General features: G+C 58.5%; 41 protein-coding genes and 10 pseudogenes. 21 read left to right on the top strand and 30 right to left on the bottom strand.

Annotation, left to right across the window (positions count from 1 at the left end; genetic code table 11):
• Positions 1-1067: 1067 nt before the first annotated feature.
• Positions 1068-1985: a LysR family transcriptional regulator gene (locus RPG13_RS30955; RefSeq protein WP_128176747.1), complete on the top strand. Its 918-nt coding sequence runs from the start codon at positions 1068-1070 to the stop codon at positions 1983-1985.
• A gap of 48 nt (positions 1986-2033) precedes the next feature.
• On the opposite strand, the gene RPG13_RS30960 is transcribed toward RPG13_RS30955, so the two are convergent.
• The 11 genes from RPG13_RS30960 to RPG13_RS31010 form a co-directional block, all read right to left on the bottom strand.
• Positions 2034-2837: a TIM barrel protein gene (locus RPG13_RS30960; protein WP_337126773.1), complete on the bottom strand. Its 804-nt coding sequence runs from the start codon at positions 2835-2837 to the stop codon at positions 2034-2036.
• A gap of 163 nt (positions 2838-3000) precedes the next feature.
• The gene (locus RPG13_RS30965; RefSeq protein ID WP_337126774.1) at positions 3001-4062 is read right to left on the bottom strand and encodes a LacI family DNA-binding transcriptional regulator; all 1062 of its coding nucleotides are present in this window, start codon (positions 4060-4062) and stop codon (positions 3001-3003) included.
• Between the two features lie 294 nt (positions 4063-4356).
• Positions 4357-5640, bottom strand: coding sequence for a dicarboxylate/amino acid:cation symporter (locus tag RPG13_RS30970; protein ID WP_337127080.1), 1284 nt, complete (start codon positions 5638-5640; stop codon positions 4357-4359).
• Positions 5641-6030: 390 nt separating this feature from the next.
• Complete coding sequence (locus RPG13_RS30975; protein ID WP_127210727.1) at positions 6031-6786, bottom strand: sulfotransferase domain-containing protein; 756 nt, start codon at positions 6784-6786, stop codon at positions 6031-6033.
• 275 nt (positions 6787-7061) lie between these two features.
• Positions 7062-7850: an ABC transporter permease gene (locus tag RPG13_RS30980; protein ID WP_127210726.1), complete on the bottom strand. Its 789-nt coding sequence runs from the start codon at positions 7848-7850 to the stop codon at positions 7062-7064.
• A gap of 3 nt (positions 7851-7853) precedes the next feature.
• Positions 7854-8762: a nodulation factor ABC transporter ATP-binding protein NodI gene (gene nodI, locus RPG13_RS30985; protein WP_127210725.1), complete on the bottom strand. Its 909-nt coding sequence runs from the start codon at positions 8760-8762 to the stop codon at positions 7854-7856.
• Between the two features lie 264 nt (positions 8763-9026).
• A complete protein-coding gene (gene nodC, locus RPG13_RS30990) occupies positions 9027-10352 on the bottom strand; it encodes a chitooligosaccharide synthase NodC (RefSeq protein WP_127210724.1) in 1326 nt (441 codons plus the stop codon).
• A gap of 15 nt (positions 10353-10367) precedes the next feature.
• Complete coding sequence (gene nodB, locus RPG13_RS30995) at positions 10368-11024, bottom strand: chitooligosaccharide deacetylase NodB (RefSeq protein ID WP_135937775.1); 657 nt, start codon at positions 11022-11024, stop codon at positions 10368-10370.
• Positions 11021-11611: a NodA family N-acyltransferase gene (locus RPG13_RS31000; RefSeq protein ID WP_127211607.1), complete on the bottom strand. Its 591-nt coding sequence runs from the start codon at positions 11609-11611 to the stop codon at positions 11021-11023. The genes nodB and RPG13_RS31000 overlap by 4 nt, the downstream gene beginning before the upstream one ends.
• Before the next feature lie 872 nt (positions 11612-12483).
• A complete protein-coding gene (locus RPG13_RS31005; protein ID WP_337126775.1) occupies positions 12484-13692 on the bottom strand; it encodes a beta-ketoacyl-[acyl-carrier-protein] synthase family protein in 1209 nt (402 codons plus the stop codon).
• Positions 13693-13974, bottom strand: a complete 282-nt coding sequence (locus tag RPG13_RS31010; protein WP_127211608.1) for an acyl carrier protein — start codon at positions 13972-13974, stop codon at positions 13693-13695.
• A gap of 1487 nt (positions 13975-15461) precedes the next feature.
• Here RPG13_RS31010 and RPG13_RS31015 point away from each other — a divergent pair.
• From RPG13_RS31015 to RPG13_RS31025, 3 genes and pseudogenes are all read left to right on the top strand, one after another.
• On the top strand, positions 15462-15935 hold the full coding sequence (locus tag RPG13_RS31015) for a transposase (RefSeq protein ID WP_287306804.1): 474 nt from the start codon (positions 15462-15464) through the stop codon (positions 15933-15935).
• Positions 15936-16410: 475 nt separating this feature from the next.
• Positions 16411-16620, top strand: coding sequence for a cold-shock protein (locus RPG13_RS31020; RefSeq protein ID WP_128178077.1), 210 nt, complete (start codon positions 16411-16413; stop codon positions 16618-16620).
• Between the two features lie 4 nt (positions 16621-16624).
• Positions 16625-16905: pseudogene (locus RPG13_RS31025) on the top strand (transposase); the annotation flags it as partial.
• A 108-nt stretch (positions 16906-17013) separates the two neighbouring features.
• On the opposite strand, the pseudogene RPG13_RS31030 reads toward RPG13_RS31025, so the two are convergent.
• Positions 17014-18338, bottom strand: a pseudogene (locus tag RPG13_RS31030) (transposase); the annotation flags it as partial.
• A 69-nt stretch (positions 18339-18407) separates the two neighbouring features.
• Between RPG13_RS31030 and RPG13_RS31035 the strand changes: the two are divergent.
• A pseudogene (locus tag RPG13_RS31035) lies at positions 18408-18666 on the top strand (transposase); the annotation flags it as partial.
• Between the two features lie 486 nt (positions 18667-19152).
• Positions 19153-19482 (top strand): annotated as a pseudogene (locus tag RPG13_RS31040) (3-oxoacyl-[acyl-carrier-protein] synthase III C-terminal domain-containing protein); the annotation flags it as partial.
• A gap of 66 nt (positions 19483-19548) precedes the next feature.
• On the opposite strand, the gene RPG13_RS31045 reads toward RPG13_RS31040, so the two are convergent.
• On the bottom strand, positions 19549-19704 hold the full coding sequence (locus RPG13_RS31045; RefSeq protein WP_287306803.1) for a hypothetical protein: 156 nt from the start codon (positions 19702-19704) through the stop codon (positions 19549-19551).
• Positions 19705-19838: 134 nt separating this feature from the next.
• Between RPG13_RS31045 and RPG13_RS31050 the strand changes: the two genes are divergently transcribed.
• Positions 19839-21485 carry an MFS transporter gene (locus tag RPG13_RS31050; protein ID WP_337126776.1) on the top strand — a complete coding sequence of 549 codons (1647 nt, stop codon included), beginning with the start codon at positions 19839-19841 and terminating at the stop codon, positions 21483-21485.
• A 198-nt stretch (positions 21486-21683) separates the two neighbouring features.
• Here the strand turns inward: RPG13_RS31050 and hemN are convergent.
• Positions 21684-23012: pseudogene (gene hemN / locus RPG13_RS31055) on the bottom strand (oxygen-independent coproporphyrinogen III oxidase).
• An 832-nt stretch (positions 23013-23844) separates the two neighbouring features.
• On the opposite strand from hemN, the gene RPG13_RS31060 reads away from it, so the two are divergent.
• The 4 genes and pseudogenes from RPG13_RS31060 (at position 23845) to RPG13_RS31070 (ending at position 28362) form a co-directional block, all read left to right on the top strand.
• On the top strand, positions 23845-25008 hold the full coding sequence (locus RPG13_RS31060; RefSeq protein ID WP_337126777.1) for a porin: 1164 nt from the start codon (positions 23845-23847) through the stop codon (positions 25006-25008).
• A 264-nt stretch (positions 25009-25272) separates the two neighbouring features.
• Positions 25273-25409 (top strand): annotated as a pseudogene (locus RPG13_RS35010) (LysR family transcriptional regulator); the annotation flags it as partial.
• A 387-nt stretch (positions 25410-25796) separates the two neighbouring features.
• Positions 25797-27073, top strand: a pseudogene (locus tag RPG13_RS31065) (TolC family protein).
• A 536-nt stretch (positions 27074-27609) separates the two neighbouring features.
• Complete coding sequence (locus tag RPG13_RS31070) at positions 27610-28362, top strand: carbonic anhydrase (RefSeq protein WP_127208179.1); 753 nt, start codon at positions 27610-27612, stop codon at positions 28360-28362.
• A 163-nt stretch (positions 28363-28525) separates the two neighbouring features.
• Here RPG13_RS31070 and RPG13_RS31075 read toward each other — a convergent pair whose 3' ends face one another.
• Complete coding sequence (locus tag RPG13_RS31075) at positions 28526-28699, bottom strand: hypothetical protein (protein WP_189522629.1); 174 nt, start codon at positions 28697-28699, stop codon at positions 28526-28528.
• A gap of 292 nt (positions 28700-28991) precedes the next feature.
• Here RPG13_RS31075 and RPG13_RS31080 point away from each other — a divergent pair, with 292 nt between their 5' ends.
• A complete protein-coding gene (locus tag RPG13_RS31080) occupies positions 28992-29561 on the top strand; it encodes a hypothetical protein (RefSeq protein WP_337126778.1) in 570 nt (189 codons plus the stop codon).
• Positions 29562-30139: 578 nt separating this feature from the next.
• Here RPG13_RS31080 and RPG13_RS31085 read toward each other — a convergent pair.
• Both RPG13_RS31085 and RPG13_RS31090 read right to left on the bottom strand, forming a co-directional pair.
• The gene (locus RPG13_RS31085; protein WP_287236525.1) at positions 30140-30337 is read right to left on the bottom strand and encodes a hypothetical protein; all 198 of its coding nucleotides are present in this window, start codon (positions 30335-30337) and stop codon (positions 30140-30142) included.
• 79 nt (positions 30338-30416) lie between these two features.
• Positions 30417-30683: a hypothetical protein gene (locus tag RPG13_RS31090; protein WP_337126779.1), complete on the bottom strand. Its 267-nt coding sequence runs from the start codon at positions 30681-30683 to the stop codon at positions 30417-30419.
• Between the two features lie 102 nt (positions 30684-30785).
• Here RPG13_RS31090 and glyA point away from each other — a divergent pair, with 102 nt between their 5' ends.
• The 3 genes and pseudogenes from glyA to RPG13_RS31105 form a co-directional block, all read left to right on the top strand.
• Positions 30786-32123: a serine hydroxymethyltransferase gene (gene glyA, locus RPG13_RS31095; RefSeq protein ID WP_337126780.1), complete on the top strand. Its 1338-nt coding sequence runs from the start codon at positions 30786-30788 to the stop codon at positions 32121-32123.
• Between the two features lie 53 nt (positions 32124-32176).
• A pseudogene (metK, locus tag RPG13_RS31100) lies at positions 32177-33350 on the top strand (methionine adenosyltransferase).
• Between the two features lie 99 nt (positions 33351-33449).
• Positions 33450-33812, top strand: a pseudogene (locus RPG13_RS31105) (PfkB family carbohydrate kinase); the annotation flags it as partial.
• A gap of 466 nt (positions 33813-34278) precedes the next feature.
• On the opposite strand, the pseudogene RPG13_RS31110 reads toward RPG13_RS31105, so the two are convergent.
• A pseudogene (locus RPG13_RS31110) lies at positions 34279-34520 on the bottom strand (type II toxin-antitoxin system VapC family toxin); the annotation flags it as partial.
• A 1615-nt stretch (positions 34521-36135) separates the two neighbouring features.
• The gene (locus tag RPG13_RS31115) at positions 36136-37182 is read right to left on the bottom strand and encodes a cytochrome-c peroxidase (RefSeq protein ID WP_337126781.1); all 1047 of its coding nucleotides are present in this window, start codon (positions 37180-37182) and stop codon (positions 36136-36138) included.
• A 561-nt stretch (positions 37183-37743) separates the two neighbouring features.
• On the opposite strand from RPG13_RS31115, the gene RPG13_RS31120 reads away from it, so the two are divergent.
• A complete protein-coding gene (locus RPG13_RS31120; protein WP_287261363.1) occupies positions 37744-38214 on the top strand; it encodes a MucR family transcriptional regulator in 471 nt (156 codons plus the stop codon).
• A gap of 126 nt (positions 38215-38340) precedes the next feature.
• On the opposite strand, the gene RPG13_RS31125 is transcribed toward RPG13_RS31120, so the two are convergent.
• From RPG13_RS31125 to RPG13_RS31150, 6 genes are all read right to left on the bottom strand, one after another.
• The gene (locus tag RPG13_RS31125; RefSeq protein ID WP_337126782.1) at positions 38341-38553 is read right to left on the bottom strand and encodes a cold-shock protein; all 213 of its coding nucleotides are present in this window, start codon (positions 38551-38553) and stop codon (positions 38341-38343) included.
• 420 nt (positions 38554-38973) lie between these two features.
• On the bottom strand, positions 38974-40161 hold the full coding sequence (locus RPG13_RS31130; RefSeq protein ID WP_442921331.1) for an IS481 family transposase: 1188 nt from the start codon (positions 40159-40161) through the stop codon (positions 38974-38976).
• A 619-nt stretch (positions 40162-40780) separates the two neighbouring features.
• Entirely contained in the window at positions 40781-42193 is a 1413-nt protein-coding gene (locus tag RPG13_RS31135; protein ID WP_337127081.1) for an efflux transporter outer membrane subunit, read from the bottom strand.
• A 321-nt stretch (positions 42194-42514) separates the two neighbouring features.
• Positions 42515-44461: a MacB family efflux pump subunit gene (locus tag RPG13_RS31140; RefSeq protein WP_135937804.1), complete on the bottom strand. Its 1947-nt coding sequence runs from the start codon at positions 44459-44461 to the stop codon at positions 42515-42517.
• 4 nt (positions 44462-44465) lie between these two features.
• On the bottom strand, positions 44466-45632 hold the full coding sequence (locus RPG13_RS31145) for an efflux RND transporter periplasmic adaptor subunit (protein ID WP_337126783.1): 1167 nt from the start codon (positions 45630-45632) through the stop codon (positions 44466-44468).
• A 736-nt stretch (positions 45633-46368) separates the two neighbouring features.
• Positions 46369-46527 (bottom strand): hypothetical protein, encoded by a 159-nt coding sequence (locus RPG13_RS31150; protein ID WP_189522631.1) that lies wholly within the window; start codon positions 46525-46527, stop codon positions 46369-46371.
• Positions 46528-46691: 164 nt separating this feature from the next.
• Here RPG13_RS31150 and RPG13_RS31155 point away from each other — a divergent pair, with 164 nt between their 5' ends.
• The 5 genes from RPG13_RS31155 (at position 46692) to RPG13_RS31175 (ending at position 52882) form a co-directional block, all read left to right on the top strand.
• The gene (locus tag RPG13_RS31155; protein WP_127208165.1) at positions 46692-47351 is read left to right on the top strand and encodes a response regulator transcription factor; all 660 of its coding nucleotides are present in this window, start codon (positions 46692-46694) and stop codon (positions 47349-47351) included.
• A gap of 50 nt (positions 47352-47401) precedes the next feature.
• A complete protein-coding gene (locus RPG13_RS31160; protein WP_337126784.1) occupies positions 47402-48283 on the top strand; it encodes a hypothetical protein in 882 nt (293 codons plus the stop codon).
• A gap of 74 nt (positions 48284-48357) precedes the next feature.
• Positions 48358-48690: a sensor histidine kinase gene (locus RPG13_RS31165; protein ID WP_337127082.1), complete on the top strand. Its 333-nt coding sequence runs from the start codon at positions 48358-48360 to the stop codon at positions 48688-48690.
• Positions 48691-49911: 1221 nt separating this feature from the next.
• Positions 49912-51489: a M16 family metallopeptidase gene (locus RPG13_RS31170; RefSeq protein ID WP_337126785.1), complete on the top strand. Its 1578-nt coding sequence runs from the start codon at positions 49912-49914 to the stop codon at positions 51487-51489.
• A 4-nt stretch (positions 51490-51493) separates the two neighbouring features.
• Positions 51494-52882 (top strand): M16 family metallopeptidase, encoded by a 1389-nt coding sequence (locus RPG13_RS31175; protein WP_337126786.1) that lies wholly within the window; start codon positions 51494-51496, stop codon positions 52880-52882.
• Positions 52883-53611: 729 nt separating this feature from the next.
• Here the strand turns inward: RPG13_RS31175 and RPG13_RS31180 are convergent.
• The 5 genes from RPG13_RS31180 to RPG13_RS31200 all read right to left on the bottom strand — a co-directional run bounded on the left by RPG13_RS31180 (position 53612) and on the right by RPG13_RS31200 (position 57173).
• Positions 53612-54499, bottom strand: coding sequence for a BRCT domain-containing protein (locus RPG13_RS31180; protein ID WP_337126787.1), 888 nt, complete (start codon positions 54497-54499; stop codon positions 53612-53614).
• Between the two features lie 995 nt (positions 54500-55494).
• Complete coding sequence (locus RPG13_RS31185; protein WP_337126788.1) at positions 55495-55851, bottom strand: S8/S53 family peptidase; 357 nt, start codon at positions 55849-55851, stop codon at positions 55495-55497.
• A 53-nt stretch (positions 55852-55904) separates the two neighbouring features.
• Positions 55905-56072: a hypothetical protein gene (locus RPG13_RS31190; protein WP_337126789.1), complete on the bottom strand. Its 168-nt coding sequence runs from the start codon at positions 56070-56072 to the stop codon at positions 55905-55907.
• Positions 56073-56104: 32 nt separating this feature from the next.
• Entirely contained in the window at positions 56105-56506 is a 402-nt protein-coding gene (locus RPG13_RS31195; protein WP_337126790.1) for a hypothetical protein, read from the bottom strand.
• 31 nt (positions 56507-56537) lie between these two features.
• The gene (locus tag RPG13_RS31200) at positions 56538-57173 is read right to left on the bottom strand and encodes a hypothetical protein (RefSeq protein ID WP_442921371.1); all 636 of its coding nucleotides are present in this window, start codon (positions 57171-57173) and stop codon (positions 56538-56540) included.
• Positions 57174-57671: the final 498 nt, after the last annotated feature.

The following is a 57671-nucleotide window of genomic DNA, read 5'->3' on the forward strand; positions in this document are numbered from 1 at the left end:
GCGCTGCTCGCTTCAACAGCATGATGCCGCTGCCAGTAGAGGCGGCGGCTCGTCGAGCGAGGCTGCTTCTGCCCATGCAAGATTCCAGAGCATTGATAAAATCGTTTGTTTCAATGAAAGGCATCCACACTTTGGATAGTTGACCACGCGTTTCAAAGGTCGTGAACTAACATCTCCTCGTTAAACTCGACGCGCTCCCGACAGAGCGCAACCTCATGGGCGCGGCATGCAGGATCAACCGAGCCCAGCCGGTCATGAGTGCGGCCAGCGCTCGGCTGCTCGATTATTTGCGCGACGAGCTCGAGACCATGGCCGCGGACGTATTCAAAATTAACGCTGCATCCGAAAGCTCTTGCCCTCCAGTTCGCGACGCTCTCCTGCCCATCCAGTGCTCGTTTATTTCGTCGGATAGTTGACCCGGCTCTGCCCAATCGCCGCTTCAGGATCATTCTTTCCGATTTCGTCACGCTCGTATTTCTGCCGCGTCCTACACCGGTTGGGCCTGAACAAACTGAGCGCCTTGGAACCCGAACCCGTGCGTCGTGACCGGGAGCATCCGGGCGAACTCATCCGCTCGGGGGCATCGCAGGACGTCATGCCGGATGAGCGCAAGACGAGTGCCGGTGCCTTCGTGGAGGCCGCCGTAGCCCCCTTATGCCAAGCTGGGCACCCGGGTCGAGCGCGTAATGACCGACAATTGCTTCTGCTACAGTCAAACGCTTTCCGGGCCACCTGCAAAGTCTTCACCCGGCCGTAAACGCCCAAGCCAACGACAAGGCTAGGCGCTTCGTTCAGACAGGCTTGCGCCAGTGGGCTTAGGCCGAGCCTACAACAGCTCTCAAGAACGCTGCCGAACTGCTGCATTGGCTTCGCCGATAGAATTGGCACAGGCCTCACGGCAGCCTGCACACTACCGTACGATTGCTCGCTTCGGCAGATCACGCCGTTGACATGTCGGACCTACGTCATCCATCGTAAACTTTTTGCGACAAAAGATTGCAAGAAGGTTATATTGTTAAAGTCGTTTGTTTCAGTTAAAGGCATCCATCCGATGGATGGCTGATGACATGCGTTTCAAAGGGCTTGATCTAAATCTCCTCGTTGTGCTCGACGCACTGCTGACGGAGCGTAATCTCTCGGCGGCGGCACGCAGGATCAACCTGAGTCAGCCCGCCATGAGTGCGGCCGTCGCCAGACTGCGCGATTATTTCCGCGATGAACTATTTACGATAAGAGGCCGCGAACGTTTTCTAACCCCGCGTGCGGCAGCATTTGCCCCTGCAGTTCGCGACGCTCTCCAGCACATCCAGTGCTCGATTATTTCTTCGGATCCGTTTAACCCAGCTCGATCCGATCGCCTCTTCAGGATCATTCTTTCCGATTTCGTCACGCTCGTGTTTTTCGAAAAGCTTGTGGAGCGTATTTCACGGGAAGCCCCCGCCGTCAGCTTCGAACTGCTGCCTGTCGACGATAGCCCCGATGAGCTTCTCCGGCGCGGTGACGTCGATTTTCTAATTCTACCGGATATGTTCACGTCGAGTGTGCATTCAAGCGTTGCGCTGTTTGACGAGAAGCTCGTGTGCGTAGGCTGTCCGACAAACAAGCAGCTGCCACAGCAGCTTACATTCGAAAGATACATGTCGATGAGGCACGTCGCGGTCAGGTTCGGGCGTACGATGAAGCCGTCTATCGAGGAATGGTTTTTGCTTGAGCATGGCCTTAAGAGACGTGTCGAGGTCGCCGTGCAGGGCTTCAGCATGATCCCACCTATGGTGTCCGGCACAGCTCGTATAGCGACCATGCCCTTGCGGCTGGTCAGGCATTTCGAAAAAACGTTCCCCCTGCGGGTCATCGAACTTCCGCTGCCATTTCCCACATTCACCGAGACCCTCCAATGGCCGGCCCTCCACAATAGCGATCCGGCAAGCATCTGGATGCGGGAGATAATGATGCAGGAGGCATCTCGGATGGCTGCCCCGCTGTGAACCCACGGAAAATTCAGGCGCACCTATATTCACTACTCCTGTCACCATCTACTCTGACGACAATAGCCCTCGCTGGATAAAGTCGATGCTGGCGGCAAGTGCGCCTGCGAGATCGTCCAGAGAATGGACTTCCTCGACCAGCTCGAACGAGAAAGGTCCCGCGTAGCCGCCATCCAGCAGCGCCTGAATCTGGCTGCCATTGTCGGAACCTCCAAGAAAGCGATCGGGGTAAATCCAGAAGGTCGGGTCATTTACGCTTGAAATGTGCACCAGGCCAGTAAGCTCGCAGAACAGGCATGTCTCCCCGGCCAGGGTGTGGTGGAACGTGTCGTGCACGAGGCGAAAGACGGACTGGCCATCAACCGCGGCAACGGCCTCGGCCGCTTCCTTCTTTGATCGAAGCGAGCAGGTTCGGAAACCCAGCGGCTCGATGAGACCGATCAGACCCCGCGACTGGAGGATTGGCTTGATCTCGTTTAGAGCGAAACGAAGATTGTCCTGGCGCTCGCCATTGGCGGGCCACGAGCTGCGGTTGGCCGGCACCAGCACGAGCGTCTCCGCCCCGCACGCCGTCGCATAATCGGCGAGGTTGCTTGCCTCGGCCTGACGCGTTGGAGTCCAGTCGTCGAAGCGCTGCAAGGCGTTGACAGAGATGATCGTGACGCCCGCTTCGGTAGCGGCAAACCGGACGTCCGCAGCCGGAATGCCGCGTGCGACAGGATTGCTGAAATGAGGGTAACGGATTTGGACGTCGGTCAGGCCTTGGTCACGGGCAAGCGCGAAAAGCGCACTGACGTCAAGGCGGGGCGCCGCCATGTGATCGAATTCAAAGCGGGGCGATACCTGGCGCATTGCTTGACTTTCCTTCCATGAAGCGCGGCCGCCATATCGGCATCCGGCTTCTTTCAAGACGGAACCACGCCGGTTCACAGATCGGACAGAGACCGCCTAGTCAATCGAGCTTTCCTTTCATCGGTGAAAGAAACTGGGCGCTCATGATAGAAATCCATCAAGCTCAAACATTTTCTGGAAGATAGATGTCGAACGGCAGAAATGTCTGCCCCGAGCTCTCCGCGACGCCGGCTTTGATGGCCCGCTCCATTGCCATTATCAGCTCCTGGCAAAGTCGGCGCATTGGCGTGCCGACCGCCATCGTCAAGATGTCATCCGCAAGCGCCCCACGTGACTGCGGCGTGATTTCACTCACGATCGCGACGAGATCCTGACCGCTCCCCTCTTCTCGGAGCGCGGAAATTGCCCCCTCTATCCCCCCGCCGGCCATATAGAAGCCGACGAGCTCTGGTTCCCGGTGCATAAGATCCAGCAATTTTTCGTAAGTGAGCTGCCGTTTATCAAGGTTCACGAGCGTATCAAGCACCTCGAATGTTGGCGCGTTCTCACGAATATACGAACGAAAGGCGATTTCCCGGAGCGCATGGGCCTGGAAACGGTGGCTTCCGACAAACACCGCCACCTTGCCGGGCCGTTTTGCGGCCTTGGAAAACACCCAAGCGGCAGTCCGTCCGACCTTGCGGTTGTTGAGGCCGATATAGCCCTCGCGCACGCCGTCGGCGAAGTCAGACAGCAGCGAAAAAACCGGGATACCTTTCGCTTTGAGCTCCTCGACTGATGCTGTGATCTTCGGGTGATCGGCCGCCACCATGGCGATCGCCTGGCAGCGGCTTCCAAGGTCCTTAAGAAGCGGGAGCAGGTCACGCGGCAAATGTGACTGCGCGAACTCGATGACCGGAAGGCCGTGAAAGGATTGGGCCAAACTGACCGACGCTTCGATCTCGCGAGCGAAATCTTGGTAAAAATGGTGGGCAGGTTTTCTCAAGATGAAGCCCAGCTTGTAGTGCGGCAGGTGCTGCTGCAAGCGCTGTTTGATGAGGCCGGCAGCATGATAGCCGATCGCGTGCGCGGCCGCATGGACCCGCCGGGCAGTCTCCTCCCGCACCGGAAGGCGTACGTTCAGAACCCGATCGACTGTTGCCACGCTGACTCCGGCTTCGCGGGCTAGATCGGCAATTGTGACGCGCTTGCCCCTGGCGATTCTGATCGGCCGGTTCTCCGTCATCCGGTGCGCCCCGGCGACGGCTTGGGGCGGCAAGGTGAAGTAATTCCCACACCCCGCGCTCGACAGCGGATTCGACGAACAGCGCTCCAAGTGCAACCAGATGCGTATCCGTGAACCGTTCGTTTGCTTAGGTCGTCCATATTGTTTGTATTACTCACCGCGTTAGTGCTTCTATTTCCCGCTGAGCACTCTTTGGAGCCTGGCGATTCGATTGTTGTGGCCAAACCCCTCGATACAGGTGGCGCTGCTGCAACCTTGGTCGGCGGGGTGGCCAGTTTGAAATCGCGGAAAGCCCTAACCGCGGAAGGCGGCTTCCATCCGCGACTGGTCCAATTCGCCTTCCCAGCGGGCGACAACGAGCGATGCCACCGCGTTGCCGACTAAATTCGTCAGCGCGCGGCATTCCGACATGAAGCGGTCCACGCCGAGTATTAGAGCCATTCCAGCAACGGGAACACTCGGTACGACAGAGAGCGTAGCGGCCAAAGTGATGAAGCCAGCGCCGGTGACGCCTGCCGCACCCTTCGAGGAAAGCATCGCAATCAGTAGCAGGAGGATCTGGTCGCCAATTGACAAATCAGTGTTCGTCGCCTGGGCGATGAAGAGGGCCGCGAGCGTCATGTAGATATTGGTACCGTCCAGATTGAATGAATATCCAGTCGGGATGACGAGACCCACGACCGAACGCGTGGCGCCGGCCTTCTCCATCTTCTCCATGAGCGAGGGCAGCGCGGCCTCCGAGGAGGACGTTGCCAGGACAAGCAGCAGCTCGTCCTTGATATAGCGGACCAGGGAAAAGATCGAGAAGCCGTTGTAGCGGCAGACCGCGCCGAGAACCCCGAACACGAAGAGGAAGGCGGTCAGATAGAAGGTTCCGACCAGCATCGCGAGATTAGCCACCGAACCGATTCCATATTTGCCGATCGTGAAGGCCATTGCGCCGAAGGCGCCGATCGGTGCGGCCCTCATCAGGATGCCGACGAGCTTGAAAATGGGGGCGGTAAGCGCCTGGAGAAAGGAAACGACCGGTTTCCCCGTCTCTCCGGCCATCGCCAGAGCGATGCCGAACAGGACCGAGAAGAACAGGACTTGCAGGATGTCGCCGTCCGCGAAGGCACCGGGAATGGTTGACGGGATGATGTTCATCAGGAAACCGGTCACGGACTGCTCGTGGGCCTTGGCCACAAAGCCCTTCACGGCCTGGAGATCGAGCGAAGCCGGATCGATGTTGAGGCCAGCGCCAGGGTGAACGACATTTGCGACGATAAGTCCGACGACAAGTGCGAGCGTTGAGAAGGTGACGAAATAGATCATCGCCTTGCCGGCAACGCGGCCGACCTTGTGAAGATCGTTCGCGGCGATGCCGGTCGCAATGGTCAGGAAGACGACAGGTGCGATGATCATCTTCACGACCTTGATGAAAGCATCGCCGAGCGGCTTCAGGCTCTCGCCGGTCTCCGGATAGAAATAGCCAATTGCAGCCCCCAGGGCGATGCCGGCAAGCACCTGTACGTAGGCGTGGGCAAAAAGGGGCTTGCGAGGCGCTGCGTTCGCGCGGCGGATTTTTGGAACCAACACCGTTTCTCTCCCAGACCGGCTCGGGGGTCTCCCTTCCCAGCTTCTCCCGTCGCGGCGCTCCGGTCGGGCGCTGCTGTCATCTCGGCGCAAGCGCCGTGCCAACTGGGAGACCTGTCCCAGCCAGCGAGGTTGGTGCGGGTTTCGCACTGGCTGCCTTCTACCGTTGGCGGAATCTCGCAGCCAAGGCTCGCCAATGGGCGGGTACTGACAAAGTGCTTCGGTAGTAGAGGAGAATTGACTAGGCTGCCTTGCGACATCCCCTTTGATTTTTGCTGCAGATCGGCTGCCCGCCGATATCTCTGGCGCCTTGGTGCGCCCCTGGTTTTGTCGTCTTTGCGACAGAATGCGTAGCATACCCTACACAACCATCAGAGCACGCGGGACACGCGATTAAGTGGACGAGCGCCTGGAATTTCCGAGGTCAAAAAATCTTGAATAAGGTCCGCGTGCGAAGTGAATCCGCAACTCATCAAAATTCTGCACCGTTTGGTCCAGCGGGCGCGTTTCCTGGCGCTGCAGGATGGCGTGATCTGATGGCGGACGCGCTGGAACGCCTAGGAAATCCCAAACCGTTCCCAAGCATCGGGCGGGTTCGTGAAGAAGGCTCTCGTATTCCACTACAAGCAGGTTGCTCAACGTGAAGGAGTGCGCGACGCGAGTGTGAAAATCGTCGGCGGCTTTGAAGTAAGCCTCGCAGTCAGCGATTGACAATCTGACGCTCGGCGGCCGAGCGGCATCCGAACTGAACTTTAGCCATTGACCGCTTTGCCTCGCCTGCACAAAGGATCGGAGCGATTCCAACATGTTTCTGCGAATTACGAGGATGACCTTGAGTGCTGGCCAACGAGCCAGTTCAGCAAAAAATGCCGGACGTTCGTGAAACTGAGGTTCATTGATCTTGCAGCCAAGGTGCGTCACATTCTTGACGTCCCGCATGGGGCAGCGCAAATAGGCAAGCTCGAGAAGCTCGCGATCGGTGCGTAGCAGGCGATCCTTGCCGGGCCAATTGGGATCGTATTCGTTGAGCAACTCACCGTTACTCAGTACGGTCGGATGCTCGTTTATCAATTCTTCTAAATAGTGCGTGCCGGTTCTTGGCATAGCAAGAATCACAAAAGGCTCAGGCGTTGGTACGTTGTGGGTCATTGCATATGTTTCCAATTAAAATAATGGCGCGACGGTTTAGGGGACGCCCAGCACAAGAAGCCTGGCTGCTATATCTTGAGACGCGACGGATAGATCCGCGCTCCACGCCACTGGACCGCAGCTCGAGGTTTGGTCGCGAAGATGGGCGGCGCCTCAGCTTCGGTGTTGCTGTACCACTCACGATTCCTAGGCCAAGCACGCTTGCCTCCAGGCCGCCGTGGCCAGTTCGCGATGCAGCATTGCGGACCTCCTTCTCGTGCTGGTCGTAAGTAGCGTCAACGCATCAGGCGTCGACGAAACAGTCCAGCCGACAGGAAAAACGGCAATACCGCGTATATGCAAAGTGCGCCGATATGCAGCCCGACATTGTCGCCCACGCGGCCAAGCATCACCGGACGAATTAGGTCGATAGAATTCGCCAGCGGCGAGAAAGCCGCTACCTGCTGAAAGGCGCCTGGCAATTGGCTGACTGGAAAAACCGCGCCTGACAGGAACAGCATGGGTGTGATGACCAGCGTCTGATAGAATATAAAATAGTGGTAACTAGGCGCGAGCGCGATGACGACCATCGCCAGGCTCGCAAAGGCGAACCCGGTGAGAGCGATGACCGGCAGCACGTAGAGAACGGACGTCCACGCGGCATAGCTCAGCGTGGCGGCAACAACAGTAATTGCCGTACCGGCCAGAAAGGCCCTGGTGGCTGCCCACGCCAATTCACCGAGAATGATGTCGCCGAGGGTAAGTTGTGTATGCAGGATTGCTTCCCAAGTGCCCTGATCGCGCATGCGACCGAAAACCGCGTAAGTTGTTTCGAAGGTCGATGCGGTCATCGCGCTTGTCGCGACCATGCCGGCTGCCAAAAATGCAATGTAGGAGGCACCTTCAACGCGGCCTACCAAAAGTCCAAGGCCAGTGCCGAGCCCGAAAAGGTAAATCATAGGATCGGCAAGGGTACCGAGAATTGAAGCAAATGCGACCTTCTTCCATGCCATATGGTTGCGGCGCCATACCGCGATCCAGTTCCACGCGTTGGCGGGTAGAGCCGCTGTAAAACCTTCACCCATTGTTCACTTCTCCATCTCACGTCCGGTTAGCCGCAAGAAAACGTCCTCCAGACTAGGTGGTCGTTCCAGAAGACGCAGACCCGCGCGACCGCGAAGCTGGACACGCACCTGCTCCGGATCAGGCGCATAGCAAAAGAGCGTCTCGCCGCTTACCTCGATACGCTGAACGTACGGCCTGATCAGCGAAATCAGCTCCTGTGGATTGCCGCCGAAGATCTCGATCACGTTGCACCCAATGTACTCGTCGATCAGCGCATGAGGACTGCCCTCGGCGATCTTGCGTCCCCGCTCGAGAACACACAGCCGATCACAAAGCCGCTCAGCCTCTTCCATGAAATGGGTGGTCAAAATGATCGTTTTTCCGCTCGCCAGCAGGAAACGAAGTCGCTCCCAGATCAGATGGCGGGCATGCGGGTCGAGGCCGGTCGTGGGCTCATCCATCACAAGCAACTGGGGGTCGTTGATCAGAGCACGTGCCAGCGTCAGGCGCCGCTTCATCCCGCCGGATAGCAGGCCGACACGTGAATCCGCCTTGCTCTCAAGGCGAGCGAACTCGAGGAGCCGTGGGATGACGGCGTTGATCTCTCTTGTACTCATGCCGAAGTAGCGCCCGAACACCAACAGGTTCTCACGTACCGTAAATTCCAGGTCGAGATTGTCGAACTGCGGGACCACGCCTATGCCCTTGCGGGCCAAGCGGCTGCGTGCCGGCAAACCGAGGACTGTTATATCACCCGCGTCAGGCCGGGTCATACCGAGGAGCATACGCGCAATCGTGCTCTTGCCTGCGCCGTTCGGCCCCAGCAGACCGAAGCACTCTCCCGATGCAACGGTGAAGGACAGCCCGTCCACAACGAGCTTGTTTCCGAATAATTTGGTTACGCCGGTAAGGTCGATTGCTACATTGGACATGCGTTTATCTCAAGCGGAATGAGTCCGATTGGCCACCGGCAGCTTACTTACGAATTCTGGTTCAGAGCAGGCCACCGCCTTGAGATGGCACCTTTGGAAAGTCGCGGCCGGAGCGACGCGTGTATCGCTTCCGCCAAAGAATTAACGTCAAGATGCCACGTGTCGCTTCCAGATAGTTCCCGTTCTGACCATAGGTGTAACTCGACAAGCTTCACCACGTGTCGACTGACACAACTTACTCGGTCACTCGGCGCTGCAGGGCCGTCAGACTTCACCAGCCGTGAGCGAAAGATCTGCAGTATGAAGTGACTCCGCAATTCCAGAATCGTCCGCAGCATTTGCTCCGGCAAGCGGCATTGCGCTTGTGATTTCCTTTTTGTTCCTGTTGGGCAGGGGAACACTTTTACGCGACAGCCAATCGCTATTGCTCAATGTACACAAGGCGTAAGCCTTCAAGGGGATCAACAGGAATATCCTGATGAACGCGTGCATTGAATAGCCGATGAATCGAAGCTGCCGAGTCCGGAAAGATAGCACCGTAGATCTGATTGTGGTCATGGTGACAATAGCCAGCACCGTCCACCAATTTACTGTATGTAAAACTAGTAGCTCACCGAGCGCCGTTACTACCGCGATGCCGAGCAACAATGGGCCGAGATTCTCTCCCATCACATCCAACGTTAGATAGCGATCCAGGCCACGCAGTAGACCTCGCGCAAGCATCGTGTCCCGAAAAGTGCTCCGTGCCCAGCGGAGTTGTTGGCGCAAATAAGGTCCCAGCTTGTCCGGAACGACTGTCGCCGCGACGGCACCTGGAACGTACTCGGTTCGAAAGCCTGCTTTCAGCATGAGGATCGTAAGATGACGGTCTTCACCGAAGTCGCTTGGTTTCCCCCTGAACAGCTGCGTCTCGTATTGATCCAGCAGAGAAAGGAGACAAGACCGGCGGTACATTGCACATGGGCCGCAGCAGCACATGACCGCACCAAAGCGACCTTGCGCCGCGCGCTCCTCATTGCAAGCCAGCCAGTATTCCATATCGATCAACCGGGTCAACCAAGTGTCGCTGCGGTTGTATGCCGTCAGCTGGCCCATGGCCGCTCCGACCATGGGATCCCGCATTTTTACTGCAAGCTTCGTGATGACTTCGGACGCAAGTATCGTGTCAGAGTCGACGCTGAGCACGAAATCTCCAGATGAGCGGCGGATGGCGGCGATCTGCGCCTTGCGTTTGCCAACATTCTCGCGGAGCAGAATGAAATTGAACCTCGGGTCGCCCTCGTAGGCGTGGTGTACCGGGATGACGGCATTACGATTTCCAGAACCGTCGTCAACCACATAGACCTGAAATGTTCCGGCGTAATCTTGATTTGCAATGGAAGCTAAACACGCCGCGAGTGTGCGCGGGTCCTCATTGTAGCAGGGGATAATGACATCCACGCTCGGCCAACGGTCGGATCCGAACAAGCTTTCCGACGGCGGCGTAACATTTTCCGGTTGGGAGTAGACCGCTTGCATGCCTCTGTAAACAGTTGAGAGCACCGCATAAGACGAAACGGCAACAGTACTGGCTGTGGTGAGAAGGTCCATAGGATCTCTGTTTGTTCAGGGATGTTGAGGAAGTGATCGGATTACAAATCCGCGGCCGTGCAATTCTGGAATGAGGCGTGACAACGCTGTCACCGTCTGGTCGCGCAGACTGGCTTGATTGCCTGGTTGCAATTCGTCGGGAGCGCACCCGTCGTGCAACAGCACGATTGCGCCCGGCCGGATATCGGCGAGCACTCTGTCGACGATGGCGTCAACGCCGGGGCGAGACCAGTCGCGTGGATCAATGGACCAATGGACGGGCGCCAATGCCGCACCCGCTGATGCAGCGATTACTTCTTCGGTCCAGATGCCATACGGTGCACGAAAGTACCGAACCATGGCCTGCGGGCAAGCCATCCCGATGACTCTGTTTGCCTCAACTATCTGGCGGTCGACTTCGACGGGCCCGCATTTAGCCAGGTCCGGATGAGTCATTGTGTGGTTGGCTATACCGTGCCCGTCTGTAATAATTCGGCGAACGAGTTCCGGCTCATCGGCCGCGTAGGCCCCAACAACGAAGAAGGTCGCCGGCACCTGATGTTGCGCCAGCACATTGAGTATCTGCGGTGTGAAAAATGAATTGGGACCGTCGTCAAACGTCAGATAGACGCTGCGCTCTGCAATGCCATCGGCGTCACTCTGCCCTTGGCATATGTAGTCCAGAGGCTTCATAGTTCCGGACCGTTCCGGTCGATCAGGGTACCCGACGGCCACTCGTCCATCGAGCGTCCGATCGGCGAAACCAACACGAGTACGTCTTCCAGGCGTGTGGGCGGCAGGTCGGGATGCACGTCTGGACGGGTCGACCGTACGCGAACGCCCGACACAATGTTGGCGAGGCCGGCTCTGCAGAATCTTTCGACATGGTTTCGCAGCGCGTGCCGAACCGTGCCGAAAGCGAATGGAACACCCATTTGCTGGAGCACGGGGTACGCAACGCGCATTGAAAAACTGATTCCGAGTCCCTCAAGATTCGGACGAACCGCGTACAAGCCCAATTCAGCGACGACCAAATCGACCTCGCCAACCCTGATGAAGCGCCGCAGCATGCCGATGTGAGCCGCTACCCCTTGCGCGTCGTAGCCGATTGCGCGGAATTCCGGCCTCGCGCCGGCCCAACTGCGACCGCCTTCGAATGGCTCTGCGTTAAAGGCGCCAGTCCGTCCATAGGTCTTTCGGAAAAAGTCGGAGAGTTCGACATGGTCGGCCAGTTGCAACTCATTTTCCCAGCACAACTTCCACTCGACATTCGGGCGCATGGAAGACCTCACCTTGTAGCTGTCTGGTTGAGATAAATGTCCAAGCATAATTGGCGTCGTGCGAACGCGGCGTAACTTGTGCAGACCGCCGAAAGACCAAGCCGCAATGCAGATGCGACTGACTTTGTGCGCCCTGCACACCAGATGATGCTCCTCGGAGCCAACGCAACCATCGGAATTACCTTCTTTCCAACTTGAAGCGCTTCTATGGGACCTGCAGCAAAAACGGCAAAATCCTTTGTTTAGATGAAAGGTATCCACGCTTTGGATAGGTGCGCGAATGCGTTCCATATGACTTGTCAATTATCGTCATCACGCTCGAGGCACTTCAAACGAAGCGCAAAGCTCACGCCCGCGGCACGCAGGATCAACTTATCCCTGCCGGTAAGTGCGGTCGTTGCCGGGCCGCGCGATTATCTCCGTAAGAGCCGAGCGGAGCTCAGAAACGACGATTGATCAGCGTCTGATTCGCGGGTTCAGTATCTCTTTCGTGTATCCAGCTCTGGCTGTCCTTTGGTGGGAGTTGGTTTCGCCCAAGTTCTGGGCTTGGGGGCGTCGGCCCGTTTCGCCGCACAGGCTCCTTCGCACATCGTCGAGGCCGAGAAAGAGGGGGGCCACACAGCTCCCCCTGTACTTTCCACCACCCGACACCAGCGCTCACCCAGGGCGCAGGCCTTGCTTACCTCAACGGATAGCGCACTCGCGCCGCTTCACGATTAAAAGAATTCTACAAGCAGATGCCTGTTTGATGGTGAGACTTCCGCCGCCAATTCCGGCATCCCAGAGGCAGCCAATAGCGCTCACTTCACATAGTGGTCCGGCAAGCAGCTAGATACGACAGGTGACCTCAAATGAGGCGTGTTGCATGGCTTCTACACCTGCCTGAATGCCAGAACTGCGTTCGTGCCGCCCATGGCGAAGGCGTTGCTCATGGCGACGCGCACCTTGCGCTCGCGCGGCACATTGGGTGTGATGTCGAGGTCGCAAGCGGGATCTGGCTCGCGATAGTTGGCGGTCGGCGGCACGACGTCCTCTTGGATTGCCATCACGCAGGCGATCATTTCAAGCGCGCTCGCTGCGCCGAGGCAATGCGCGTGCGTGGACTTGGTGGAAGAGATGGACATCGAATAAGCGTGGTCTCCAAACACACGCTTGATCGCCGCCGTTTCAGTCTGATCATTGCTCTTGGTACCGGTGCCGTGCGCGTTGAGGTAGTCGACGTCCTCGGCATTTAGCCCGGCATCGGCAAGGCAGGCGCGCATCGCCGATGCTAGCCCCTCGACAGATGGCGCGGCAATGTGGAAGGCATCGGCGGAAAGGCCGACGCCGGCGATCTCGGCAAGGATTGTGGCACCGCGCGCCGTGGCATGCTCGTAGCTTTCCAGCACGGCCATGCCCGCACCCTCGCCCAGCACCAGGCCCTTCCTATCGGCGGAGAAGGGCCGGCAGGTATCGGATGAAAGCACGCGCATTGCTTCCCATGCTTTCAGCACTCCCCATGCAAACGGCGAGTCGCTGCCCCCGGAAACCATTACGTCGGCCCGGCCCAGCTTGATCTGATCCACCGCCGAGGCGATCGCATGGTTGGCCGAGGCACATGCGGAAGTCACCCCGAAGACCGGCCCGCGCAAGCCGAGGCTCAAGCTAAGATGGACGGAAGCGGCGCTGGGCATCACCTTTACTCCAGTGAAGAGTTCAGCACGGATTGCGCTACCCAAAAGCAGTGAGCGGTAAGTTTGTTCTGTTGCGTATGAACCGGTAAATCCGACGCCCACTGTCGCGCCGAAGCGATGGGCATTCCCTTCGTCGCAGGAAAGTCCGGCCTGCCGCATGGCTTCGCGCGCTGCAAGCACGGCGAGCAAGCTGAAGCGGTCCATGGAGATGAGATGCCCCCGGTTAATGTCGTGCTCGGGCAGCGCCTTGATCTCAGCGCCCGTCATGCCATCCAGGTCATGAAGCTCGGAATTGGCGATCGGGCCGATGGCGGAGCGGCCTTCGCGCATCTCTTTCCACATAGAGGTGGCGTCGGTGCCCAGTCCGCACAGGCCGCCCACTCCGGTGATGACGACGCGCCTGTCCATTCAAGCCTCCTTCGCAAGCAAGCCGCGGACGGCGTCCACGACGTCGCCGACATTCTTGAGATTCGACCAGGCATCGGCCGTGTTCATGTCGATCTTGATGCCGTAGGCCTGTTCCACATCCCAGAGAATGTCCGCCAAACCCAGCGAATCGAACCCGAGCGCGTCCAGTTCCGTGGCGATTGTTATCTCGCCGACGAATGACGCAGGCATTCCCTCACCGCTCTCCGACTCGGCGCGTTTCTTGATCAGGGCAATGACGTCCGTTGCGAATTGATCGGCCATTCTGTTTCCTATCTTTCTTCCAGCGTTTCGACTTCGACGCGGCTCAGTTCCTGAGGCGCGCCGCGTCGCGAAATAGCCACCACGCTTGTGCGACTGACAAAGCCCAATGCTCATAAAAGCCGGATCAGGTCCGGCCGGTGTGTGGCGTAGGCGCGGTATGCCGATGTGAGCCGCTACACCGTGTGCGTCGTAGCCGATTTCCGCGGGCTTCCGGCCCAACTGCGGCCGCCTTCGAATGGCTTTGCGTGACATGCTCGGTCAGTTGCAACTCACTTTCCCAGCACTCCACTGCCCGGTAAAGCGCATGAAAAACCTCCTTTCGGGCAGTTCTTAAGACGCTCGTCACGCCATGAGGAAGTGGGTCATCGGTGTGCGTCAGGTGCTTCTGCCCATGCAAGATTCCAGAGCATTGATGAAATCGTTTGTTTCGATGAAAGGCATCCACACTTTGGATAGTTGACCACGCGTTTCAAAGGTCGTGAACTAACATCTCTCGCTGAACTTGATGCGCTCCCGACAGAGCGCAACCTCATGGGCGCGGCATGCAGGACCAACCGAGCCTCCGGTCATGAGTGCGGCCTTGCCGGGTTGGGCGATAGGCAGCGTCATGCCCTTCCTGCTGGTCAAGCACTCCGAAAAAACATTTCCCCCATATATGCTAGATCTTCCGCTGCCTTTTCGCGTCACAGGCCGCCAAACGCCCGGCCGTTCACAACAGTGATCCGGCAAGTGTTTGGCTGCGCGAGACGATGCTGCAGGGAGTCGTCCTGCATGGCACTTCGCTGTGATGCGGCGGTGCCGTCTAACCGGCGCCTCGTGCTCGAACGCACCGAAGGGCCACCGCGATCAAAATCGATGATTCGAGGACCGTTGATCATCACCCCGCCGGCCTAGATCTTGTTTGCGGCAACGAGAGCGACACAGAGACTGCTGGTGAAGATGCCCGCCGGCCCGCTATGTTCCGGATGGCTGACCATCCCGGATGGACCCATCGAGGGTGTCAAAGGGCGAGCATGAGCACAGCGCGAACAGTTCACGGGCCCGTCCGACGGTGGCCGCAATGCAACTTCGCGCCAGCATGCGCTCAGCAGGATCGGCACCATCCTGCCAGGGGGCAATGCGAGTGGCTGGCTAAGCGGCTGCGACGCTGCCCGGCATCGATGGTGAGGACCTGGCGCCGCGCGAGGAGCAAGAGTAGACGGATAGTATGCGCGGGAGTTGCGATCGACCACCTTGCTTCTAAGGCAGACTGAAAGCGGCTCTTACCGGGCGGCTACGCTGTTTCAGAGACTGGGGCGTCGTGCACATCCAGCCGATACTCTATGTTGCGGATTGCGAACCCATGGCATTGCCGCAGTTACTGGCATCATGTTAACGCGTCCGACGGCGACATTGGCGAACACGGTTTTGTGGCCGCAGTTGACAAAGCGCATAAGTTCTAGATGCTGCGTGCTAGAATAGATGTTTGAAATCGCAGGGAGTTTCTGATGGCCGACCTTAAGGAAACTGAGGCAACCCAGGCAGCAGGCGAGGTGCCCGTGAAGGAACAGACACCTGACATAAAGGCGCCGAAGACGCGGAAGCGGACCGCGCAGCGCGCAGGTGCTATACGAACCAGAGCCGCCAGCTCGGCTCTCCAGGCGTCTTCATCTAAAGCGATCGTTTCGCCTACAGTCCGGGCAGCGCGGAGAAATTACTCTGAGAAAGAGCGTGCCCAGAAGCTCGGCGAGATCGAGAAGCAGATCGGACGGGGAGATAGTATCAAGGCAGCCGTTCAGAACGCTGGAATATCGGAACAGACGTACTATCACTGGAAAAGGGCTGCTGGTCAGACAACACAGAGCGATGAGCTCAAGGATCTTGTGAAGCTTGAAGAAGAGAACGCCCGTCTGAAGAAGCTCCTCGCTGACCGGCTCCGGAAAGAAAACGCCGAGCTCAGGAAAAAGCTCGGGCTTGCTTGAGCCCTTTGCCGCCATAGGCAGAAGGCCAGAGGGCCGACTGACCTGAGCTCCAAGGTGACCTTCCTTTCTTCCTTTTTGGCACAGCGAACAGCGACTTCGCGCCCCAGCAGCCGATACTGGCGCAACGAGCTGTTTCGACCTGAGACCGGGCAGCCGGCAACTGAAGACGTTCTTGACGAACGCGCCCAGCCGCTCCCGCTTAATGGCCGGTGGTCGGCCCAATTATGTGTACGAGACTGGCAAGTCTCCCGCGTAGCACCGGGTTTCCATCGCACGGAGCGATTGACGAGCGAGGCACCTTTGCAACGCCGCGCCCGTGATCGAAGCCCGCGTCGGTTTCGAGCTCGCGCTGAGAGGTGGAAGGCAAAGGTAGAGGTTGAGGACGACAATCGTCATTGACGTGCTCAGGGCGATGGCTAGATCGCCTCCGCGCGGGTGAAGATTGCCCGCCTTGCCAAGATGAGGAAATAGGCGCGTGGCTACAGGCACGGTAAAGTGGTTCAATGGGACAAAAGGCTTTGGGTTCATCCAACCCGACTCCGGCGGTGCGGACGTTTTCGTTCATATTTCTGCCGTTGAACGTGCCGGGTTGAGGGCCCTCGCTGATGGCCAAAAGGTCAGCTATGAGGTCGAACAGGACCGGCGCACCGGAAAATCGTCTGCCGGCAATCTCAAGGCGATCTAAGTTGCTGTGGATCGGCGCCACCTACCTGAAGGTGCGCCGCGGCGGCCGCATCGGTCGCCGTCATCATCGCTGTCGGCGTCAACGCGGACGGCCGGCGCGGTGCTGGAAATGGAGGTCGGCACGTCTGAGGCCGAGCCGATCTGGACGGAGTTCTTGCGCAAGCTGACCCGCCGCGGCCTGTGCGGCGTCAAGCTCGTCGTCTCCGATGCCCATGAAGGCATCAAAGCGGCCGTCACCAAGGTGCTGTGCGCGACATGGCAGAGGTGCCGCGTGGGGCTGTTGAGAAAGCCGGTTTTTCAACATTTGTTCCGAGACAACGCTGGTCTTGGTGTCAGAACTGCCGAACGCCCTCGTCAGGTCTCGTCAGGTCTCGTCAACGAGGTTCAGAGGGTGCATCAACAGCAACAATCCCAGGAATCGGTCAAACAAAGCGGCAGCTAGCCGCTTCAGGTTCACCGCCGCTGCGGTGAGATAGGCTTGGATCTTCATATTGGCGAGACTCCGGCGGATCGCTCGGGCCAGTCCGTGCCAGTTCTTCGCCTCGCCATGGAAGCCCTCCGAGCGCCACCGGTGGCGTTGGTAGAGACATTGATCCTCCTCTGACCATCGCTCTCGACGCCGGCGCGCTCTCAACAGCGCGGGATAATCGTCACCCACAACAACCGCTTTGTTGACGCGCCCCTTGGAAAGACACAGGGAGGCAAGGTCGCAACCGGCGCACTCACTGGAGCGCGAATAGAAGAAGCGGCCGTGCTTCACCGGCCTAGTCGGACGTAGGATCTTTCCCCGCGGACACTTCAATATGTCGTGCTTGGCATCGTAGCGGAAGCGGCGAAGCGGGACCGGGCTACGGATCGGCTCTGCCTTGGCCGGAATCAACGCATCAATGCCGCGACGCTCGAGCGCCCGAACACTTTCGCGTAGGCATAGCCGGCATCGGCAGTGACGGTGCTAACAGATAACCCGGTCGACACCATGGCGGCTTCGATCCGTTCGACGATCATCTGTCCCTCGTTGATCTCCCCCGTGGTCACGGCAACATCGAGAACTACCCCGCGCAGATCATCGACGATGGTATGCTGTTTGTAGGCGGGCTCAAGACGGCGGTTGCGGGCGTTTGTCGCCATGCTCGCATCGGGATCCGTGATGCAGACTTTTTTGAACTTTCCTGTCTTGCGGCTTTTTCTGATCGCTGCCTCCTCATCTGCATTCGCCGCGCTCACCGCCTCAAGGTGGCGCAGCGCCAAGCTATCCCAGCTGACGTCGGCGCGGATTAGCGAAGCATCGACATGAATGACTTTGCCCTTGGCGATTTTGGCGTCGATACAGGCTTGTACAGTGCTCTCAAAGATCCGGTGGAACCGTTCTTCACCCCAGCGCCGGCGGATTCTCGTCAACGAAGAATGATCGGGCAATGCCTCATGGAGGCCGTAGCCGACAAACCACCGGATCGCGATGTTGACCTGCGCCTCCCGCATCAGCCGGCGATCATGCACAATTCCAAGCAGGAAACCCGCGAGCATCAGGCGTACAGCCACCTCGGGATCGATGCCGGGGCGGCCATTGTCGGTGCAGTAGAGGTTCGCCACCTCGTCGCGCAGCCAGGACAGATCCAGCACACGATCGACCCGCGCGAGAATATGATCATCAGGGAGAAGCTGTCGCAGCGAGCCAGTCATGAATAGCTCAAGCTGATCGCGCTCCTTCCGTCCCAGCATCGCGAACCCCTCCAGAGAATCAACGATTTCACAATTGAATCAGCAGGAGGAGACTTCTTCAACAGCCCCCGCGTCCACTTCATGAGGAACGTGCTGGCCCATGCCGGCAAGAGCGGGCGCCGCGTCGTCTCCGCTCTTCGCCACCGCCTTCGTCCAGGAAACGCCCGAGGCCGCAAGCACGCAATGGCGCGCCGTCGCCGACCAGATCCGGCCGAAGGTACCGAAGCTGGCGACAATCATGGACGACGCCGAGCCCGACGTGCTTGCCTACATGACTTTCCCCAAGGAGCACGGCGCCAAGCTGCACTCGACGGATGACATCGACAAGCGTGATTTCGCTTGTTCGATTCCTTTGCGTTTCTTTGTTCGGCTTCAGGTGAGCTGTTCTTCGCCGCGGTCTACAGGATTTCCCGTGCGAGCGTGTCGAGACGCAGTCAAGGCTGGCCGGTGCGATGGCGCCACGGCCGGCTGCAAGGTTTCCAGGCCACGCCTTGACGGCGTCGAGCACGGCGCCAGTCTAGAGCGGACCGAGGCGTCGGTCGTGCCCGCACATTCCTTATGCTATATTTGTCCCGGCACGGACGACCACGTGGCAAAGAGTGGTGCGAGAGGATGAGAGTGCCCGCCACGCAGCCGTTATAGTCGTTCCTCTTTTGTGGCGTCCGTGCGCCGCTTCGACCCGCGTGGCCGCCAATGCCGAACCATCAGCTCGCAGGCACGCTCGGCATTTTCGGCCGCGGCTTTCTCGCTGTTTCGCAACTCCTTCACGTTGTAGGCGTAAGCCGAACCGCGGCGACCGACACCGCGCTCGCCCGGTGCGCCAGCCTTCGCCAAGGCCGTGGAGATGATGTCTCGCTGCTCGCAGGACGCGCTCTCTGCTGCCCGAATGCAGTCACAATACATCGATCGGTTTGTGCCACACCAGGCCAATACCCGCATTTTCGATGCCGTCGGGCGCTACATTGGTATCGCCGACGGTGCTGTCGTCAAGACAATCGCCGAATACGGCAACTCTTCCGCCGCGACGATCCCGCTCTCATTGTCGCTCGCCCATCGGGCGCAGGCGTTTCGGCCCGGCGAAAAGATTCTCCTTTCGGCGGCGGGTGCCGGTCTCAGCGGAGGCGCCATCGTCATTGGAATTTAGCCGTACGACGGCCATGAACAGGATTGGTCACGAATGACATTAGCAAAACCGGCCCAATGCGAAAAATCAGTCGCCGGCAAGCCCCATGGGTGCTGGTTCGGTGACGCGAGAGCGATGACCTTGCCGGCGATTATTTTCGAGCAGGAAGATCGGCATGGCTACCTTGCTGGGGCGCGAGGAACTGGTCGGCCGATCTAGCGGAGCGGAGGTGGCCGAGCTCATGCACGGCTTCTCCATTGCGATGTTGTCATCCTAAATCGAGAAGTCTGCCCCTACCAATCAATTGATCAACATCGTAACGGCGGTAGTGGCAGCCGTGAATTGAATAACCGGCCCCTCGAAGGCAAGCGATCGTCATGCAGTCCGAAGCAAACGCTCATCTGCCCATCTCAGCGACGCTCGCTCCATTTCGAAACCAAGTGTTTCGCTCGATCTGGACGGCCACCCAAATACCCAGCCTCGGGTGGCTCGTGCAAACGGTTGCTATCAGCTGGCTGATGGCCACCATTTCAGCGTCCGATCTGATGGTTGCACTCGTCCAGGCCGCATCCACATTGCCGGTATTCTTCCTCTCAGTTTTCGCCGGAGCCATTGCCGACAACTTCAGCCGCCGGTGGGTGATGTTTGCGGGACACTGCCTGATAGCATCGGCGTCGACGACGCTGATGATTTCTGTGGGTCTGGGATTTGTCAGTCCTTGGCTGATTCTCGGGTTAGGTTTCCTGGCCGGCTGCGGCTTTGCCTTGAATGATCCGGCCTGGCACGCTTCGGTCGGCGATATCCTTCACAAACGCGACATTCCGGCCGCAGTGACGCTTATGTCCGTCGGATACAACATTGTGCGCAGCGTTGGTCCGGCCTTGGGGGGCGTGATCCTGGCCGTCTTTGGGCCGCTGGCCGCTTTCGCCTTGGCTGCGGTGAGTGATCTGGCGCCTATAAGCGCGATATGGCGCACCAAATGGGAGGTCCGCTCTTCGCCTCTCCCTCGTGAGAGAATGACGACGGCAATTCATGACGGAGTGCGCTTTACGGCGATGTCTTTGGAGATCAGGGCAGCGACCGCCCGAGCAGCTCTTTTCGGATTGGCAAGCATCTCCATTCTGGCGTTGCTCCCTCTCGTCGTCCGGGATCAGTTGAAGAGTGGGCCAATTGTCTACGGTATCTTATTGGCCGGCTTCGGCATGGGTGCTTTCATCGCGGGCATGGGCAACGGCTTCTTGAGGAAGGTCACGTCTCAAAACAGGCTGGTGGCCTTCGCCTCTGTGGCTTGTGCAGTCTGTTGCCTCTCCCTTACCCTGACATCGTCGGTTCCTGTGGCGGCCATTTCGCTGGCGCTCGGCGGAGCGGGTTGGCTTATCACCTGGACGGGCATTGACGTGTCGGTGCAGTTGGCAAGCCCAAGGTGGGTCGTCGGCCGCACGCTCTCCATTTACTACGCCTTGAGCGCAGGCGGTATGGCTGCTGGCAGCTGGATCTGGGGTTCTGTCGCGCAAAACTATTCCTTGACCTCAGCATTGGAGGGCGCCGCGGGCGCTCTGTTGCTGGTTGCAGCTGCGGGGATCGTGTTGCCGGTCCGTCCCTGGGAAGAAACGGATCAAGAAAGTTCAGTTTTTCATCCGCCGGACGTGGCTCTCGATCTGAAACCCAGAAGTGGCCCTATCGTGGCCAAGGTCGAGTATTTGATATCGGAGGAAAATATCGAGGCCTTTCTGGGCTACATGCGCACGCGGCGACACGTCCAGAGCCGTGCCGGTGCACGAAACTGGACGCTCCAGCGAAATCTGCAAACACCGTCACTTTGGACGGAGACATTCCGCACCCCCACCTGGATGGACTTTCTCCGCCTAAATCATCGACTCACCGCAGCAGATAAGGAAGTCGGCCAGCATCTCCTGGCACTGCATGAAGGAGAGCTGCCTCCGCAGACAGTGCTTTCGATTGAACGAACGACTGAGGCAGCTCGTACCCGTCCCTCAACAATGTTTTCTCGTCCTCCGAGGTGACGCCATGACGAAGAGAGCACATGGTTCACAATGTGCCCAAGCTGCGACGAAAAGGTCGTGCCCAGAACCAGGCCTTAACCCACTAAGAACCAAAACGCCGTAGACGGCCAGGGGCGGCCCCGCTGCCGTTGTTCTGAAGGCCGGCCAGCTTTCCACCCTGGCGGGTGGTAATTCCATCGGGTTCCCTTTGGCCTTCGCTCAGCGATTCGCAAGAAAAGCATCGAATGCGGCAGCAACAGCACGAACCACAAAGCGATGTTCCTGCCGCACGCGGATGAAACCATCTTCGATGTCCACAATCCCATGCTTGGCCAGCATCGCCAAGCGTTCAGCGGAATCGACAAAACGGAGCGGATCAAATTGGTGGGCGGCACAGATGGCCGGCACGTCGGCCTCCAAATCGCACATCAGCCGCTCGATGATTGCGGCTCGCACGCGATCTTCGTCGGTGAGACGATAGCCCTTTGACGTCGCCGGACGGCCCGCCGCGATGTGCCGGGTATAACGATCCCGTGTGACCTCGTTCTGGACGTAACCCCCGCCGATGCGGCCGATAGCGGAAGCGCCGAAACCGATCAGAGTTTTGCACGTATCGGCCGAATAACCCAGCGAGTTGCGGCGCAGGCGACCGGCTTTCTGCGCCAGGGCAAGTTCGTCGTCCGGCAATGCGAAATGGTCGAGCCCGATCTCTCGGTAACCGGCGGCTATCAGCGTCTCGGCCACGGCCGCAGCCTGTTCGGCACGGGCATCGCTATCCGGTAGAGCTGCCTCCTCGATCAGGCACTGATTCTTTATCACGGAAGGAATGTGCGCGTAGCCGAACACCGCGACCCGGTTGGGGCGCATGGCGACCGCCGCCATCGCGGTCTGGACACAGGACTGCACAGTCTGTTTAGGGAGTCCGAAGATGAGGTCGAAATTGATACGGCTGATTCCATGCCCGCGGAGATTTTCGACGGCGGCCGCAGTCTGCGCCTCACTCTGGACCCGGTCGATCGCTTTTTGAACTTTGGGGTCAAAGCTATGCACGCCAAGGCTTGCCCGGTTCACGCCCGCTACTCCTAAGGTTTCGGCCATCTCGGCCGTGAACGCGCGTGGGTCGATCTCGACTGCGACGGCGGTCGCTTTGCTGAACGCGAAGCGGCGGCGCAGGAGTACCATCAAGTCCAAGAACTCCGCTGGCCCGATGAGGGTCGGTGTTCCGCCGCCGAGATGGACGTCGCTCACGGGCAGCGCCTGCGGCGCTTGCTCAGAGACCAAACGAATCTCCTCACGCAGCACCGTCAGACAGTTAAGAAACCGGCCCATCCCGGCGGGTGATTGTGGTAGGGAAGCCGCAATACCAGCACATCGATCGGCAGAACGGAATGTGGACATAGAGCGACACCGAATCGCCGGCAGGCAGGCCCCTCAGCCATTCCTCATATCCTCCGCACCGACTGTCGTGGAGAAGTCCGGCACAGTCGGATAGATGGTGTACCAAGGCAGTCGGGCCTCGCGATATTTTGTCAGGATCGAGGTCTGCAAGAGCTATCGTTCCATGCCGCGGACCAACATCCTTGTCGCTGCCCTCGCCGCGAACTTGTATGGGTTAATGTCATTCCTGACACGGCGATTTACCACCGCTTCCCCTTCAGTCTGCCCCTTTCTCGACGAGACGCCGTAGCGCGGTATCGCCATATGCTGCGAGATGACCGGGACCACTTTGCCTTGCTCTCCGACTGGTAGCGCGCCTCGGGTCGATTCCCAGCATCTGGCAAGCTCTTTTTTTTCGATTGCCCGCCAAGACCATTTGGCTCTCGCGCGCTGTCTATCAGGGAAGTGGTCGACGTAATCAGCAGGTCCGCCGCGGTCCTAAGAGCCTGCTGACCGGTCGCTGAAAGCAGCTGAGCCGCGAGGCGCATGATCGACGCCAGATCGCGCTCGGCGCAGAGCCAGGTGAGTCGCACAAGGCGAGAATTCGCATGTGCCGCCGCAAAACGGAACGCGCCATGCTCGGCACCGCGCAACGGGGCTCCCGCCTGACCTACCAACCGGCGGGGGGCATGATGTTTCGACCCAGAGGCTTCACGGCGAACAAATGCTGTCGGAATCCAACAAAAGTGTCACAAATCGAACAGACGAACCGTGCCCTACGTCTGCTTTCGCGCGCAGCCTGCCCCCCAAATCAAAAATAAGGGAGCGCGACGAAGTTGCGCCGGCCATCCAAGTGTCAGCACGGAGTTACGTCTTCAGGATGGCACGTCGCTTGCTGCTCTGCATTGAAGACCGACGGAGGCACATCTTTTTTTGCTCGCGGGATGGCCAACGGCTCGCCCTTTGACGCTCTCCGCATTTAAACTTTGATTGGAGATCCAGAATGAATGTAAGGAGCCTTTTTCTCGGCTCAGCTGCGGCCCTGATCTCCGTTTCGGTCGCTTGCGCAGCTGACGAAGTCTCCGCGCCGGACCCGACCGAATACGTCAAGATCTGCGACGCCTACGGTTCGGGATACTTTTATATCCCCGACACCGAGACCTGCCTGCGCATCGGCGGCTACATCCGTTACGACATCGGCCTCGGCGATGTCCGATCGTATGACGGGGCAAGAACCTCCGATCTGAGAACTGGCGAGGCTCAGGGGACGTGGCGAAAGAACGGGCGTTTCACGTTCAAAACTTGGACCGGCCAAGAGACCGAGTTCGGCGCGTTGAGGACCTATACCGAAACTCGCATCAACTTCGGCAACCGCAACGCTTATTCGGGTCCGGAGAGTCCTCAGAAGAACAATGCCTTCAACAGCGGCGTCACGTTGGGTTCCGCCTGGATGCAGCTTGGTGGCCTCCGAATTGGTAAGGACGGGCCGGCGTTCGATACGTTTATAGGCTACGCTGGTAACGTCCTCGATAACATACTCGTTCCGTACGGCGACTTCGATGCCAACGTGGCTCAGTACTACTTCGATGCCAGTAATGGCTTTTCGGCAGTGGTTTCCCTCGAACAAGGATCGGGTGCAGTCGGTACTATCGACAGCCATGTTCCACACGTCGTCGTCGGCGTGAAACAAACGCAGGGGTGGGGCGCGATCACCGGCGTGATCGCTCGTGACAGCAACTACGAAGCGTTGGCCGGCAAGGTCCGCGTTGACGTCCAAGTCACAGATGACCTGTCGCTATTCGGAATGTTCGGCTACGGCTCCATTGGCAATCTCAACGATGACCCAACCAACGCAGTCGCCGGTCATGGTCGCGGCTTCTACAAAACTTGGGGCGGCAACTGGGCTTTCTGGGCCGGCGCCACTTATGAGTTCGACGAGAAAACCTCGTTCAACCTTCAGGTATCGGGTGATCAGCTCAGGAACTCTGGTGTGGCTGCAAACATCGCCTATATGGTCGTTCCAGGTTTCACAGTCACAGCCGAAGTCGACTATTACCATTACGGCAACTTCGGCCTCGGCACGGCCGACCCTGCCGGGGTGAATTGGACTGGCGCCGGCAAAAAGAACAGCCTGGCTGGCATACTCCGTTTCCAGAGCTCATTTTGACCGAACGAAATCTGCGTCTTGGTGGTTGACGGAAACCTGCAAGTCCCAGTGCAAGCACCACGGCAGCAATCCAACACAAAGCAGCGTGTGAGTGACCACGTTCCGTCGAGCGAGGTCGATCTCGTTCGAGATTGACAAGTTTGCCTTCGTGCGCCGGCGTTGCAAGCCGACCTGGGCGATCGTCGCAAAGCCGGGATATCAGAACACCTCAATAATCACTGTCCGACATTGGCTGTTGCCCGTCCACTCTATCGACTAAGCCAAATTTGGGGCCTCAATCTCCTCGTTGCGTTCGACGCTCTGAAAGTGAACGCGCGCACACGGCCGCGGCACGAAGCATAAACCTGGGTGAGGTGGTTGTGAGTGCGGCCATCGCGCGGCTACGCACCTACCCGCGCAATCGCCGCAGGGGTACTCCCTTATTGGTGAATCGAGCTCCGCTCCAGTGAGTCAGTCGGGCAGGAGGTCGGAGAGGCGATCTCGGACAACAGTCGCAGGTGTCGCAATCGGCCGCCCTTTGGTGCGAATGTCTCGTCCAACGGCAGCTCCGGGGATGTGCGGAATGTATCCATGATTTGGATGATCCAGATCCAAACAATCTATTGTTCAATTTATCAGCCTTCGCAAAAGCTGACCGCGGTACCACAGCGTTGCAGGCGCAGATACGCACGCAGGTGGCGCCTCAAACAGCGTCTTAGTTGCGACCCGGGCATTCTGGGTGCGTTCAACGCGGGGGCCGTGCACCCCTGCGCCCGCGATTGTCCAGCGTTCATAATTGGAGAAAGAATTTGCGACCAAGTAAGAGACTGGCCGGACTGGCATTCTTGATTATAGCGACTGTACCGCTCTCCTCGAACGCTTCGGGCGAGAGCATTTTGGGAGCCCTATCGAAGGCATATGAGAACGATTCTTCTCTGAATTCGGCCCGCGCCAATGTTCGCGTCACCGACGAGAGCGTGGCAATCGCAAAATCAGGGTGGCGCCCGACGATCGAGGGTTTCGCGACCATCGATCAGTCCAGCAGCCATGTAAACGGGAAGAATAAAAACAAGCGCATGACGACCGGCGAATATGGCGTGCAGATCAAGCAGACGCTGTTCGACGGTTCTCAGACGAGGAACAATGTCGCGGCCGCCGAATCGCAGGTAAGAGCTTCGGTAGAAAGCCTGGGCGACACTGAAGAGAACATCCTGTTCAAAGCAGCCCAGGCCTATATGGATGTCGTTCGCGACCGGCAGGTAGCGGTGCTGACGCATCAAAACGTGCGGTTCCTGACCGAGCAGGCGCGAGCTGCGCGTTTACGCTTCAAGGTCGGCGAAGTCACGCGTACTGTCGCTCAGGCCGACGCTTCGCGCGCCTCTGCCGTGGAGCAATTGGCCGCCGCCCGTGAGCAGGTCCTGGTAAGCGCGGCGACTTATCGTCAGTTAGTCGGCCACGAGCCGGGGAGGCTCAGGGCCGCTTCGCCGCTGTCGAAGCTTTTGCCGGCGAGTCTCGATGCGGCACTCGTGACTGCATCACGCGAGCACCCCACCATTCTCGCCTCGGAGCATCTGGTCGACGCGGCAGCGTTTTCGGTGAAATCGGCCGAAGGTGCGCTGCTGCCGCAACTATCCGCTTCCGCCGGCGTCTCGAGCGCCTATAGCAACACCTCGCCTATTGCCAGCCAACAGGACGGTACGACCAATTCAGCTAGCATCGGCGCGAAATTGACCATACCGATCTATTCGGGTGGCCGCGCTTCGGCGCTTGTACGACAGAATAAAGAATCGCTCAGTCAGGTGATTGCCGCTGCGCAGCTTGCCTTGAATGGCGTCGTCGAGGAGCGCGATGTCGGCCAGCGCACCACGCTCGACGTTCTCAATGCCCAGGCGCAGTCATCACCGGGATGATCAATCAAGCCAAAGCCAAACATGACGTCGTGGTGGCGAGTTATGGCATCCTACAGGCAATCGGTCACCTGTCGGCCGAGCGTCTCAACCTGCAGGTGATAAAATACAGGCCGGAAGAACACTACAACGATGTCAAAGACAAGTGGATCGGCCTACGCACGCCGGATGGGCGATAAGCTGTCGAGCGGATGTACCCACATGCACTCAGAGTCACTCCACCGATCCGAGCACAGGGGCGTCGTCAGCAGCGCCGCGCATGGGCGTGAATGCATCCATATCGTCGATGCTATTTATCGAAGCATTCGATTTCTCTAGTTGTGCGATGTTGAATATGAAGGTGTAACTTGGCGCGGTGGGCAACATCGGAGTAGTTGCATGGGAGGCCCGGGTGCCGAGACCATTTTCTGAAGAGAGGTCGTATGGTTTGGATTGCCAGGGCAAACGGTGGTCGTGGAGGCAACGATCACGTATTCGCCGCAGATAGCTGGGCCATCTAGCGGACGACAATGGCCGCGACAAACCGCATATTGGTGATGGCGGTCCCGGCGACGATGTCCTGTATCCGGTGACGTGAAGCCCTGAGCGACGCGCTGGTCGCATACCGAGCTGTTCGGCGCAATTGCGACGATGTTGCCACATCGTAGTTGTGACTGCAGCTCCCGCCATAACAACCTCAATCAAAAGCTCGGTTCAAATCCAGGAGCGAAGCAATATGCATCGTCGTAATCTGATCAAAGGGTTCGTTGCTCTCGGCGGGTGTGCCATTAGCGCTGAAGCCGCGCGGGCGGCCAGTACCCATTGGGGATATGCCGGCCCGGCAGGACCCGAACACTGGGGCGATCTGGATGAAAGGAATTTCGTCTGCTCGGCGGGCACGCAGCAATCGCCGATCGATGTCAAGGGCGCCATCAAGGCGGATATTCCCCAAATCGCCATAGGTTGGCACAAGGGCGGCGGCAGGATGGTGAACAACGGCCACACCATTCAAGTCAACCTGCCGCAAGGCAGCACGCTCACCCGCGGGGATCGTGTCTACGACCTGCTACAGTTCCATTTCCATGCGCCGAGCGAACACCACGTCGCGGGCAGGAGTTTTCCGATGGAAGCGCATTTCGTCCATAAAGACGCCGACAGCGATACTGTGGGTGTGCTGGGCGTGTTTCTGACGCCGGGCGCGACAAATGCCAGCTTTGCCAGCCTTGCCGCAGCATTTCCCGCAACCTCAGGCGAGGAGACAGCGGTCGACGAGGTCGACCCCAACGAGTTTTTGCCGGCTTCGCTTGCCTACTGGACATATGAAGGATCATTGACGACGCCGCCATGCACCGAAAACGTCGAGTGGATGGTTGCAATGGAACCGGTTGACGTCGACCCAGCAGACATGGAGCGATTTACCTCACTCTATCCGTTGAACGCGCGGCCTATCCGTTCACCCAATCGGCGCTTCATCCTAGGCCTGGGCTGAGGTCCCGCCACCGTCACGGGGCAAGGCCCGGCTGACGCGCTATATCGACGTCATCGCTCCGCGTCGCAGAGGCCCTTTGGGAGCTCAGCCTCACCTTGGTGCGGACCCAGACCAAGTTGGTCGGTCGCGCTGCGATGCGTGGGCAAGCGCGGCAGGAAACGATCTAATTTCTAGGCCTGACGCCGCACTGCACGCGTAACCCGAAGATTTTGATCGGCGCGTCGATATCGTTGGTATAGTCGAGCCGGTCGACCCCGATCGCAAGCTTCGCGCCATTGAGTTTCTTCTGCAGGATGAGATATAGGCGTCCTGTTTCCCAAGCGACTCCGAAGCACATTGTGCGACCTGCCTGGGATCGATACCGGTCGGAACTTTTGGCAAACACCAAGTTTTCTGGCAGGCATGGAAGTTGTCCAGGTGCACCTGGGGGGTGATGCATCAGGCGACCTCCCTCCCTGCAACCTCTCTCTGCCGTCGTCTCACGCGGACCGACCTCGATTGCAGGACACCCGAGACGATCTCTTCCATCCACGGGCACTTGCTTTGCTATCACCTCGGTAACGATGCGGCGGTATCAGTACGCCCGAAATGGAGTTCGTCGCCGTCCCCGAGAACCTCGGCCTTGAAGATTGAACGGCAAGCTGCAGCACGACGGAGCCGTTCGGCGCGGTGCTTCCTTATTCGCCGCACCCGAATTGGTGCGCGACGAGGCGGCGCGCGGACGAGCATCATTCCCCAGCATCTATCATCCTGAGAGCGAGCGGGTGATCCTCGGCTGTAATTTCCTGGTCAAGATCAACGCCATATCGGGAGCTCGGTCGTCACCTCTGATGACGAAAGGGGAAAAATGCTCTGGACGGCCACTGGAGCGCCAGCGCTGTATTGGACCTGTCGACCGCGGCAACATCCACAAGGTTCTGGATTGGCGTGCGAAATGCGCCGGTGCCGATTGGTACCATCCAGCTTTACCAGGGCTCGAGTCGAACCTGACCAGCTTGAGCATCAGCGTGAGCGGCTCGCCCCATTGCGAGCTGGCGTCGCACCTGATTTCTTTCAGAAGAGATGCAGGGTGGTTCGATCCGGCACTGACCCTTGAGCGGGGGGCTGGTTTGAGCCGGTGCCGGACCGAACCGTCTCAGGGCAACGCCGGCTATCTCGTGGAAGATTGGGACAACGCCGCGGCTAAACGGTGGCGATAATGTGTCACGGATTCACCAATTCCAACAACCACTTCGCCAAATGTGACTAGACGTTTCGGAAACGGCGCAGTGCAGCTGGCTTTGGCCAGAGCTCTTCAGTTCGGCCACGAAAACGCGAACATTGGCTGTGGGACTGACCGATCACTGCGGTCGGGTGGAAGATAGGGAACACTCGCAATTGATTCCGCAGATCGACGGGCGACACACACCATTGTGACCAGCAGGTGCGGCTCGACTCGCGCGACATCGACCAGATCCTCAGGAAGGACTCACACTGGCAGCCACTGAGTGGCGCGATCATTTTGCCGGTTGCCTTAGCCTACCTGAGCGACGCGGATGAACGCCACACTTGGCTGTTCAGGCAGACGCCGTGGCACCATCGCCCCCTGTCGCGTCGGACCCAGGTCCTCACAGGCATGCTGCGTTCTGGGCGGCGGCCGCAACGAGATGCTCCTCGAAGGTCGACCAAAAACTGAATGCTGAAACGATCACGACAATGGGGTCAATAGTGGGCCTGTATTGTATCCTCATCGGACCAGCCGCCCATCTTAGCCGATGGCCCGCTTGCAACAGATCCTTCAAAGAAAATCGTAGACTCTTAGCACTCCAAACCGCTGGGAATGGTTATGTTTCATCTGACGCAAGTGGGTCGAGACCGTGGCGCCGTGTACCGAGCCAAAACTGCAGCGCGGGTTTAATGCAATGCCGGCAAGAGCACCCATGTTGGCCGGGAAACGAGTTGCCTGCCGGTCGAGCGTATTGCTCCTGTCGGACAAGAAAATTTCCTCTGAAGGTCTGGAGGACGCGAAGTGGACGGAATCAATAGGACGACCGCCCAACCGATCATAAAACTGGTCAGGAGCCTAAGGGCGGCGGCTCATCTTGATCGGCTTCGGATCCTGGGACTTTGCGCGCATGCGGACCTAACCGTCTGCGAGCTGGCAGAAGTTCTGGCTCTGCCCCGGCGAGCACGTTATCGGACATGTCCGACAGCTCGCCAGAGCCGGCTTTCTTCTCGGCAACGAACAGCGCCCCTGGCCTTCGTACCACCTCGAAGCAGGAGGCTCTGACGGCGGCTTGGTTCAATTGTTGGTTGATCTCCTGCCCCACGGCGATGGCCATCACAGACAAGACCTTCTGCGCCTGGAGGCGATACAGGGCGCGCGGTCCAAGGTGACCGCCTGCTTGTCCTGAAACTTAGTCGGAATGGAGCGCGAAGCTGATATGAACAATTCGACTGGCGGCGCCATCGCGGAGCCTGACACTTGCGGGTGGCCTCACCTGGCCGCCGTAGATTCTCGCGTTCACGAGCTGCTTTTAAGACAGGAGCGCCAGGAGCGGACGACCCTCAAACTTATCGCCTCCGAGAACTTCGCGTCCTCGGCGGTATTGGAATCGACCGGGTCTATTTTCACCAACAAGTATGCCGAGGGATATCCCGGCGCGCGCTACTACGCCGGAAACGAGATCGTCGATGAGCTTGAGACCCTCGCGATCGAGCGCCTGAAAGCGCTATTTGGCAGTGAGCACGCCAACGTGCAGCCTTATTCCGGCTCGCCGGCCAATCAGGCTGTCTGTCGAGCGCTGTTGTGTCCGGGAGACAAGATGATGGGCTTGACCCTCCCCGGCGGCGGGCATCTGACTCACGGTTGGGTCGTCAACTTCTCGGGCACTGACTATCAGCGAGTTCCGTACGGGCTGCACGAAAAGACGCAGCAGATTGACCATGACCGCTTGCGCGAGACGGCCAAGCGGGAACGACCGAAGCTCATTTGGGTCGGCGGAACTGCTTATCCGCGTATCTTTGACTATGAGGCAATGGCCGAGATTGCTTCGGAGGTGAACTCCTATCTGGTGGCTGACATCGCCCACATCAGCGGCCTGGTTGTCGCAGGAGTGCATCCGAATCCTGTTGGCCATTGCGATGTGGTCACCAGCACCTCTCACAAATCGATCCGCGGCCCCCGCGGTGGCTTCATATTGTCAAGGAATGAAGACCGCTATCAGGCGCTCTATCATTCCAAGAGCAAACACAATCTGGCCAAACGAATAGACCGTGCCGTGTTCCCTCTCCTCCAGGGCGGACCGCACATGAATACGATTGCCGCGCTAGCTGTCGCTCTGCACGAAGCAGGGGCCCCGTCCTTCCGTGTGTACGGTCAGCAGATCGTCGACAATGCGAAGGCTCTGGCCCAGGCGCTTCTGGAGCGAGGTTACGAACTCGTCAGCGGGGGCACTGACAATCACATGCTGATCCTTGATCTTCGGGACCGGCCGCTGTCCGGGAAAGCCTATGCCGAGCGCTTGTCGCAAGCAGGTATCATTACGAATTTCAATATGGTGCCGGGGGACCGGCGCCATCCCGCGCTCACCAGCGGCATTCGGTTAGGGACGCCAGCAGTGACGTCTGTGGGCATGCGCGAGACGGAAATGCTGCAGATTGCCGCCTTCATCGACCTGGTTTGCGGCCAGCCCGATGATTCGGACGTGCATGCCCGCGTGCGCAGAGACGTTGCCGACTTCTGTGCTGCGTTCGACGTACCTGGCATCTCCGACAGGTAAGACGGACAGATCAACTGTCACATCTAATCCAACGTTTGAAACGAGGACATTCCATGACCAGACAATTCGTGTTCTCTTCCGAATCCGTCGGCGCGGGACATCCCGACAAGATGGCCGACAATATCTCAGATGGCGTCCTCGATGCGATCCTTCGTAAGGATCCTAAGGCTCGCGTCGCTTGTGAAGCGTTGGTGAAGTCAGGGATGGTCGTTCTGGCTGGCGAGATCACTAGTCACGCGCAGATCGACTACAGCCAGGTTGCCCGCGATATCATTTTGGACATTGGATATGATAACGATGCGATCGGCTTTGACGGCCGGCGTTGCGCCGTGATCCTGGCCTTATCCGAGCAGTCGCCCGACATCAGCCAGGGCGTCGACGAGGGACGAGGGCAGGATCTCGAGCAGGGAGCGGGGGATCAGGGCCTCATGTTCGGGTACGCGTGCAATGAGACCGGAACATTGATGCCGTTGCCAATCCAACTCGCTCACAAATTGACAAAAAACAGGCAGAGGACGCCAAACCGGACGCCTTGGCTGGCTTCGCCCGGACGTTAAATCTCAAGTGTCCGTTCGTTATGAGGGTTTGCGCCCGGTAGCGCTTGATACCATAGTCCTGTCGACGCAGCATGACGAGGAGGTCTCACAAGCCACAGTCCGCGAAGGCGTCATTGAGGAGATCATAAGGCCGGTCTTGCCCTACGACTTGGATACGACGGGGATAAGGTTCCTGGTCAATCCGACAGGCCGGTTCGTGCTCGGTGCCCCGCGCGGTGATTGCGGGCTTACCGGACGCAAGATCATCGTCGATTCCTACGGCGGGACGGGGCGTCACGGCGGGGGTGCCTTTTCGGGCAAGGACCCATCCAAGGTTGACCGCTCGGCGGCCTATGCCGCCCGGTATGTCGCGAAGAACATCGTCGCCAGCGGCCTTGCGGAGGTCTGCGAGGTTCAGCTTGCCTACGCGATCGGCGTGGCCAGTCCGGTTTCTGTCATGGTCAATACCTTCGGAACCGCAAGGATCGAGGAAAAAAGGATCGAGCGCCTTGTTCTCGAGGTTTTCGATCTCCGACCGAAAGGCATCATCGAGATGCTTGATCTCTTACGCCCGATATACCGCAAGACGGCGACATACGGACACTTCGGCCGTGAAGAGCCTGAGTTCACCTGGGAGAAGACGGACAAAGCTGACGACTTGCTGCGTGAAGCAGGACCGGCAGCTGCGTGAGGGCGGCTGGATCAAGCGCATGCGGCAACCCATTTCAACTCGCGAGACCCGCGCCGGCCGGCATAGCAGAAAGCCGGTGACTCGTTGGCGGAGATATTGATGCCGGATTATGACGTGCTTTGCATCGGCAATGCCATTGTCGACATCATCGCCCAGTGCGAGGAGGAATTCCTCGAAACCAACGGCATCATCAAGGGCGCGATGAACCTGATCGACACAAGGCGCGCCGAACTGCTCTACAGCCGCATGGGCCCGGCCATCGAAGCCTCCGGTGGCAGCGCCGGCAACACGGCGGCGGGCGTCGCCTCCTTCAGCGGTCGCGCCGCCTTCTTCGGCAAGGTCTCGAACGACCCGCTCGGCGAAATCTATGCCCATGACATCCATGCGCAGGGCGTTGCCTTCGATACCAAGCCACTCAACGGCGAGCCGCCGACGGCGCGCTCGATGATCTTCGTGCAGCCCATCCGGGTCCGATAGCAGAATATCTTTGATGGCGGCGCTGGCGATCTTACTTTCAGTCTTGGTGATAGTGGCGTTCCCCAGGGAATAGGTGACGTTGAACATCACCAGCCTGCCATGACCGAACCCGGTCGAGCCAGAGCAGAACATCGCAACGTGACGCTGACCGACACGCGCGTTTCGGCGATCGGCTCTTCCACGGATTGGATGGCGCCGTCCTACCACACGGCCGCACCCCCGGCGAGGCCGAGCCGCTCAATCTCCTGGCCGGAATCCTTGGCGCAGCCGGCTCTACCAGCAGCTCGGGCGGTTGGCCGTTCTGACGAAGTGGCGCAGATCGCTACGCGGTGGATGCGCGGTAGCGATGGCCTTGTTCAAACAAATCGCTGGCATGCGGCACATCGATTCGGGCTCGGAAGCGGACGGTTGCAAGCGCGACTAACGCCCTCACCGCTACTTTCTGGGCCGTTTATGGTTTCCACGGCGAGCCAGCTCTAGTCCCGTCATCTCGAAATCTGTCGGATTCCGGGTAGCGACACGGCCGCCGTTTATACGTGCAATTGCGGCGATCATGCCATCGGGGCGCCGACATCCCGCCCCTCGCGCATGGCAGCGCACATGATTTCACCATAGGCCAAGGCTGCCTCTTGAGTTTACCCTAAAAATTCAGTCAGCAAATCGACGTCGCCAGCTAGAAAATCCCTGCTCCAGGGATCGCGAACAGGGACACGCGGAGATGAAGATGACGGTGAGATACCAGGCGACCATCATTGTCCCTCTCCGAGGCAGGTAGTAGCAGCGTCAGGCTCACGGCTAATGCGATGGGGCCGAAGAGAAGACCGACCCGAACAACGCACCCGAGTGTGGATTTGCGAATTTTGGACGTTTGCTTTGGCCGCATTTCAGACCGCTTCCTGTCAGGCGACGTGCGCTTCAGGGGCACGCTTTAGCCCAGTGATCATGGCTCGAACGATGTTCGATGTGATTGAAGCTCCCCGGACCCCGCCAATGGCAAGCGCGACCTGAGACGGCATCGGATGGCAGGCGGTTCATGCGCCTGCTCGACATTGGGCGCCCGTCCAGGAGAACCGGGCAGTATTTTTTTTGGTTAGGTGATCATGGCTTCTCGTTGTCCGTGCGCGGTTTCAGATGACCACGCATGCACCGTGCCAAATCAGGAAACCGTTTGGGGCAGTGATTAAGCGGACTCAGCTGTGTTGCGTGTCCGACATTGTCGGACATCTGACATCACCGAACGCGAAGCCGGCTTTCGGCTCGGGATGAGATCGGCTCGTGCGGAAGAGGATTGAGCCGCGGCAGAAGCTAGGATGCGCTGATTGCCCGGATCATTGGATTGGATGCAATCGGCGTTGGAGCCACTGAGAAGAACGTTGCCACTTGTGGAGATGGGATTTGCCTCTCGCCCCGGTCGGCGACCTAGCTCTCTCGCCACCGGAGGCGAGCTGGTCGTCCCAATAGGCCTCAAACTCGACCTTGTATCGAAAGGCCGCAACTGGCGGTCACGGCACCATTCGCCGATGAAACCAGCCCGCGCTTTGGCTGCTCGTCAGCTATCGTCAATTCCCTCTGCGGGCCCTGGCGTCGCTGTGGCTCTCAAGTGGTTGATGCGGGTCGCAGCGTAAAGGGCTTCTAACGCATCTCAATGGCTCGCCTCCGTGAGCGGCTTGCGTCGGCAACCAAGCGGGCGCTGGCAATCTCGACGCATTCGCTAAATGATGACGGGCGAAGGTTCGCGCAGGGCGACGACCACGCGGCAGCGGTCTGACTGGTGCTGTGCAGCTTATGAGCTTGGAGCGAGCTGCGCTCCCTGTCGGCGCGGAACCGGCACTGGATGAAGGACCACGTAGTCGGGCAGGCCTGGCTTGCTTTCGGCGGATGCGCAGGCCTGCTGATCAAGGGTGGGCCCGCGGGGCCTCGTTCGGTGGTTGCGTTGCGAGCAAGAACCAATCCGCTCGGCATGTGTTCGGGACGGCTGCATGCCGGCCAGCGATCGCCGCGCACCTGGTTCAGGCGAAGCGTCGTTCAACACTCGGGCTCGTCTGGGCCGCACAGTGATCGGCGGATTCAGGCGCTGCCGCGCATGAACACCTGACACGAGAGAAAGCCTCAGCTCGCAGAAGCTGCTGTCGAGCAGTGGAAGAAAAGCCGCTTGCACATTTCCCGGTCCGACTCACTCCAGAAACTTAACTGTTGCCAAAGAGCTGGCGAAGGAAGCCGTCTTTAATTGGGATCAGGCTAGGCACTTGTGTTCTCATGCAGCGCGATCGCCTCTTCCAACGATCGACTTCCGTGCCAACTCCGCCGTTCATTTACCCAAGATTTGCGATTGAGGTCGAGGTGTTGTCGCCGTTTCGGCGGGTAAGATGGGGTAGGTTATCTTAGGAACCTCTCCGGTCAGCGAGCCAAGGAATGCAACGAGCAGGTCGATTTGTTCGTCCGTCAGTTCTTCGCCGAGCTGGGTGGCCGCCATGATGGTGACGGCCCGTCTCAGATCCCAAACCTTGCCAGAATGGAAATATGGCGCGGTGAGTGCCACGTTGCGCAGCGGCGCAACGCGGAAAACATAGGAATCCTCGGCTGCATCGGTGACGGCAAGTCGGCCTTTGTCGTTCTCCGGCAGAACGTCGACGCTAGGCTTCTCAACAAGGCCGAATGGGTAGTAGCCTTCCCCGCCAAGGTTGGTACCGGCATGGCAAGATGAGCAGCCCTTGTCCATGAAAAGCTTCAGGCCCTGTTTCTGTTCAGAACTCATGGCGGCGTCGTCGCCATTGAGGAAAGCGTCGAAGGGGGCGGGCGTGACCAGTGTGGTCTCAAAGGCTTCGATCGCCTTGGCTAAGTTGTCGAAGGTGACGCGATCGACCTCACTAGGGAAAGCTGCATTGAACCAATCGACATATTGCGGCATCGACTTGAGCGTTTCGACGACTTGGTCCGGTGTGTTGGCCATTTCGTCACCGGCTTGTATCGGTCCTTTGGCCTGAGCCCTCAGGTCTTTGGCGCGACCATCCCAGAACTGCGCTTTGTTGAATACAGAGTTAAACACGGTCGGCGCGTTACGCCGCCCCTTCTGCCAAGCATGGCCGATTGAAGTTTCATGATTGTCGTCGCCGCCGGTCGCCAAGTTGTGGCACGAGTTGCACGAGAAGACGCCTGACGACGACAGTCGTGTATCAAAGAACAGCGCCTTGCCGAGGGCGATCTTCTCCGGTGTGATCGGGTTGGCGACCGTCGGCGTGGATGGCAAGGGCTTGAAGGTGGCCAGTGCTGCTTCTTTGAGGTCGGGGATCAGTTGCGCAGCAAACGCGGTGGCTGCCGGCAACGCGACCGCCATCGCAATGAACAGAACTTTCATAAATGGTTTCCTTGCGGTGTGCACGGAAACCATTCTCCACATTAGGTTAGCGGACGCCTTGCGCTAGATCAGCGGATCGAGAGGATAGGGCCTGCCGGCCAGGTTCGATATGGAATCGAGCGGCAGAAGCCGTATTTGGGGTGTCCACCGCTCCGACAGCGGATTCCAACAGGTGGGGCCCGCGCCACGCAATTTGGCGCTCAAGGTTCCACGGCTCGTCGCCACAATGCCACAGCAACGCCAACGTGTTTCATGCGGCCGAAGGTTTTCTGGCGCGTCGAATGCACGGCTCATGTTATCGAAGTTAAGCTTTGTGCGTCTTCGGCTCCTCCTGTTCCGAATTCAAATGGACGAGATCGGAAATGAAAGTCAATCAGCAACCAGTTGCGGGACAGCCATTACCAGGCAGATCAGCCTTCGCGATCGCGTGATACGACTCGATGATCTCGATGCTGGACGACCATCGAAATAATCATGTCGAGACATTGGTTGTCTTAAGCGGAAACCGCCACTAGAAGCGACGCTTCGCCGACTATGGTTCAAATCCGCCCGGAGAGTTTCATGACAGAAGAAGCCTACAAAAACATCGACAACCTCATCCAGCTTACCGCCGATGTCGTCTCAGCCTATGTCTCCAACAATCCGGTCCCGGTGGCGGACCTCCCTGCACTGATCAGCCAAGTGCACGCGGCACTGGAAGGCAGGGTAGGAAGTGTCTCCCAGAAAGAGCTGCAGGCTTTGAAGCCTGCTGTCCCGATCAGGAAGTCGGTGACACCGGACTACATCATCTCCCTTGAGGACGGGAAGAAATTCAAATCACTAAGGCGCCATCTGTCGACCCACCATGGTATGACGCCGGACGAATATCGCGCCAAATGGGGGCTGCCCGCGGATTATCCCATGGTCGCACCGAATTATGCTGCGGCACGCTCGGCATTGGCCAAGACTATGGGGCTCGGCCGCAGACCCAAAGAGCCGGAAACGTCAGCGCCGGCTGCTGTAAAGCGGACCCGCAAGAAGGTCGCAGCTTGATTCATCTATTCTAGATTCGTCTGGACCGCGGCTGCATCGGCATAGAACGTGAAAAGGCGGGGACCACCCCCGCCTTGCTTTCGTTACGTGCCGGTCATTCCGCTCTTGCCCGGGCGCAGGAGAAATTCAGCCAACTTTGCTGAGGTTGCTGGCAGACGACTTGCCAGTGCGGCGGTCCTGTTCGATCTCATAGTTGATCTTCTGGCCGTCAGTGAGGGTCGAGAGTCCCGCGCGTTCCACAGCGGAAATGTGGACGAAAACATCCTGACCGCCATTGTCGGGCTGGATAAATCCAAATCCCTTGGTGCTGTTGAACCACTTTACCGTTCCGGTCGTCATAGTCGTATTCCTTTGTAACGATTGCAATGTGGGCAGGCCATAAGCCAGTCAGTTTCATATCCGAGATTTTAGGGGCAGCAAAAGCGAAAATTGAAAAGCCCCGGTTCAAATCGCAAAGCGGCTCGCAAGGTCCTCATGACCGCCCCCTATCGCAGGAAGCATCTCCCGCGCTGGCGCTCGGAACGCCTAAAGAGACAAGCGATGCCTGCAACGCTTCTGCAGAACCCCGTCTACCACTGGTTTTCGAATCGTATCATGGGACCTGCCATCTACCTATGTGGGCAAGGATGCGCTGACGACCCAGCAACCACGGGCGGCGCGCGCTAACGCCACGGCCGCTGATCGTCGGACCATCAGGTCTCCGAAATCAGAAGCAATCGCCGAGTCGATCGGGTCCATTCTGGACACATGGGTTACATTTTATACCGGAGACATAGGTAACACTTTCGGCCCGAAAGGGTTCTCAAGTGGTTCCAGTCTGCATGTCTCGTCGTCGAAATATCCCAAATCATAGTCCATGAAGCTCGCCAGCCAGATTCGATCCTCGACCTGTTTGATGCCGACGGTCTGGCCGGCAAAGACGAGGCTGAGATTGATCTTCTTGCGGTCGAAACAGATGCGCCCGCATGTGGTGACGGTGACGGCCTTGTCGTGGAAAGGGTAGTCGAGCTGCGGCAGTCCCCGATAGGGTCGCGGCGATGGGCTGTAGCGCTCGGCAGGGCAGGCCATATCAAGCGCCTGGTGCGGGCGTTCGGTGTTGAACTCCTCGACGAAGTCATCGAACCTGGCCTGCTGCTGCAGGAAGTTGGCGCTGGCCGGTTTGGTGGTCTCCAGTTTCAGGGTCAGATGCATGCGCTCATGACGGCCGTTTTGCTGCGGGCAGCCGGGCTTGATGCGCTCGATGGCGATGCCAAGCCTTAGCCACCATACCGACAGCCTGGAGAGATTGAACAGCGCATTGGGACTGGCAAAGGGCACGCCGTTGTCGGTTCTGATCGCCCCAGGCAGGCCGAATTCCTTGAAAACGCTTTCGAACACGGTGAAAGCATAGGCCTCCTTGGTGGTGTGAAGCGCCTCGCAGGCCAACAGATAACGGCTGGCGAAGTCGCTGATCGTCAACGGATAGCAGTAGCGCCGGTCGGCCAGCATGAACTCGCCCTTGTAATCGGCGCACCACAACTCATTGGGCGCGGCGACGTGAGACAGCGGCGTTCCCGTTGCCCTGTTGCGTCGCCGCTTGCGGCGCTTGACCAAGCCGTGGCGGTCGAGCACCGCATGCACCGTCGAGATCGCCGGACAATGAACGTCTGGATAGAGCCGCACCAATCGCTCCCTGATCTTCGGCGCGCCCCAGTTGGGCTTGTCCTGCTTGGCACGCACAATCAGCTTCTCGATTTGGAAAGGAAGCTGATTGGCGTGCCGGTAAGGCCGCCGCGAGCGGTCAGTCAGCCCTTCCAGCCCGCTATCATTGTAGCGATTGATGAGCTTGTAGCCGGTCTTGCGCGATATCCCGAACTCCCGGCAGACCACCGCCATCTTCTCGCCATCCAGAAGCCGCGCTACGAATTTGAGACGCTCGTCCATAAGATTGCACTCCTGCCAAGGCACCTTTGCTCTCCTCGCAAAGGGCTAGAAGTGTAACCCATGTCTCCGGAATGAACTGTCACCCATCTCTCGGGAAGGGCATCGGCCACTTCCTACTTGATCTGAGGACCTTGGTGTTTGTGAGCCCGAGAGAGATTCCACAATCCGGCGTGCCGGTTGGCGCGCGTGAGATTGAGCAGGATCAAGCTGCTGTTGGGTAGCAAATGTGTAGAGGCGGCACGCAGCCGCCGGCCGTATTCAGGCAGATGAATTGGACCTTCCCGAAGGAAAGACAATCCGGGCCCTGCGACGAGCAGAGCGCGTCGACGGGCGTGCGGCTGCCTTGAGTAACCCTAAGTGACCCGTGCAAGGAGTTCTGCCGAGGGTGGTCCGTAAATCGACGTGGCGACAGTTCCGCATCAACTGGATGTTTGATTCCAGGCTTCGGTGGGCATCCTTAGCTGAGGCGTTGCAGTGTCACAAGCGGATTCACGCCCACGCGTAGCCAGCAACTTCTGCGACTCCATAGGCTTAAATATTTGGCGCAGAATTTTGCTGAACTGCGGTTCATCTTTGGATGTTCCTTTAAGACGCCGCAAGGCATCTCGGGAGGGATCTGCCAGCTCGACGCTACGCCGTTCAGCTAGCCCGCCTTTGGCCTTGGCTTCTTCTTGGTGCTCCGGCCATCCGGTCCGGATCTGGCAGCGCTGCCGCCCAGAATGCGGTACAGCTTCGATTCGTTGAGCAGCTGGGCGAGACGGGCATCGGCAAGCGCTGTCTCAGCTGCGCGGCGGCCCTCCTGCGCCTCGAGCCAAGTAGTGAGGCGGATAGCACCCGACCGGTAACGGGTCTCGTGCAGCTGCTCAATTTCCTGCGCGGCCGCTAGGACATTGTGAAGGCGTTGCACCCGTTCGGCATAGTCGGCCCGTGCACCGAGTGAATTGGCAACTTCGGAGAAGGCCGTGAGCAAAGTAGCGCGGAATCCGAGGACCTCTTTTTCATACTGTGCCCTCGAAACCGCAACCTGCAGCTTCATGTCCTTGAAATTGAGGAAGGACAAGGCAGCGTTTGCACCTAACCTAGCAACGGGATTGGAGATGAACGCGAGCAATTGCTCGCCGCCGGTGCCGAGTGTGCCGGTGAGTGAAATCGCCGGATAGAAACTAGCCCGAGTTTCATCAACGTTCTTCAGCATGGCACGGAGCCTTGCCTCGGCGGCTCGCAAGTCTGGGCGACGTGCGAGAAGGTCGGCCGGCAGCCCAGCCTGGATCGGGGGCAGCTTCTTGCTCGGCAGGCGCTGCGGCTCTGGAACAGGGTTAGATGCGCCATTCAAGAGCCCAACGAGGGCGTTCCGCAGTACAAGGCGCTCCTGTTTGCGCGTCGAAACCGCCGCCGCCAGCTCCTCGACCTTTTGCTCGGCCTGCTTGAGGTCTAGGTATGAAACTGCACCGGCCGCAACCTGGGCGCGCACAAGCGCCCGAGTCTGCTTGGCATGGGCAAGGCTGGTTTCCGCCGACGCGAGCGACTGATTGGCGTGCGCGATCGTGAAATACGCGTCGACGGTTCCGGCGATAGCTAGGAGGCGCGCGTTTTCGTAATCTTCCGCTGTCGCGGAAGCCTCAAAATCCGCCTTGTCCCTCTTTGCCGCAAGCTTGCCCCACAGATCAATCTCATAAGATACACTGGTGGAAGCCGACCACGACGACGAGGCGACCTTGTCGTTGAGAGATTGGCTGGTGCTCCCGCCGACCTGGCCGTCCAGCTTGGGGAGTAAGGCGTGCGCAGCGATATCTGCCTGAAGTCGGGCAGGATAAGCGTTAGCAGCCGCGATGAGGACTTCATTATTTCGGCCGATGACGTCGCTGACAAGCTTGTCGAGATTGGCGTCTCCGAACGCCAGCCACCAGTGGTCGTTGCTGGCCTGTGCAGCGCCTCCAGCCGCAGCGGTCGACCAGTGGGGCCCGGCTGGAAGTTCGGGGCGAAGATATGTGCTCGATAGGCTGCAACCGGCGAGCAAGACAAGGCAGCCGGGTACGATCAGTCTGATGGGCTTCATTTTCAATCTCTTGAGCGCGCGTCTAACGGGACCTAGGCGCAAGGCGTTGCGGCCGGCGAAGAAAGATGAGGCGGATGCAGACCGCCAATGAGAGGCTTGTTAGCGCCAGCAGCCATGACGAGGACCTCGTCGTTTTCGTTGATAAAAAGCTCGAACGTCAGCCAGCAGTGGTCTGCCGTGGCGTGGATAGCACTTGCTTCCGCAGCGATTGGCCAGCGGGCCGCCGCGGGGAGTTCGGGGCCAGGATATGTGCTCGACAGGCTGGTGCAACCCGCGAGCAACAAAGGACAAGGGTAAGATCCATCGGACGAGCGTCATTTTTCAGTCTCTTGACAGCGCATCTACGGGATTCAGGCGAGATGCATTACGGGCAGGAAGGAAGCCAAAGATCAGGCCGATCCAGAGCGCTACTGCGCAGGCAACGACAATAGCGTTGGCGGAGATAATCATCGCAAACTCGCTGCCCGGCCCGCCCAATACGGTTGCGATGCCGAGCGCGAGTGCCACCCCGAGAATTGAACCGGCGGTGCATATTGTGACGGCCTCAATCAGGAACTGAAGCATGATGTCGATCCGGCGCGCTCCAACGGCCATGCGCAAGCCGATCTCGCGGGTCCGTTCCGTAGCGGAGATCAGCATCATGTTCATGACACCAATGCCTCCGACAAGCAGCGAGATCGCAGCCACGAAGGAGGTCAGTTGCCATATTGTCTGAGATGTGCCTTCGACCGACTTAAGCCACTGATCTAGGTTGTCAACAATGAAGTCCTTTGTGCCATGCCGACGAGTTATCAGGCCGACGACGGCGCGCTCGGCGACAGCCGTGTCGACAGAATCGGCGACCCGAACCGTCAGGACGTCAAGACTTGAATCGGCACCCTCAAGTCTGCCTTTCACGGCCGTATAAGGAAGTAAGACCTCCAGCCGGCTGTCAAACCGAAACGCCGGTGGGGGCGCAAAGACGCCAATAATAATGACGGGAACACGCCCGATCAGGAGGATGTTTCCGAGCGGCGATTCGTCGTTAGGGAAGAGAGTTGCGGCCATCCTGTCATTGATCACCGCTTCCTGGCTGCGCTCAGAGATAGCTCCGGCTGAAAAGAATGAGCCCTTCAGCAACTTGAGAGCTTTGACCTTAAAATAATCCTGGCCGACGCCGGTGACTGTCGCCGCGACGGAGATGGGCCCAAAACCAATTTGTGCGGATGTTCGGACTTCCGGGGTCACGCTATCGACGTAGGAGTGGTGGGCGAGCGCATCGGCATCCGAGACGACCAGGGTCTTGATGCTCGAAGCACCCTTGTCACCAAAATGGCGCCCGGGAGAGATCTGCAGGGTGCTGGCTCCAAATCCTCCCAAATCGCGCAGAATTTTCTGACGGGCGCCCTCGCCGAATCCGACGGTCGCCACAACTGCCGCAATGCCGATAATGATGCTGAGCATTGTGAGGAAGGTACGCACGCGATCGGCAGCCATCGATCGTATCGCCATCGGAAAGGCTTGCACCAGGCGGCGCCTGAACCCCGAGAGCGAACCGACGGGCCTGCTGTCTTGGAACGCCGGCGGCGCATTAGTCTTCTGATCCCGCGTCCGGCGGTCGGAAAGGATCACTCCTTCTCGGATTTCGATGATGCGGTCAGCGTGACTTGCGATCTCCATGTCGTGAGTCACGATGATGATGGTATGACCGTCGGTGTGAAGTTCCTTCAACGTATCGAGGACGGTTTCGCCGCTCTTCCTGTCTAGCGCCCCTGTCGGCTCGTCGGCAAGTATGATGCGGCCGCCATTCATCAATGCGCGGGCAATCGAAACCCTCTGTTGCTGGCCGCCGGACAGCTGGTTCGGACGATGGTCGAGACGATCACCGAGACCCAGCCTGCGCAGAAGAGATCTCGACCTTTCCCGGCGTGAGCCGGCGTCGAGGCCGGCATAGACAGCGGGCATCGCCACGTTGTCGGCCGCGCTCAGCGTTCCAAGAAGCTGATAGTGTTGGAAGATGAAGCCGAAATGTTCCCGTCTCAACGCGGCAAGATGGTCCGCGGTCAGGCCGGCAACGCTGCGGCCGCCGACGCGATAGTCACCAGAACTCGGCTGGTCCAAGCAACCCAGGATGTTCATTAGCGTCGTTTTGCCCGAACCGCTTGCGCCAACGATCGCCACCAGTTCGCCACCAGCGATAGAAAGGCTGACGCCGGCCAGCGCCATAATGGTCTCGTCTCCGGCAGCGAAAACCCGCGAGACGTTCTCGATTTCAAGGAGTGCAGTCATTTCATCACCACGGGCCAACATTGGTTCCCGTTCCCACGGCAGGGATGACAACTTCATCACCGACGGAGAGGCCATCGAGTACCTGCGCCTTGATTTTGTCGGTCAAACCTATTGTCACCAGGCGCTCGGCGAGTTCGCCGGTTGGCATGCGAAGCTGCACGCGGTAGCGACCATGCGCATCAGGCTCCGTCAGAGCCGACCATGCTACGAGTGGTACGTTCTCGGCCTGGCCGGAAATAACCGTAACCAAGGCGTTCATCTTTGGCCGAAGCCGCCCTTCCGGGTTCGGTGTGGAAAAGAGGCCGTTGTAGTAGACTGCCGCCGCTTCGATTTTTCTGGAGCTCGGCATGCTATCATCGGCAATCGATGGAGGCGCGGGCTCTATCTCTTCCAATACGCCTGAAATAGGGTCTCGAGTGCCCCCCAGGATTGTGAAGCGGAGGTTCTGGCCTGGCTTTACACGCGCTATATCGATCTCCGATATCTGCACGCTCACCCGCATGACGTCGAGCTGTGCAAGAACCACAATCGCCGGCACGGCCTGGCTTGAGTTCAACGTTTGACCCTCTTGAGCCAGCACAGCAACAACGACGCCGTCCATGGGCGCGCTTAGCTTCGTGTGGTCGAGGGTTGCACGAGCCTCCTCAACCGCGAGCGTCTTCTCATCGATCTGCGCTTCAAGTTGCTCGACTGACGCCTCTTGCGCAAAAAACATCGCTTGCGCTTTCTCCAGTTCGGCCGCCGATCCTGCCTTGTTCCGGCTCAGGGTCTTCTGTCTCAGGAACTCCAATTCGGCCTCTTTCAGTCGTATTCCGGCTTCCTTGCGGCTCGCGTTGGCACTGACGAGGTTGGCTTGGGCGGTGAGTAGTTTGTGCTGCTCTTTCGTAGGGTCAATTTCGGCGATCAAGTCTCCAAACTTGACAGCTTGACCGAGCTTTACATGCAGTGCCTTCAATTGGCCCGACGTTTGGGCGCCAACCCTAACCTCACGGAGAGGTGCCAGAACACCGTTCGCAAGGACACTCTCCTCGACCGAACCGAGTATCACGCGTTGCGTGAGGACATGATCGCGCGTTTTGTGTTCGAAAGCTCCGGTCGCGGAAGCGATAGCAAACGCCACCGGGACGATTCCTAAGCCCCAGACGAGCATCCTTTTTTTACCCTTCAGCAACGCTCGGCTCCTCTCAGAAGACATTGTTTTTGCCATGGCTTGCCGCGGAAGCGGCATTGACTCTCATTGACCGACCCGAACAGAGATGGCTCCGGCAAGAGCTTTTTCTGCTGAGAAGTGGCGACCGACGCGGAAGCGTGATTGCGAACGCGGGCACACGGCGGCTGTGAAGATAATAGTGAAGCACCGGGCGAGCATTCATTGTCTTTGGAGGCAATTAGCAGCAGCAGGCCCAGCGCTAACGCGATTGGACCGAAGAGAAGGCTCGCCGGAACAACGCTCCTTCCAATGCAATTGCGAATTTTGGACTTTTGCTTTGGCCGCATTCTGGGAACGGTTTCCTGTCAAGCGACGCATGAGAGGCGCACGCATACATCTGAGTGGCATGGCTCGAACGACGTTCTGGCTGTACTGAAGCTTCCGAGGGCGCCGCCGATATCAACTCGATTTGAGCCGGCATAAGATCAGCAGGCGGTCACGGGCCTCCTCGACCCTTTGGATGCTCGAAAGGCGTCACTTGTAACCAGACGGTCATGGCCACGAGTGCTGTCTAGGTCAGCAAAGCAATCACCTTCGGTGCTCCCAATGGATTGGCCGAGATGGCGCGTTCAGGCTTGAGAATCATGTACTGAGGATATGACAGTGGATCCTTGGCATTGCAGGCACATGTAAAAGGCGGAATTTTCGATGATGAGGTCCGCAGCGACTCAACGGCATCGGACGAGCCGTCTTCCGTCTAAAGCGACTGTATCTGCCTTCGGGCCGATTCAAGCTTGGTCAGTACCGTTTGGCGGGGCCGCCATTCGGCGATCCCAACGTCGGATTTGCCGCCGGCCAGTGCAGCGACGACGGTGGTTGCGTTAAGAAAATGTGCCGAGATCAGGATGGCGTTCATAATGGCCTTCTAATCGTTTGTTCCAATGACGGCCCTTCTGACACCCGTAGCTGACAGCAGCCTGAAAGCTTCGAGACATTTGTGCCAAGGGGGGGTTCAGCGTAGCGTCAGGTTCTGTCAGTAAGGTAAGGATCCTGCCCTCGAACTGGAGCTCGGCACCTCTGATGCACATACTGCTCGTCGAAGACGACAAGGACCTTGGCAGTGCTGTACGCGAAAATACGATGGCTGATGGCCACGCGGTCGATTGGGCCAAGGACCTGTCCGAAGCGCGGGGCTACGCAAGTGTGGTCTCCTACGAGCTTGTTCTGCTCGACATTCACCTGCCAGACGGCAACGGCATAGACTACGTGCGGGAGATGAGGAGGAGGCTTGAATCGACACCGGTCATCATCGTGACAGCTCGCGATCAGGTCTCGGACCGCATCAAGGGGCTCAACGCAGGTGCCGCCGACTATTTGGTCAAGCCGTTCGATCTCGGCGAACTTTCCGCGCGCATTCACGCCGTGGCGCGTAGTCATGGGCAGTTCCCGGAGCCGATGTATTCTGTCGGGACGCTGTCCATACACTCGGCCGAGCGGCGGGTCGTCCGCGATGGGCAGACGGTCTACCTGACTGCACGCGAATGGACAGTTCTCAACTGCCTTCTGTGCCGGCCCCGGACGGTAGTTTCGAAGGCGAAGATCGAGGACGTACTCTTTTCCTTAGGTTCGGAAATTGAGAGCAATACCGTGGAGGTGTATGTTAGCCGGATCCGCAAGAAGATCGGCGCGGACCGAATAGCGACAGTGCGTGGCTTCGGGTACAGGTTCGTAGTCACATGACGAACCCGCGCAGCATAACCCGCAGGCTGATACTGTGGCTAGGCGGCGCAATGCTTCTGGCCTGGTTTTCCGTCGTCGCCAGTGCTTGGTTCAGCCTGAGCAAAGTTAGCAACGAACTCTCCGACGAGTTCCTGGAGCTAGCTGCCAAGAAGATGGAGCCAACGATGATTGAAGTGCTGAAAGGGAAATGGGACGACGATTCCATTCGTAACACACTTCAAAGTGCACCCAATTTCGAAAAATTTTGGACCTACCGGTACAAGCTTTGGAAACGCGGGAAAGTGATCTTGATTTTGGGAGACGTGAAGCCGTTCCCTGATGCTCCACTGCGTAAAGGCTTTTCGCAAACCGTTACTGACCGCGTCTATACACTGGAGGTCCAACCTGGCAACTTTCTTCAGGTGGCCGAACCACTCCATGTTCGCCGCCAGACAGTCAATAGCGGCCGATTGCACGTCTTCAATTTCGTCTTAGTTTCGGTGGTCGTGATCCTGCCCTTTAGTATAGCCCTCTTATGGTTCGTGATCCGGCGGTCGCTGGCGCCCATCGAAGTACTGCGACAGGAGATCGGATTGCGCGACGGCGGCAATCTCTCACTGATGGGATCCAGCGGCCTGCCGGCAGAATTGGCCCCCATCGCGGCCTCCGTCGATCGGCTTCTCGAACGTCTGCAGACGACCCTCGATGCCGAACGCGAGTTCGCCACAAATAGTGCACATGAACTGCGCACGCCGATCGCAGGCTCGCTCGCTCAGATGCAGAGGTTAGTGGTCGAAATTCCGCAGGGCCCGGCGAGAACGCGTGCGCGCGGTATCGAGAAATCGCTGTCGAGCCTTGGCCACTTGTCGAAAAACTGCTTCAACTCGCGCGGGCCGAATCGGGGATCGGCATCGCAGACCACGCGATCGATCTTATCAAAATGGTTCGGCTAGAAATCGATGACCTTGGGAAAAAGCCGCAATATGCCGGACGCCTAATCCTTGATGTGGACAGCTGCCCCACTTTGATGCGTAAAGTAGACGTAGATGCGTTTGCCATCCTCCTTCGTAACCTGATCGAGAATGCGCTCACGCATGGACTGCCCGATACTCCGGCAAGAGTTTCCGTCCGAACTGATGGAACCATTGCCGTTGCAAACGCGGGACCGGTGGTGCCCCTCCGAGATCTTGAAGCGATAACAAAGCGATTTAGGCGTGGTGCCACTCCAGCGGCGGGCTCAGGCCTTGGCCTACACATCGCTGATATGGTTATCAAGCGGATAGGTGGCACTCTTGACTTTGCTTCGCCTGCCCGTGGTCGCGAGGATGGTTTTGAGGCGGTCATTCGCATCCCTCGATGACACTGGTTTGCTGCAGCGACCAACTTGGGCGTAGGAAGGTTTGTACGCTGCCGGTCGACGACGAGAATGTCGGAATGGCTGGTGACCAAACCTGCGGCGGCCCGCGCCAGAGGAAGTCAGCTTTCGCCGCGGCACCCACATCCCGATTCACTGGCACGGGACAAGTATCCCGCGGCCTTTTTGAAGGCCAAGGCGCTTCGCCTTCAATCATGACGTCGACTTTCGACCGCATTCGACATGCGAGCCAGTTATAGGATAATATAATGCGGTTCAACGGCCTTTTTCGGTAACGAGAAAGTGGTCCATCCTATTCGCCTAGACGGTTTTTTTCATTTTCATTATCAGCATTCGAATCCGATTCGCTGATGTTGTCGATGGGAAAATATACCGTGGTTAACAAAACTTAGGCCCCGCAGGATCCACGTCGCGCAAATCGTTGGTAGCTTTCAGGCTACTGTCAGCTGGCTCTGCCAGAACGATTGTTGTTGGGGGGAGCAAACCGACAGGAGATTCTTATGAACTAGGAGACCTTGTCAATACAGTCCGACGTGCCGATCGCCAATGGCAAACGACACCGGATCATGCGCAAACACGTAATGAAACGAGAGAAAGATACGATGACTCCATCACCAAAAAATGTGGCCGCCCCGGGCCTCCCGAAGCCGTCGACGAAATTTCGGTCTGAGTGGCTGCGAACGATGCTTGCTGCGATCGCGCTGGCCCTGGTGACCACCGCTCCGGCTCCGGCCGACACTTACAGAAGCGGATGGGAATGTGAGATTTTCCCTGAATCTGTAGAGTGCACGATGTGGGAAAAAGGACCACTCGAATCAAACAAACAAGACGACCAGCAAGCTAAGTACTAGGCCTATGTAGGTTGCTGCGGTCCGGATTTGGCCGCAGCAACCCGGTCGGGCTGCAGCAGAAGATCAATGCGCGGCGACGCTGCCGACGGGCGCGGGCCTAGCGCTAGCCACGCCGCCAGCGATCTTCTGTCGTGAATCTGCTCATCCTGCTGGCGAGCACCGCCATGCCCCAGTGACGGGGAAGATATCGTGTTAAGCGGCGCGCGCTTCCCCATAAGCCGGCGTTCGATGTCCGACAATGTCGGATCCGCAACATAGCAGAGTCTGATTACTCCATTGCCGAAACGAGTTTCTCGTTTGGCACGGTTCGTGCGCGGTCCCGCAAACGCCTCACAGACTAAGGAGAAGCCATCCCATGACCACCAACCAAACAATGCCCCTCACGTTGATTCACTTAAAAGATGATGCTCGAGTCAGGCCTCGCAACATGCTGATGGCTCATCTGGCTCGGGGCTGCCCACCGCCCCACTCTCTCCCACTAAGTGCGACGAGCACGCAACAGCCTCAACATAAGGGACAACTCACTTTGCCTCAAACTTTGCCCATCGGCCGGTCACGACAACAGAAGCCATCAGCACATCTTCAGTCTGGCTGGCTGCGCGGGACACTTTTTGCGACCGCGCTGGCCTTCGTGAGCACCGCTCCGGTTCTGGCGGCTACCGATGACATCAAGGCGACGGCTTTCCTGCTCGACAACGGCATGGAGGTTGTCGTCATCCCCGATCACCGCGCGCCGATCGTCACCCATATGGTGTGGTACAAGATCGGCAGCGCCGACGAGCCGCCGGGTAAATCCGGCATCGCGCATTTCGTCGAGCATCTGATGTTCAAGGCGGCGACGATCAACCATGCAGCCGGCCAGTTGGACCGCGCGGTGGTCGAGATCGGCGGCTCGCACAACGCCTTCACCTCCTATGACTATACTGCCTACTACCAGACGGTGGCGCCTTCCGCGTTAGAGCAGATGATGAGCTTCGAGGCCGACCGCATGTTCAACCTCAGCATCACCGATGATGATATCCAGACCGAGCGCGATGTGATTCTGGAGGAGCGCCGCTCCCGTGTCGACAACGATCCGGAGGCGCTGCTGAGGGAGGAGATCGACGCCACGCTCTGGCAGAACCAGCCCTACCGAATACCTGTCATCGGCTGGATGCAGGAGATGGAGAAGCTGGACTGGCCCGACGCCAGGGCATTCTATGACGAATATTACACGCCCAACAACGCCGTGCTGGTGGTGGCCGGCGATGTCGAGCCTGAGACGGTCAAGGCGCTGGCCGAGAAGACGTATGGAACGGTGCCGGCGGCTCCTGGTCTAGCCCGCATCCGCCCGGTCGAGCCGGTGCAGAACACCAGGCGCACATTGACGCTGACCAACGAGCGCATTTCAGTGCCGCGCTTTTCCACGCAATGGGTGGTGCCGTCCTATCGTACGGCCTCACCCGGCGAGGCCGAGGCGCTCGACCTGCTCGCCGAAATCCTCGGCGGTGGCACCCGCAGCCGGCTGTACCAGCAGTTGGTGGTGAAACAGGGCATTGCCGCCGAGGTCGGCGCCTATTTCGAGGGCGTCATGCTGGATGCCACCAGCTTCATCATCTACGGCTCGCCGCGTGGTGCGGCCAAGCTCGCCGATCTCGAAGCGGCGGCGGATGCCGAAGTTGCCCGCATCGCCAGGGATGGCGTCACTCGCGACGAGCTGGACAAGGCGAAAGACCGCTATGTCCGCTCGGCAATCTTCGCCCAGGACGAGCAGGAGTTCATCGCCAACATCTACGGCGCGACGCTTGCCACCGGCGGCAACGTTCAGGACGTCCAGCAATGGCCGGACCGCATCCGCAAGGTCTCCACAGATCAGGTCAAGGCCGTAGCCGCCCGCTATCTCGCGTCCGACCATTCAACCACCGGCTATCTCTTACCCAAGACAGAGAATTGATCTGATGGCAAACCAAATCCGCAACATTGCACAAGCATTGGCCTCTCCGGCTGAAGGAGGGAGGGCCGCGCGCCTCACCACCTGGCTAGCCATCCTTCTCGTGTCCATTTTCTTCCTGATTTGGCCGGCTCTCACCGCCCGTGCTGCGATGAACATCCAGGAGGTGAAATCTGAAAAGGGGATCACCGCCTGGTTGGTTGAAGACCATACGCGGCCGATCGTCACCATGGATTTGGTCTTCGACGGCGGCACCACCCAGGACCCGGCCGGCAAGGAGGGGCTTGTCAATTTGATGACCGGCTTGCTCGACGAGGGCGCCGGCCATTACGACAGCGACGCCTTTCAGGTGCAGCTCGACGATGCCGGCGCCGAGATGAGCTTCGACGCGCGACGTGACGGCACCCATGGCTCGGTGCGCATGCTTTCCGAGCACCAGGACGCCGCTTTCGATCTCATCAGGCTCGCGTTGAACAGGCCCCGCTTCGATCAGGAGCCGGTCGAGCGCGTCCGCGCCCAGCTTCTCTCCGGAATCATCGCCAACGAGCGGGAACCTCACGCAATCGCTGAGCTTGCCTGGCGGCGCAGACTCTACGGCACGCATCCGTATTCCAGGCCAGACGAGGGTACCAAGCAAAGCCTCGCCCGCATAACGGCCGCCGATCTAAGCGCCTTCCACAAGTCCGCTTTCGCCCGCGACGGGCTACACGTGGCGGTCGTCGGCGACATTGATGCCAAGGAACTGAGTGCAAGGCTAGACCAGTTGTTCGGTGATTTGCCTCAGAAGCAGGCGCTCGCGCCCGTACCTGATGTCACCCCGAAGCTCGGCCAGTGGATCTTGGTCGCATACAACCTGCCCCAGACTTCGCTCCAGCTGGCTTATCCCGGCATCGGACGCAGCGATCCGGAATTCTTTGCCGCGCAGCTGATAAACAATATACTCGGAGGCTCGCCCATGACCTCACGTCTATTCCAGGAAGTCCGCGAAAAGCGCGGCCTTGCCTACGGTGTCTCCTCTAAGTTGGAAAGGTACCAGCATTCCAACACACTAGTCGTGACCACGTCGACGCGCGCGGACAGGGCGACCGAGTCGCTTGACCTGATAAGACAAGTAATCAAGGAGTTGGCGGACACAGGGCCAACAGCGGCCGAGCTCGAAGCGAGTAAGAAGTATCTGAGCGGCTCCTATGCTATCGACCATCTGGGTTCCTCCAGGTCGGTTTCCGCCACGCTTGTCGAGTTACAGCTCGAGAAGCTCGGCATAGACTACATCCAGCGCCGCCCGGCCCTCATCGAGCAGGTGACGCTCGACCAGGTCAGGGCGGCGGCGAAGAAGCTGCTTTCGGCCGAGCCCACCATTATGGGCGTTGGCCTGCGCCTCGGCGCTGTCCGATGACGGCGAATAATCTCTGGGGCTCATAGAAACAGCACATAAGTACGTTGTGCCCTTTCATGCATGTCTATTTGTAACATCTAGGTAGGCGTTCGACTCCATGCAGTGCGGAACGTGTGAGTTGACCCCACGTCAAAGGGGAGAAGGAGGTTGCACCTGAAGATGCATTAGGACGTATGATGATGTTTCGTTAGTTTGCACAAAAAGGTCTGCACATCTCTGCTGCTTCTCAATTCCCTTACCTGGCCGATGGCGAGGCCACCGAACGACGTGAGCCGGTGGAACTTGGTCGCGTTGCCCTCTTCCGGCCTCGGTCTGGTCAGTAGAGGCAACGAATGTGATTGGCGACCTACAGACGAGGAATCGAGGCCCTCGTGCGCTACTTCAAGGGCACAACTATCAGATCATCCCGTCGATAATTCGCTTTGCGATCGCTCCGGCCATGCGGCCGAGGCGGACTTCACAATCGAGCAAGTCGTAATGGTGACCGGCCACAAGGCGACGGTAGAAAATCTGCTCAAGAATGACCGCTTCTAGTGCAACCTACTGGTTCCGATAGAGGAAACGAGCAGCAGGATTGTGACCGTTGAGGACCTTAAGCTAGGAGTCAAAAGCAGCCTTCGCCGAGGCTGACTGGCTGTCGACTTTCGTCTTGGCTCTTTCAAGGACATTGGGGCGAATGTCCGTGGCAAGTTAAGGCCGCTCCAAACTTTGTCCAGAACTGCATCCGTTCTAAAAGCCCAGCGCCTTGCGGAAAGTAAGCTCTTCCACGAAATGTATGCGGCCGCCACTCTCGCGAAGCTTCCGGGCTTCGATAATCTTAGTTCCCTGATGACTGTGGAGCCAATCGCGCGAGGCGATGGCGGCTACGATCAGGTAGTCGGTGCTGCGGGAAATGCTCTTGGAGACAAGCCCTCCCCGCTCCACGATCCATCCTTCGATAATTTTTCGAGGCCCCAGACTGAAGGCACCCGTCACCACAAATCCCGAGTTCTCGAACACCAACATGCTCGCATCTCTTAGGACGCCGTCTATCGATGGCGTGTTCCGGTACGTTGGCAATCCTGTGTCTGTGCAGCTATCGCCGACCAATCGAACTATCCATTCGGCGATGTCTTCTTCTTCCTCCATCGATAGATGCCCGTCCGATATCGCCCTAACAGCTACGCCCTTCAAAGCCGCAATCCTGGCGTCCTCGAGCAGCTGAGGATTCCGGTCGATGCGGTCAATCAGCTTTTCGACTTCCTTGATCTTCAGGCGATTGTCGCAGGCGATCCCGGCACAAAAGCCGAAGAACCTGTTGCAGCAGTCATTTGAGCTGCTTTCGGAGAACGGCCTCAAGCGATAGTCAACGATTCCGGAGATGATCTCGAAAATCTCCCTGTGGTAGTCCCCATATGCGGTGTCGAGGTCCTGGATGAGATCAGCGGCGTCGGTGTCGCCAAAAAGCTGGAGGAACTGCTCGGCCTCGGCTCGGATCGAGGCGACCTCCAGGCTCTCAATAGATTCGCTGGCCAGGACACCCTCAAGAAAACCCAGCCAGTATGCCTCGACCTTCCGACCGTTGCTCTTGGCGTGTATTCGCCCAAGCGCAGATCCGCCGTACTTTAACTCCGCCATCATCCCCTCCCCTGAAGAGCAATTCTGAACATATTAGTGACTGGTCTTCGGCACAATGCAGTAATTTCACAAAGACTGAATTGCCTCCGAACACACATCAAAAAAAGACGACAGCATTCGCCTTTTTTCACTATGGCCCCGCTGACCAATGCGACGCTCGCCGCGCTGTTCGCCAGATTATTCAGTGAAGTATCTGTCTTCTCAAGCGCTTCGCGGCCCACGCATGTGCGCCCCCTCTCCCGTGTTTCGTCTGTTTCACACTTCAGCCGCTGCTACCAAGTCGGCGTTGGGCGATTGTACCGATACATCGCATACTATTTGATCGGGGTAAGTGTCCGGAAGCGACAACACCCTTAGTGCGTCAGTGCCGTCGAAAGAAGCTGCGGAGCTGAGTTTGCGTCCTAGATGGAGCCTGACGGACAACGGCATTTCGTATCCGTTCCTTAGATCGGGCGAGAGTGCCGGGCGAGAGGTTTTCGGGTCTTTGAGGAGTTCCGCCACGTCAAGGAATTTCGACGCGTAGTTCTTGAACGAATGATTTTCGCTGTGGAGGAAAGTAGGCGCCTGACCTCCGCGATCAATGCAGGCGTCTCGTCTGTGGCGGCATCCACGAACAGGCGACGCTCAAGGCCTTAGAAAAACAGGAAGACATACCAATGCCGAGCCTCGGGTCGTTCCTTCCGCACGCGCAAGCCAGTCGAGATAGGTCCGCCCGGCAATCTGAGGGAGGTTCGAATAGAGGGCCAATATGGCAGGAGGTCGCCCACCAGGTCGCTGCCACACGGCGCGACAGGCGCTGCGGGCAGCGAATGACGTAAGACGGCATGTAGATGACCTCCTCCGCGGCGATGGTCAGCGCCAGATCCTCCAGCCGCACGAACAGCGCGGGGAAGCGCAATTCCAGGCGCGCCAGCGCAGCGCCCAGGCGAATTCTGCGGGGCGATTTGTGGCTCTCAACGCCTCACAGAAAGTTTAGCTGCTCAAATCGGAGTGCTCTACCTGATCGAAACGGGTGCCAGTGCCCTCGAAAGGCTGGCTTCCCCGCGACCGTAAGTTGCCGCATTATAGTTGACGATTGTGTCGGTCCTGGCTGTATCCAGCAGCTGATTGCCAAGCTGTGTCGGTGTTGCGGACGTGAACTTGCTGCCAAGGATAGCGGCATAGCCTGCAATCACAGGTGCCGCGAGAGACGTTCCGTATAAGCCAGTCCTGTCACTCTCGACACCCACAGTCAGGAACTGGTTCTGCACCTCCGGGTTTGAGCCGGCATAATTCGAATATGCGGCCAGCCCTGCCTTGTTTTCGGGAGTGCCATTGTGCTCGAGCGCACCCACAAAGATCGTCGATTGCATCCCAATCAGGTCGGTAGCTAGGAAATCAATTCGCCCTTCGACGTCCGGGGTACCTACTGCCCGGAGTCGTTGCCGGCTGCCTTTGTGAAGACCGCAGCACCCGCCCGAGCCGCATCGACAATCGACTCCTCGAGCAGGTACGGCTCCTCGAGCGGGTAGCCGCTCAGTGGTTCCTCAATGGCATAGCTCAGATTAATGACGTTGGGCCCGTCCTCCAGCAAGAGCGAATCTGCTTCCGAATTGTCAAGCTCGATTATATTTGCGCCAGGCGCCACCATGCCGGCCATTTGAGCGACCCACTGCCCATGTAGCCGCCATCGGGGGCCATGGCCGAGTCCCCAATCTGTTGCTCGTCACCTGTGAACCTGTCTACAACGGTCACCGATACCCCAGAACCAGTATAGCCCGATGCCCATGCTTCACCAATATCGGGATTCATCCAGCAAAAGGTGCCGTCGGCATTTTGTGGGCAGCCCGAGCTACTGGTTTCCGCGGCTGGAGTACCGGTCCTTCCTTTGCCGCTTACCTCGGTACCGAGATCACCAGCGAAACCGGGGGCCGCCAACAGGCACGCTAGAAGACCGGCAACGAAAACTACCGGAAACAATTGTGGTTTGTTCATAATAAACTTCCTGTTTGGATTGTTCTTCATCAACTAAATGTACCGCCTATGCCTTTCACCATCGCTAGAATTTAGCCCTGAACCGGAGATCGAGATTCAATCGGCTTGGATTCATGTTTGCCATGTACTTCAAAGTGTCCGCAGGCGGGAGTTGCGACGCGGCCAGACGGCAATTCACCGCCTGGAACCCGCCGACGGCGCCATAGTCAGCCGTGCAAGGTCGTTCCGTCAGGTCCCCGCCCAAAATTGAACTGACGGTGAGGGTAAGTGTCGTGGACGGTGTCGGTCGCTTTTGCAGAATAAAGCCGAGTTTCACACCCGGCTGGATTCGCACCTTTTCGGCACGCTGGCCGGTGCTCGCGCCCCAGAGGAGACCGAAATCGTCCGACAGCTGCGTCAACATTTCAAATCGCATGTCGATCCAGCTGCTATGGTACCACTTGTCGAAAGACACTTGGGTGCCATCCGACAGCGCGTATCCGCCTTGTCCCAGTTGGTTGGCGGCGTCGGTTAGCTCCGAACCCTGATAAATGCCGACAAGGCTGGTCTCCTGTCCGTTCGCAGTCATCGCGCTGACGAAGAGTGCCGACACCAACAGCACTAAACCCGCAGCCAACCGTATGCGTATCTGCAACGCCCATTGTTGGAGCCGCCAGCAGATCATGTGCGATCGACAGGCGTACTGCAGTCCCTGCCACATCTTCAAACCCTTCGCAGGCCCTAGCCGCAGACGCATGGCCGCCAGCAGACAACGTGTTCATTCGCAACAAATCCGTGATCTCCCGTCCTTCAATTTTGCCGAGCCATCTCTTCGCTCTTCCCTGGCAAGCAGTTCCCGCCCCTCTCAACGGCACATAGCGAAATTCATGCCAATCAAGATGACGGGGCCAACGAAGGGATTGTATATTTGCTTTCAGCGGCTTAGCTAAACGTCCAAGACGCCGGCTACACAAGGCTGTGTCGTTAGCCTTCAAAAGCTGACTCAAATTGTCGGATATCGTACGCTGAGCGTGAACGCACTTACCACTTGCGCCCAGGAAACCCTTCCTTCGAGTTCCCGGGAAATGGTGGATCGGTCGCCACGGCAAAAGACGTGCTCGCGCCAATGTTTGAAAGCAGGGCGGTTCGCGCGATAACGACAGTCTTGGCGCAAATTTGCTACTGCGCCAGGGATTTCGTCCGAAATCCCTGCGGGCGA

The organism is Mesorhizobium sp. ISC15 (genome assembly GCF_037162615.1).
In the GTDB taxonomy this organism is placed as follows: Bacteria; Pseudomonadota; Alphaproteobacteria; order Rhizobiales; family Rhizobiaceae; genus Mesorhizobium; species Mesorhizobium mediterraneum.

Excerpts from the sequence above, each read along its gene's own strand:
- RPG13_RS30955 (WP_128176747.1), top strand. The coding sequence starts at position 1,068 with ATGCGTTTCAAAGGGCTTGATCTAAATCTCCTCGTTGTGCTCGACGCA.
- RPG13_RS30960 (WP_337126773.1), bottom strand. The coding sequence starts at position 2,837 with ATGCGCCAGGTATCGCCCCGCTTTGAATTCGATCACATGGCGGCGCCC.
- RPG13_RS30965 (WP_337126774.1), bottom strand. The coding sequence starts at position 4,062 with ATGACGGAGAACCGGCCGATCAGAATCGCCAGGGGCAAGCGCGTCACA.
- RPG13_RS30975 (WP_127210727.1), bottom strand. The coding sequence starts at position 6,786 with ATGACCCACAACGTACCAACGCCTGAGCCTTTTGTGATTCTTGCTATG.
- RPG13_RS30980 (WP_127210726.1), bottom strand. The coding sequence starts at position 7,850 with ATGGGTGAAGGTTTTACAGCGGCTCTACCCGCCAACGCGTGGAACTGG.
- nodI (WP_127210725.1), bottom strand. The coding sequence starts at position 8,762 with ATGTCCAATGTAGCAATCGACCTTACCGGCGTAACCAAATTATTCGGA.
- nodC (WP_127210724.1), bottom strand. The coding sequence starts at position 10,352 with ATGGACCTTCTCACCACAGCCAGTACTGTTGCCGTTTCGTCTTATGCG.
- nodB (WP_135937775.1), bottom strand. The coding sequence starts at position 11,024 with ATGAAGCCTCTGGACTACATATGCCAAGGGCAGAGTGACGCCGATGGC.
- RPG13_RS31000 (WP_127211607.1), bottom strand. The coding sequence starts at position 11,611 with ATGCGCCCGAATGTCGAGTGGAAGTTGTGCTGGGAAAATGAGTTGCAA.
- RPG13_RS31005 (WP_337126775.1), bottom strand. The coding sequence starts at position 13,692 with ATGGACAGGCGCGTCGTCATCACCGGAGTGGGCGGCCTGTGCGGACTG.
- RPG13_RS31010 (WP_127211608.1), bottom strand. The coding sequence starts at position 13,974 with ATGGCCGATCAATTCGCAACGGACGTCATTGCCCTGATCAAGAAACGC.
- RPG13_RS31015 (WP_287306804.1), top strand. The coding sequence starts at position 15,462 with ATGGCCGACCTTAAGGAAACTGAGGCAACCCAGGCAGCAGGCGAGGTG.
- RPG13_RS31045 (WP_287306803.1), bottom strand. The coding sequence starts at position 19,704 with ATGAGCTCGGCCACCTCCGCTCCGCTAGATCGGCCGACCAGTTCCTCG.
- RPG13_RS31050 (WP_337126776.1), top strand. The coding sequence starts at position 19,839 with ATGCAGTCCGAAGCAAACGCTCATCTGCCCATCTCAGCGACGCTCGCT.
- RPG13_RS31060 (WP_337126777.1), top strand. The coding sequence starts at position 23,845 with ATGAATGTAAGGAGCCTTTTTCTCGGCTCAGCTGCGGCCCTGATCTCC.
- RPG13_RS31070 (WP_127208179.1), top strand. The coding sequence starts at position 27,610 with ATGCATCGTCGTAATCTGATCAAAGGGTTCGTTGCTCTCGGCGGGTGT.
- RPG13_RS31075 (WP_189522629.1), bottom strand. The coding sequence starts at position 28,699 with ATGTGCTTCGGAGTCGCTTGGGAAACAGGACGCCTATATCTCATCCTG.
- RPG13_RS31090 (WP_337126779.1), bottom strand. The coding sequence starts at position 30,683 with ATGGCCATCGCCGTGGGGCAGGAGATCAACCAACAATTGAACCAAGCC.
- glyA (WP_337126780.1), top strand. The coding sequence starts at position 30,786 with ATGAACAATTCGACTGGCGGCGCCATCGCGGAGCCTGACACTTGCGGG.
- RPG13_RS31115 (WP_337126781.1), bottom strand. The coding sequence starts at position 37,182 with ATGAAAGTTCTGTTCATTGCGATGGCGGTCGCGTTGCCGGCAGCCACC.
- RPG13_RS31120 (WP_287261363.1), top strand. The coding sequence starts at position 37,744 with ATGACAGAAGAAGCCTACAAAAACATCGACAACCTCATCCAGCTTACC.
- RPG13_RS31125 (WP_337126782.1), bottom strand. The coding sequence starts at position 38,553 with ATGACGACCGGAACGGTAAAGTGGTTCAACAGCACCAAGGGATTTGGA.
- RPG13_RS31135 (WP_337127081.1), bottom strand. The coding sequence starts at position 42,193 with ATGAAGCCCATCAGACTGATCGTACCCGGCTGCCTTGTCTTGCTCGCC.
- RPG13_RS31140 (WP_135937804.1), bottom strand. The coding sequence starts at position 44,461 with ATGACTGCACTCCTTGAAATCGAGAACGTCTCGCGGGTTTTCGCTGCC.
- RPG13_RS31150 (WP_189522631.1), bottom strand. The coding sequence starts at position 46,527 with ATGAACGCCATCCTGATCTCGGCACATTTTCTTAACGCAACCACCGTC.
- RPG13_RS31155 (WP_127208165.1), top strand. The coding sequence starts at position 46,692 with ATGCACATACTGCTCGTCGAAGACGACAAGGACCTTGGCAGTGCTGTA.
- RPG13_RS31160 (WP_337126784.1), top strand. The coding sequence starts at position 47,402 with ATGCTTCTGGCCTGGTTTTCCGTCGTCGCCAGTGCTTGGTTCAGCCTG.
- RPG13_RS31165 (WP_337127082.1), top strand. The coding sequence starts at position 48,358 with ATGCGTAAAGTAGACGTAGATGCGTTTGCCATCCTCCTTCGTAACCTG.
- RPG13_RS31170 (WP_337126785.1), top strand. The coding sequence starts at position 49,912 with ATGACCACCAACCAAACAATGCCCCTCACGTTGATTCACTTAAAAGAT.
- RPG13_RS31175 (WP_337126786.1), top strand. The coding sequence starts at position 51,494 with ATGGCAAACCAAATCCGCAACATTGCACAAGCATTGGCCTCTCCGGCT.
- RPG13_RS31180 (WP_337126787.1), bottom strand. The coding sequence starts at position 54,499 with ATGGCGGAGTTAAAGTACGGCGGATCTGCGCTTGGGCGAATACACGCC.
- RPG13_RS31185 (WP_337126788.1), bottom strand. The coding sequence starts at position 55,851 with ATGCAATCGACGATCTTTGTGGGTGCGCTCGAGCACAATGGCACTCCC.
- RPG13_RS31200 (WP_442921371.1), bottom strand. The coding sequence starts at position 57,173 with ATGTGGCAGGGACTGCAGTACGCCTGTCGATCGCACATGATCTGCTGG.